Annotated in this window: 52 protein-coding genes, 1 tRNA gene and 1 pseudogene (2 of these 54 only partly in view); 27 read left to right on the forward strand and 27 right to left on the reverse strand. The window is 51.0% G+C overall.

Annotated features, from left to right (window positions below):
• Positions 1 to 354, reverse strand: the 5' portion of a protein-coding gene (locus OGX86_RS14305; RefSeq protein ID WP_003024148.1) for a rhodanese-like domain-containing protein. Its footprint begins 78 nt before the window's first position; the window shows 354 of its 432 coding nt (coding positions 1-354); it begins with the start codon at positions 352 to 354; its stop codon lies beyond the left edge, outside the window.
• Between the two features lie 249 nt (positions 355 to 603).
• Between OGX86_RS14305 and gpmM the strand changes: the two genes are divergently transcribed.
• The 3 genes from gpmM to OGX86_RS14320 are packed head-to-tail and all read left to right on the forward strand — an operon-like array spanning position 604 to position 4380.
• A complete protein-coding gene (gpmM, locus tag OGX86_RS14310) occupies positions 604 to 2148 on the forward strand; it encodes a 2,3-bisphosphoglycerate-independent phosphoglycerate mutase (RefSeq protein WP_057066896.1) in 1545 nt (514 codons plus the stop codon).
• Between the two features lie 33 nt (positions 2149 to 2181).
• Positions 2182 to 3441 carry a murein hydrolase activator EnvC gene (gene envC / locus OGX86_RS14315; RefSeq protein WP_231587333.1) on the forward strand — a complete coding sequence of 420 codons (1260 nt, stop codon included), beginning with the start codon at positions 2182 to 2184 and terminating at the stop codon, positions 3439 to 3441.
• Positions 3442 to 3444: 3 nt separating this feature from the next.
• Complete coding sequence (locus tag OGX86_RS14320) at positions 3445 to 4380, forward strand: divergent polysaccharide deacetylase family protein (protein WP_048227316.1); 936 nt, start codon at positions 3445 to 3447, stop codon at positions 4378 to 4380.
• On the opposite strand, the gene OGX86_RS14325 is transcribed toward OGX86_RS14320, so the two are convergent.
• From OGX86_RS14325 to kbl, 3 genes are all read right to left on the reverse strand, one after another.
• The gene (locus tag OGX86_RS14325) at positions 4381 to 5418 is read right to left on the reverse strand and encodes a glycosyltransferase (RefSeq protein ID WP_048215306.1); all 1038 of its coding nucleotides are present in this window, start codon (positions 5416 to 5418) and stop codon (positions 4381 to 4383) included.
• Positions 5419 to 5600: 182 nt separating this feature from the next.
• Entirely contained in the window at positions 5601 to 6626 is a 1026-nt protein-coding gene (gene tdh / locus OGX86_RS14330; protein WP_003024132.1) for an L-threonine 3-dehydrogenase, read from the reverse strand.
• Positions 6627 to 6635: 9 nt separating this feature from the next.
• A complete protein-coding gene (kbl, locus tag OGX86_RS14335) occupies positions 6636 to 7832 on the reverse strand; it encodes a glycine C-acetyltransferase (protein WP_003827313.1) in 1197 nt (398 codons plus the stop codon).
• Between the two features lie 214 nt (positions 7833 to 8046).
• Between kbl and rfaD the strand changes: the two genes are divergently transcribed.
• The 7 genes from rfaD (at position 8047) to OGX86_RS14370 (ending at position 15433) form a co-directional block, all read left to right on the forward strand.
• Positions 8047 to 9027: an ADP-glyceromanno-heptose 6-epimerase gene (gene rfaD / locus OGX86_RS14340; RefSeq protein ID WP_048227317.1), complete on the forward strand. Its 981-nt coding sequence runs from the start codon at positions 8047 to 8049 to the stop codon at positions 9025 to 9027.
• A 79-nt stretch (positions 9028 to 9106) separates the two neighbouring features.
• Positions 9107 to 10153, forward strand: a complete 1047-nt coding sequence (gene rfaF, locus OGX86_RS14345) for an ADP-heptose--LPS heptosyltransferase RfaF (protein WP_071446339.1) — start codon at positions 9107 to 9109, stop codon at positions 10151 to 10153.
• 3 nt (positions 10154 to 10156) lie between these two features.
• Positions 10157 to 11125, forward strand: a complete 969-nt coding sequence (gene rfaC, locus OGX86_RS14350; RefSeq protein ID WP_048227319.1) for a lipopolysaccharide heptosyltransferase RfaC — start codon at positions 10157 to 10159, stop codon at positions 11123 to 11125.
• Positions 11126 to 11141: 16 nt separating this feature from the next.
• Positions 11142 to 12425, forward strand: a complete 1284-nt coding sequence (locus OGX86_RS14355; RefSeq protein WP_286640228.1) for an O-antigen ligase family protein — start codon at positions 11142 to 11144, stop codon at positions 12423 to 12425.
• Positions 12418 to 13431, forward strand: coding sequence for a glycosyltransferase family 2 protein (locus OGX86_RS14360; RefSeq protein ID WP_168978713.1), 1014 nt, complete (start codon positions 12418 to 12420; stop codon positions 13429 to 13431). The genes OGX86_RS14355 and OGX86_RS14360 overlap by 8 nt, the downstream gene beginning before the upstream one ends.
• A 1-nt stretch (position 13432) precedes the next feature.
• A complete protein-coding gene (gene rfaQ / locus OGX86_RS14365; RefSeq protein WP_168978714.1) occupies positions 13433 to 14488 on the forward strand; it encodes a lipopolysaccharide core heptosyltransferase RfaQ in 1056 nt (351 codons plus the stop codon).
• Positions 14489 to 15433, forward strand: coding sequence for a glycosyltransferase family 8 protein (locus OGX86_RS14370; protein WP_284106112.1), 945 nt, complete (start codon positions 14489 to 14491; stop codon positions 15431 to 15433).
• Positions 15434 to 15461: 28 nt separating this feature from the next.
• Here OGX86_RS14370 and OGX86_RS14375 read toward each other — a convergent pair whose 3' ends face one another.
• The 4 genes from OGX86_RS14375 to OGX86_RS14390 are packed head-to-tail and all read right to left on the reverse strand — an operon-like array spanning position 15462 to position 19482.
• Complete coding sequence (locus OGX86_RS14375) at positions 15462 to 16469, reverse strand: glycosyltransferase family 8 protein (RefSeq protein ID WP_149607895.1); 1008 nt, start codon at positions 16467 to 16469, stop codon at positions 15462 to 15464.
• Positions 16470 to 16517: 48 nt separating this feature from the next.
• On the reverse strand, positions 16518 to 17537 hold the full coding sequence (locus OGX86_RS14380; protein ID WP_048227324.1) for a glycosyltransferase family 8 protein: 1020 nt from the start codon (positions 17535 to 17537) through the stop codon (positions 16518 to 16520).
• Between the two features lie 30 nt (positions 17538 to 17567).
• Positions 17568 to 18365 (reverse strand): lipopolysaccharide core heptose(I) kinase RfaP, encoded by a 798-nt coding sequence (gene rfaP / locus OGX86_RS14385; protein ID WP_048227325.1) that lies wholly within the window; start codon positions 18363 to 18365, stop codon positions 17568 to 17570.
• Positions 18358 to 19482, reverse strand: a complete 1125-nt coding sequence (locus tag OGX86_RS14390) for a glycosyltransferase family 4 protein (protein WP_048227326.1) — start codon at positions 19480 to 19482, stop codon at positions 18358 to 18360. The genes rfaP and OGX86_RS14390 overlap by 8 nt, the downstream gene beginning before the upstream one ends.
• A 424-nt stretch (positions 19483 to 19906) precedes the next feature.
• Between OGX86_RS14390 and waaA the strand changes: the two genes are divergently transcribed.
• Both waaA and coaD read left to right on the forward strand, forming a co-directional pair.
• Complete coding sequence (waaA, locus tag OGX86_RS14395) at positions 19907 to 21184, forward strand: lipid IV(A) 3-deoxy-D-manno-octulosonic acid transferase (protein WP_048215295.1); 1278 nt, start codon at positions 19907 to 19909, stop codon at positions 21182 to 21184.
• Between the two features lie 8 nt (positions 21185 to 21192).
• Positions 21193 to 21672: a pantetheine-phosphate adenylyltransferase gene (coaD, locus tag OGX86_RS14400; protein WP_003024099.1), complete on the forward strand. Its 480-nt coding sequence runs from the start codon at positions 21193 to 21195 to the stop codon at positions 21670 to 21672.
• 38 nt (positions 21673 to 21710) lie between these two features.
• Here coaD and mutM read toward each other — a convergent pair whose 3' ends face one another.
• The 4 genes from mutM to radC all read right to left on the reverse strand — a co-directional run bounded on the left by mutM (position 21711) and on the right by radC (position 23985).
• Complete coding sequence (mutM, locus tag OGX86_RS14405; protein WP_003827288.1) at positions 21711 to 22520, reverse strand: bifunctional DNA-formamidopyrimidine glycosylase/DNA-(apurinic or apyrimidinic site) lyase; 810 nt, start codon at positions 22518 to 22520, stop codon at positions 21711 to 21713.
• 98 nt (positions 22521 to 22618) lie between these two features.
• Positions 22619 to 22786: a 50S ribosomal protein L33 gene (rpmG, locus tag OGX86_RS14410; protein WP_003024094.1), complete on the reverse strand. Its 168-nt coding sequence runs from the start codon at positions 22784 to 22786 to the stop codon at positions 22619 to 22621.
• A 20-nt stretch (positions 22787 to 22806) separates the two neighbouring features.
• The gene (gene rpmB / locus OGX86_RS14415; protein ID WP_003024071.1) at positions 22807 to 23043 is read right to left on the reverse strand and encodes a 50S ribosomal protein L28; all 237 of its coding nucleotides are present in this window, start codon (positions 23041 to 23043) and stop codon (positions 22807 to 22809) included.
• Between the two features lie 276 nt (positions 23044 to 23319).
• Positions 23320 to 23985, reverse strand: a complete 666-nt coding sequence (gene radC / locus OGX86_RS14420; protein WP_048227329.1) for a RadC family protein — start codon at positions 23983 to 23985, stop codon at positions 23320 to 23322.
• Positions 23986 to 24163: 178 nt separating this feature from the next.
• Here radC and coaBC point away from each other — a divergent pair, with 178 nt between their 5' ends.
• From coaBC to slmA, 3 genes are all read left to right on the forward strand, one after another.
• Positions 24164 to 25384 (forward strand): bifunctional phosphopantothenoylcysteine decarboxylase/phosphopantothenate--cysteine ligase CoaBC, encoded by a 1221-nt coding sequence (gene coaBC, locus OGX86_RS14425; protein ID WP_286640248.1) that lies wholly within the window; start codon positions 24164 to 24166, stop codon positions 25382 to 25384.
• A complete protein-coding gene (gene dut / locus OGX86_RS14430; protein WP_003827259.1) occupies positions 25362 to 25820 on the forward strand; it encodes a dUTP diphosphatase in 459 nt (152 codons plus the stop codon). Before coaBC ends, dut begins: the two co-directional genes overlap by 23 nt.
• 116 nt (positions 25821 to 25936) lie before the next feature.
• Entirely contained in the window at positions 25937 to 26533 is a 597-nt protein-coding gene (gene slmA, locus OGX86_RS14435; protein WP_003827257.1) for a nucleoid occlusion factor SlmA, read from the forward strand.
• Between the two features lie 67 nt (positions 26534 to 26600).
• Here slmA and pyrE read toward each other — a convergent pair whose 3' ends face one another.
• A complete protein-coding gene (pyrE, locus tag OGX86_RS14440) occupies positions 26601 to 27242 on the reverse strand; it encodes an orotate phosphoribosyltransferase (protein WP_020996052.1) in 642 nt (213 codons plus the stop codon).
• A gap of 65 nt (positions 27243 to 27307) precedes the next feature.
• Positions 27308 to 28024: a ribonuclease PH gene (gene rph / locus OGX86_RS14445; RefSeq protein WP_003024054.1), complete on the reverse strand. Its 717-nt coding sequence runs from the start codon at positions 28022 to 28024 to the stop codon at positions 27308 to 27310.
• 125 nt (positions 28025 to 28149) lie between these two features.
• On the opposite strand from rph, the gene OGX86_RS14450 reads away from it, so the two are divergent.
• Positions 28150 to 29013, forward strand: a complete 864-nt coding sequence (locus tag OGX86_RS14450) for a YicC/YloC family endoribonuclease (RefSeq protein WP_003024052.1) — start codon at positions 28150 to 28152, stop codon at positions 29011 to 29013.
• A 257-nt stretch (positions 29014 to 29270) separates the two neighbouring features.
• A complete protein-coding gene (locus OGX86_RS14455) occupies positions 29271 to 29888 on the forward strand; it encodes a trimeric intracellular cation channel family protein (RefSeq protein ID WP_003024049.1) in 618 nt (205 codons plus the stop codon).
• Positions 29889 to 29900: 12 nt separating this feature from the next.
• Here OGX86_RS14455 and ligB read toward each other — a convergent pair whose 3' ends face one another.
• Complete coding sequence (ligB, locus tag OGX86_RS14460; RefSeq protein ID WP_286640229.1) at positions 29901 to 31580, reverse strand: NAD-dependent DNA ligase LigB; 1680 nt, start codon at positions 31578 to 31580, stop codon at positions 29901 to 29903.
• Positions 31581 to 31841: 261 nt separating this feature from the next.
• Between ligB and gmk the strand changes: the two genes are divergently transcribed.
• From gmk to recG, 5 genes are read left to right on the forward strand one after another with little or no spacing between them, the layout of a single operon-like run.
• A complete protein-coding gene (gmk, locus tag OGX86_RS14465) occupies positions 31842 to 32465 on the forward strand; it encodes a guanylate kinase (RefSeq protein ID WP_003024042.1) in 624 nt (207 codons plus the stop codon).
• A gap of 54 nt (positions 32466 to 32519) precedes the next feature.
• A complete protein-coding gene (rpoZ, locus tag OGX86_RS14470; protein ID WP_000135058.1) occupies positions 32520 to 32795 on the forward strand; it encodes a DNA-directed RNA polymerase subunit omega in 276 nt (91 codons plus the stop codon).
• A gap of 18 nt (positions 32796 to 32813) precedes the next feature.
• Positions 32814 to 34928 (forward strand): bifunctional GTP diphosphokinase/guanosine-3',5'-bis pyrophosphate 3'-pyrophosphohydrolase, encoded by a 2115-nt coding sequence (spoT, locus tag OGX86_RS14475; protein WP_003024038.1) that lies wholly within the window; start codon positions 32814 to 32816, stop codon positions 34926 to 34928.
• Positions 34929 to 34932: 4 nt separating this feature from the next.
• Positions 34933 to 35622, forward strand: a complete 690-nt coding sequence (gene trmH / locus OGX86_RS14480; RefSeq protein ID WP_032945382.1) for a tRNA (guanosine(18)-2'-O)-methyltransferase TrmH — start codon at positions 34933 to 34935, stop codon at positions 35620 to 35622.
• 5 nt (positions 35623 to 35627) lie between these two features.
• Complete coding sequence (gene recG / locus OGX86_RS14485; protein WP_133087150.1) at positions 35628 to 37709, forward strand: ATP-dependent DNA helicase RecG; 2082 nt, start codon at positions 35628 to 35630, stop codon at positions 37707 to 37709.
• 42 nt (positions 37710 to 37751) lie between these two features.
• Here recG and gltS read toward each other — a convergent pair whose 3' ends face one another.
• The gene (gene gltS, locus OGX86_RS14490; RefSeq protein ID WP_003024029.1) at positions 37752 to 38957 is read right to left on the reverse strand and encodes a sodium/glutamate symporter; all 1206 of its coding nucleotides are present in this window, start codon (positions 38955 to 38957) and stop codon (positions 37752 to 37754) included.
• 225 nt (positions 38958 to 39182) lie between these two features.
• On the opposite strand from gltS, the gene xanP reads away from it, so the two are divergent.
• Both xanP and OGX86_RS14500 read left to right on the forward strand, forming a co-directional pair.
• Positions 39183 to 40574, forward strand: coding sequence for a xanthine/proton symporter XanP (xanP, locus tag OGX86_RS14495; RefSeq protein WP_286640230.1), 1392 nt, complete (start codon positions 39183 to 39185; stop codon positions 40572 to 40574).
• A gap of 121 nt (positions 40575 to 40695) precedes the next feature.
• Positions 40696 to 42405, forward strand: coding sequence for an AsmA family protein (locus tag OGX86_RS14500; protein WP_286640231.1), 1710 nt, complete (start codon positions 40696 to 40698; stop codon positions 42403 to 42405).
• 42 nt (positions 42406 to 42447) lie between these two features.
• On the opposite strand, the gene OGX86_RS14505 is transcribed toward OGX86_RS14500, so the two are convergent.
• From OGX86_RS14505 to OGX86_RS14545, 9 genes are all read right to left on the reverse strand, one after another.
• A complete protein-coding gene (locus OGX86_RS14505) occupies positions 42448 to 43125 on the reverse strand; it encodes a D-lyxose/D-mannose family sugar isomerase (protein WP_286640232.1) in 678 nt (225 codons plus the stop codon).
• Between the two features lie 49 nt (positions 43126 to 43174).
• On the reverse strand, positions 43175 to 44035 hold the full coding sequence (locus OGX86_RS14510; protein WP_032945393.1) for a ketose-bisphosphate aldolase: 861 nt from the start codon (positions 44033 to 44035) through the stop codon (positions 43175 to 43177).
• An 80-nt stretch (positions 44036 to 44115) separates the two neighbouring features.
• Positions 44116 to 44967, reverse strand: a complete 852-nt coding sequence (locus tag OGX86_RS14515) for a class II fructose-bisphosphate aldolase (RefSeq protein ID WP_286640233.1) — start codon at positions 44965 to 44967, stop codon at positions 44116 to 44118.
• A gap of 11 nt (positions 44968 to 44978) precedes the next feature.
• Positions 44979 to 46070 (reverse strand): PTS fructose transporter subunit IIC, encoded by a 1092-nt coding sequence (locus OGX86_RS14520; protein WP_003827232.1) that lies wholly within the window; start codon positions 46068 to 46070, stop codon positions 44979 to 44981.
• A 26-nt stretch (positions 46071 to 46096) separates the two neighbouring features.
• Positions 46097 to 46417: a PTS fructose transporter subunit IIB gene (locus OGX86_RS14525; protein ID WP_003827230.1), complete on the reverse strand. Its 321-nt coding sequence runs from the start codon at positions 46415 to 46417 to the stop codon at positions 46097 to 46099.
• Between the two features lie 19 nt (positions 46418 to 46436).
• Positions 46437 to 46907 carry a PTS sugar transporter subunit IIA gene (locus OGX86_RS14530; protein ID WP_008786490.1) on the reverse strand — a complete coding sequence of 157 codons (471 nt, stop codon included), beginning with the start codon at positions 46905 to 46907 and terminating at the stop codon, positions 46437 to 46439.
• A gap of 26 nt (positions 46908 to 46933) precedes the next feature.
• Positions 46934 to 48487, reverse strand: coding sequence for a BglG family transcription antiterminator (locus OGX86_RS14535; protein ID WP_286640234.1), 1554 nt, complete (start codon positions 48485 to 48487; stop codon positions 46934 to 46936).
• Between the two features lie 456 nt (positions 48488 to 48943).
• A complete protein-coding gene (gene yicI, locus OGX86_RS14540; protein WP_128316419.1) occupies positions 48944 to 51262 on the reverse strand; it encodes an alpha-xylosidase in 2319 nt (772 codons plus the stop codon).
• Positions 51263 to 51272: 10 nt separating this feature from the next.
• Positions 51273 to 52655: a glycoside-pentoside-hexuronide family transporter gene (locus OGX86_RS14545; protein WP_048215282.1), complete on the reverse strand. Its 1383-nt coding sequence runs from the start codon at positions 52653 to 52655 to the stop codon at positions 51273 to 51275.
• 290 nt (positions 52656 to 52945) lie between these two features.
• On the opposite strand from OGX86_RS14545, the gene OGX86_RS14550 reads away from it, so the two are divergent.
• Positions 52946 to 53040: transfer RNA gene (locus tag OGX86_RS14550), tRNA-Sec, on the forward strand.
• A 106-nt stretch (positions 53041 to 53146) separates the two neighbouring features.
• A pseudogene (locus OGX86_RS22860) lies at positions 53147 to 53299 on the forward strand (SymE family type I addiction module toxin); the annotation flags it as partial.
• 137 nt (positions 53300 to 53436) lie between these two features.
• On the opposite strand, the gene misL reads toward OGX86_RS22860, so the two are convergent.
• Together misL and OGX86_RS14565 are read right to left on the reverse strand one after the other, a co-directional pair.
• Complete coding sequence (gene misL, locus OGX86_RS14560; RefSeq protein WP_286640235.1) at positions 53437 to 56241, reverse strand: intestinal colonization autotransporter adhesin MisL; 2805 nt, start codon at positions 56239 to 56241, stop codon at positions 53437 to 53439.
• A 75-nt stretch (positions 56242 to 56316) separates the two neighbouring features.
• Entirely contained in the window at positions 56317 to 56934 is a 618-nt protein-coding gene (locus tag OGX86_RS14565) for a helix-turn-helix transcriptional regulator (protein WP_213785861.1), read from the reverse strand.
• Between the two features lie 577 nt (positions 56935 to 57511).
• On the opposite strand from OGX86_RS14565, the gene OGX86_RS14570 reads away from it, so the two are divergent.
• Positions 57512 to 57671, forward strand: partial view of a winged helix-turn-helix domain-containing protein gene (locus OGX86_RS14570; RefSeq protein ID WP_071444560.1) — the beginning only. 614 nt of this gene lie beyond the right edge of the window; 160 of the gene's 774 nt are visible here — the first part of the coding sequence; it begins with the start codon at positions 57512 to 57514; its stop codon lies beyond the right edge, outside the window.

A 57671-nucleotide genomic window follows, 5' to 3' on the forward strand; every position in this document is an offset into this window, starting at 1 on the left:
ACCGGCTTTGATCAGCGCAGTTGCTGAATCCTGGCACTGCATGCCTGAACCATCAACCACAATCACAGGTTTGTTTTTGTGTTTTTCCAGTTCGCCAAAGTTGTTGGCTTTGATTTCGCTCGGCAGCAGGTTAGTGGAGCCTGCGATATGGCCTTTGCGGAAGTCGTCGCGCTGACGTAAATCCACGACAACGGCGTCTTCTTTATTGATGAGACGTGTGGCTTCTCCGCGCGTAATCACCTTCACTTTGGAAGTCAGGCTCTTAAACGTGGTAAATAATACAGCCGCCAGTAACGCAATCCAGGCGATACTCAATACAGGGTGGCGACTAACAAATTGCATAATTTCTTGCATGGGGGGTAACAACTCCCGACTCAGTGATTAAAAAAACCAGGAAAGGAGTATACCTGCGCGTTGGCGCAAATACAGCCAGAGCGTGCATTGGATTGCATTTTTGCGGGGCGCTACGGAAAAAAAAACCTAAAACCACGCCGTCTGCGGCGCGCTCTGGTCGATTATTTGATCTTCCGGGGCTACTTTATCGATTCAGCTGTAGTAAAATTACGCAATTATTTTTTATCTATTAAGTGTGAGGTTGTCGCAATGTCGGTTTCTAAAAAACCTATGGTACTGGTGATTCTGGATGGCTACGGCTATCGCGAAGACAGCCAGGATAACGCCATTTTTAGTGCTAAAACCCCGGTAATGGATGCCCTGTGGGCAAAACGTCCGCATACCCTGATTGATGCGTCTGGCCTGGAAGTTGGCCTGCCCGATCGCCAGATGGGCAACTCCGAAGTCGGTCACGTCAACCTGGGCGCGGGCCGCATCGTGTATCAGGACCTGACCCGTCTGGATGTAGAAATTAAAGAGCGTACTTTCTTCGCTAACCCGGTGCTGACCAATGCGGTCGACCAGGCAAAAAATAGCGGCAAAGCGGTTCACATCATGGGTCTGCTCTCTGCGGGCGGTGTTCACAGCCACGAAGATCACATCATGGCGATGGTAGAAATGGCTGCTGAACGCGGGGCTGAGAAAATCTATCTGCACGCTTTCCTTGATGGTCGTGATACCCCGCCGCGCAGCGCTGAACATTCACTGCAGAAATTCGAAGAGAAATTTGCCGCACTGGGCAAAGGCCGCGTAGCGTCCATCATCGGTCGTTACTACGCGATGGACCGCGACAACCGTTGGGATCGCGTTGAACAGGCTTATGACCTGATGACGTTGGCCAAAGGCGAGTTCCAGTTCGCTACGGCGGTTGAAGGCCTGCAGGCTGCTTATGCCCGCGACGAAAACGACGAATTCGTGAAAGCGACCGTGATCCGTGCTGAAGGCCAGGCTGAAGCCGCCATGGAAGACGGCGATACGCTGATTTTCATGAACTTCCGTGCTGACCGTGCGCGTGAAATCACTCGTGCGTTTGTTAACGCTGACTTCGACGGCTTCGCCCGTAAGAAAGTCGTTAACCTCAACTTTGTGATGCTGACCGAATACGCGGCCGACATCAAAACTGCGGTTGCTTACCCACCAGCATCTCTGGCTAACACCCTTGGAGAGTGGATGGCGAAGCACGACAAAACGCAGTTGCGTATTTCCGAAACCGAAAAATATGCGCACGTGACCTTCTTCTTCAACGGCGGCGTAGAAGAGCCGTTCAAAGGCGAAGACCGCATCCTGATCAACTCGCCGAAAGTTGCGACCTACGATCTGCAGCCGGAGATGAGCTCTGCTGAGCTGACCGAAAAACTGGTTGCGGCGATTGAGAGCGGAAAATACGACACCATCATTTGTAACTACCCGAACGGCGATATGGTTGGTCATACCGGAGTGATGGAAGCAGCGGTTAAAGCGGTTGAAGCGCTGGATCACTGCGTTGAACAGGTCGCAAAAGCGGTTGAATCCGTTGGCGGCCAGTTGCTGATCACCGCAGACCACGGTAACGCAGAGCAGATGCGCGATCCGTCCACCGGTCAGGCGCACACTGCGCACACCAACCTGCCCGTTCCGCTGATTTATGTCGGTGGCAAGAACGTTAAAGCAGTCGAAGGCGGCAAACTTTCTGATATCGCCCCGACGATGCTGACGCTGATGGGTATGGAAATCCCGCAAGAGATGACTGGTAAGCCGCTGTTCATCGTGGAATAATCCCTCCCCATGAGGGGAAAGGCGATTAATACCATCACTCGGGCCGTGAAACCGCGTAAGTTTTCAGTCAGGCCCTTGTTCTACGCCAGCGCGCTTAGCGCTGGCGTATTGCTGTGCGCCTTTTCCGCCCACGCGGACGAACGCGACCAGCTCAAATCTATTCAGGCCGATATCGCGGCAAAAGAACGCGCGGTACGCCAACAGCAACAGCAACGCGCCACCCTCCTCGCTCAGCTTAAAGCTCAGGAACAAGCCATCGCCGTTGCCGCAAGGCAGTTGCGCGAAACGCAAAACTCACTGGCGCAGCTGAATGCACAAATCGCAGAGATGAACGCAGCACTCGCGAAGCTGGAAAAACAGCGGGCCGCGCAAGAGCGCAGCCTGGCAGCACAGCTAGACGCAGCTTTTCGCCAGGGCGAACACACCGGCATTCAGCTCATTCTTAGTGGTGAAGAAAGCCAGCGTGGGCAACGCCTGCAGGCCTATTTCGGCTATCTGAACCAGGCGCGACAGGAAACTATCGCGCAGCTGAAACAAACCCGCGAAGAGGTCGACTCGCAAAAAGCCGAGTTGGAAGATAAGCAGAGCGAACAGCAGACGCTACTGTACGAACAGCGCGCTCAGCAGGCTAAGCTGGAACAGGCACGTAACGAACGCCAGAAAACGCTTTCGAGTCTGGAATCATCGATTCAACAGGGTCAACAGCAACTGGGCGAAATGCGCGCCAACGAATCCCGTCTGCGCAACAGCATTGCTCGCGCCGAAGCCGCGGCCAAAGCGCGCGCGGAACGTGAAGCACGCGAGGCGCAGGCCGTACGTGATAAGCAGAAGGATGCGTCACGAAAAGGCTCAACCTATAAACCGACCGAAAGTGAAAAATCACTGATGTCGCGTACCGGGGGCCTGGGTTCGCCGCGCGGTCAGGCATTCTGGCCCGTTCGTGGTCCAACGTTACATCGTTATGGCGAACAGCTGCAGGGTGAGCTACGTTGGAAGGGGATGGTTATTGGCGCATCCGAAGGCACCGAAGTTAAAGCCATTGCCGATGGTCGCGTCATTCTGGCGGACTGGCTGCAGGGCTATGGCCTGGTGGTCGTCGTTGAACACGGTAAAGGCGATATGAGCCTGTACGGTTATAACCAGAGCGCACTGGTCAGCGTCGGTACGCAGGTTCGCGCCGGGCAGCCTATAGCACTTGTGGGTAGCAGCGGCGGTCAGGGCAGGCCGGCACTCTATTTTGAAATTCGTCGCCAGGGTCAGGCGGTCAATCCACAGCCGTGGTTGGGAAGATAAGTTTTGCCACAACAATTTCGTCGTCTACTACTCTCTCTCGCCAGTCTGCTGGCCTTCGCAACACCTGTATTTGCTGGCAAACTCGCCATCGTCATTGATGATTTCGGCTATCGCCCACACACTGAAAACCAGGTACTGGCGATGCCTTCTACCATCTCCGTTGCCGTTCTGCCTAACGCCCCACATGCGCGTGAAATGGCAATCAAAGCGCATAACAGCGGGCATGAAGTCTTGATCCATCTGCCAATGGCGCCGCTGAGCAAGCAGCCGTTAGAGAAAGACACGTTACGCCCTGAAATGAGCAGCGAAGAGATTGAGCGGATCATTCGCGACGCGGTAAGCAAAGTACCGAATGCGGTCGGTCTGAACAACCATATGGGCAGCGCGATGACCTCCAGTCTTTTCGGCATGCAGAAGGTGATGCAGGCGCTGGAACGCTACGACCTCTACTTCCTGGACAGCATGACCATCGGTAACAGCCAGGCAATGCGCGCAGCGTCAGGCACCGGTGTGAAGGTCATCAAGCGCAAAGTCTTCCTGGATGACACGCAAAACGAAGCCGATATTCGCCGTCAGTTTAATCGTGCCGTCGAGCTTGCACGCCGCAACGGTTCCGCAATCGCCATTGGCCACCCTCACCCGTCTACGGTTCGCGTCCTGCAGCAGATGCTGTATAGCCTGCCAGCCGACATCACGCTGGTTCGCCCAAGCAGCTTGCTCAATGAACCACAGGTGGATACCTCCAAGCCAAACCTCACGCCACCGAAGAACGGTACGCCTGATGCTCCGCGTAATCCTTTCCGCGGGGTGAAATTATGCAAACCGAAACAGCCGTTAGAGCCGGTGTACGCCAGCCGCTTCTTCAGCGTGCTCGGCGAAAGCATCACCCAAAGCACGCTGGTGCAGTATATGCGCCTGCAGTGGCAGGGCTGGCAATAATCAGTCTTTACTATCCAGCGTTAAATGGGCCAGGCGGCGCGGCGTCAATGATTTATCGCGCCACTGGCTAAAACGGATAGCCCACAACAGCACCTGATAACCCAGCTTAACGCTGCAGATATTACTCACCATACGCTTGAACATACCCGATACAAATACTTCAGCAATCATGCGCTGGCGGATTTTCTCGTCCGGCTCTTTACGTATGCAATGACAAACGCGTAGCGCTTCGTAAATCACCTGCTGTTTGAATTCCGGGTAAATTGGAATGCGTCCGGCGTAGTCGTGATTCATCTTATCCAGCAGACGGGTAATTTTGATGTAGTGGCGCTGGTAAGCGAGGTTTTTCAGCCCGGTGCGCGGCAGACGGCTAACAGATGCGCCGTGCAGGAAGTATTTGTACAGCGGGACTTCCGTGTAACGCGCGCGCTTCGCATTAAACATAAACTCCGTCGTCCAGATAATATCCTGGTGGTGCAGGCCAGACAGAAAGGTCAGCCCCGCGTCGCGGATAGTCTGATGACGATAAACGCCCATCCAGACAACGTGCCGCCAACGGCGGCTGGCTAACGCTTTGCGTAACCAGTCTGGCCCGGTCATCACGCCGGTAGAACGAATACGATCGGTAGGAATGGATGCCCAGGTGTGGCCTGTCTCGGCAATACACCAGTCAGCGTTGCACTGCGCAACATCCAGGTTGTCTTTCAGCGCCATATTCATCAGCGTTTCATACATTTCCGGATAGGCAATATCATCGCCGTCTACGTACGCGATATACTCTCCCCTGGCAACTTTCATACCGGTATTGCGCGCCGCAGAAACGCCCCCATTGCGCTGGTGCAGCAGATGAACGTGCGGATAACGATCCGCATAAGACTGAGCAAGCTCCGCAGAGTTATCCGTAGAGCCATCATTAACAATAATGATCTCCAGGTTCTTCCAGGTTTGCGCAATCAGTGAATCCATACACGCAATGAACGGCTCACCCGTGTTGTAAAGCGGCATAATGACGCTCAGGAGACCAGGGGTATAGGTCATATCAAATCCTGCCAAACAGTAGAGTTATCGGCACTTTTTAGCATATTAAGCGGTAGATTTTCAGAAAAAAATATTAATTCTTTAGCGGAAAATGCGCCGGGCAGGAGGAAGCAAAAAAGCCCCGGACGGTAATGATAATCAACATCCGGGGATAACACACAAAATCCACAGGGTGGATACGGTTAATCCCAGCTCAGGATCACTTTCCCTGACTGGCCTGAACGCATCGCGTCAAAGCCCTGCTGGAATTCATCGATGGAGAATCGATGGGTGATGATCGGCGACAAATCCAGTCCAGACTGGATCAGTGCAGCCATTTTGTACCAGGTTTCAAACATCTCACGACCGTAGATACCTTTAATAAACAGCCCCTTAAAGATAACTTTCGTCCAGTCGATGGACATATCAGATGGCGGAATACCCAGCATAGCAATACGGCCACCGTGGTTCATGGTGTCCAGCATGGCGCGAAACGCTGGCGGCGCCCCTGACATCTCCAGGCCCACATCAAACCCTTCGGTCATACCCAGTTCAGCCATCACGTCGGTCAGATTCTCTTTCGACACGTTGACCGCGCGGGTGATACCCATTTTGCGCGCCAGCTCAAGGCGATACTCATTAACGTCGGTGATCACCACGTGGCGTGCGCCAACATGCTTCGCGACCGCTGCCGCCATAATACCGATTGGACCCGCACCGGAAACCAGCACATCTTCCCCAACCAGATCGAACGACAGCGCCGTGTGCACTGCATTACCGAACGGATCGAAGATAGACGCCAGGTCGTCGGAGATATTGTCCGGGATTTTAAATGCGTTAAATGCCGGGATCACCAGATACTCCGCAAAGCAGCCAGGGCGGTTTACACCGACACCGGTCGTATTGCGGCACAGGTGAGTACGTCCACCGCGGCAGTTACGGCAATGCCCGCAGGTGATATGACCTTCGCCTGAAACACGATCGCCGATTTTAAAGCCTTTAACTTCCTGGCCGATGCCAACAACTTCGCCGACATATTCATGCCCAACGACCATCGGTACCGGGATGGTTTTTTGCGACCATTCATCCCAGTTATAAATGTGAACGTCAGTCCCGCAGATGGCTGTTTTACGGATTTTAATCAGCAAATCGTTATGACCGACTTCCGGTTCAGGAACGTCGGTCATCCAAATGCCCTCTTCCGCTTTCAGTTTGGATAACGCTTTCATTTCACATCCTCAGGCAATAACGCCCAGTTGTTTACCAATGCGTGTGAACGCCTCAACAGCACGCGTAATCTGCTCAGGGGTATGCGCCGCAGACATCTGGGTACGGATACGCGCCTGGCCTTTTGGAACCACCGGATAGAAGAATCCGGTAACGTAAATCCCCTCTTTTTGCAGCTCGCGGGCGAATGCCTGCGCCACTACTGCATCACCCAGCATAACCGGGATGATCGCGTGATCCGCACCGGCTAACGTAAAGCCTGCGGCAGACATTTGCTCGCGGAACTGACGTGCATTCGCCCACAGGCGATCGCGCAGGTCGCTGCCAGCTTCAACCATTTCCAGCACTTTAATGGAAGCCGCAACAATCGCCGGTGCCAGTGAGTTGGAGAACAAATAAGGGCGGGAACGCTGACGCAGCCACTCAACAACTTCTTTGCGCGCTGCGGTGTAACCACCGGATGCACCGCCGAGTGCTTTACCCAGCGTACCGGTGATGATGTCCACGCGACCCATCACGTCACAGTATTCATGGGAGCCACGACCATTTTCGCCGACAAAACCGACGGCATGGGAATCATCAACCATGACCAGCGCGTCGTATTTATCCGCCAGATCGCAAACGCCTTTCAGGTTAGCGATTACCCCATCCATAGAGAACACGCCATCAGTGGCGATCAGGATATGACGAGCGCCCGCTTCACGCGCTTCTTTCAGGCGAGCTTCCAGTTCCACCATATCGTTGTTGGCGTAACGGAAACGTTTTGCTTTACACAGACGCACGCCATCAATGATAGAAGCGTGGTTCAGGGCATCGGAAATAATTGCGTCTTCTGCGCCCAACAGCGTTTCAAACAGGCCGCCGTTGGCGTCGAAGCAGGAAGAGTAAAGGATGGCATCTTCCATACCGAGGAATGCCGCCAGTTTTTGCTCCAGTTGTTTATGGCTGTCCTGGGTACCGCAAATAAAGCGAACCGAAGCCATACCAAATCCGTGAGAATCCATACCCGCTTTTGCCGCTGCAATCAGTTCCGGATGGTTAGCCAGTCCCAGATAGTTGTTCGCACAAAAGTTAATAACGTGGCTTCCATCCGCCACGGTGATATCCGCCTGCTGGGCAGATGTAATAATGCGTTCTTCTTTAAACAATCCTTCCGCACGTGCGGTTTCGAGATCGTTCGTTAACTGTTTGTAAAAATCCCCACGCATTTCAATTCTCCAGACTGGGCAAATTTCAGCACATATTACCCAAAGCTATACGTTGATACGAGATGACGCATCATCACTTCTTCAAAATGAAGCATAAATCACGTGTACCCGCACGGCTTATCGGTGAATGGCTGAAGCCTAAGCCATGTAGTGATATGATAGAAGTATTCGTGTCTGAGATTGTCTCTGACTCCATAATTCGAAGGTTACATTTATGATCATCGTTACCGGCGGCGCGGGCTTTATCGGCAGCAACATCGTTAAGTCCCTGAATGATAAAGGCATCACCGACATCCTGGTGGTGGACAACCTGAAAGACGGCACCAAGTTTGTTAACCTGGTGGATCTGAATATTGCTGACTACATGGACAAGGAAGACTTCCTGATCCAGATTATGGCCGGGGAAGATTTCGGCGATATCGAAGCGATTTTCCACGAAGGCGCATGCTCTTCCACCACCGAGTGGGACGGCAAGTATATGATGGACAACAACTATCAATACTCCAAAGAGCTACTGCACTACTGCCTGGAGCGTGAAATCCCGTTCCTGTACGCATCCTCTGCCGCCACCTACGGCGGTCGCACTTCTGATTTCATCGAATCCCGTGAATATGAGAAACCGCTGAACGTCTACGGCTACTCAAAATTCCTGTTCGACGAGTACGTGCGTCAGATCCTGCCAGAAGCCAATTCACAGATTGTTGGCTTCCGCTATTTCAACGTCTACGGACCGCGTGAAGGCCACAAAGGCAGCATGGCAAGCGTTGCTTTCCACCTCAACACCCAGCTTAACAATGGCGAAACGCCAAAACTGTTTGAAGGCAGTGAAAACTTCAAACGTGATTTCGTTTACGTAGGCGACGTGGCTGCGGTAAACCTGTGGTTCCTGGAAAACGGGGTTTCCGGCATCTTTAACCTCGGTACAGGTCGTGCGGAATCTTTCCAGGCCGTTGCCGATGCTACGCTGGCGTACCACAAAAAAGGCAGCATTGAGTACATTCCATTCCCGGAAAAACTGAAAGGCCGCTACCAGGCATTTACCCAGGCAGATCTGACGAACCTGCGCGCAGCGGGCTATGACAAGCCGTTTAAAACCGTCGCCGAAGGCGTCACGGAATATATGGCCTGGCTGAACCGCGACAACGCTACAAATTCACAAAATCATTCGAGCGGTATCAAGGCGGCAACTAAGTGAACCTCCGGGAGCTTACAAAAGTAAGTGACCGTAGTGAACGCAGGCAGCCAACACAGAGACAGCTTGAAGGATGAAGTGAATGAAGATTTTGGTGGTTGGCCCGTCTTGGGTGGGCGACATGATGATGTCGCAAAGTCTCTATCGCACGCTCAAGGCGCGCTATCCCCAGGCGATAATCGACGTGATGGCACCTGCATGGTGCCGTCCGTTATTGTCGCGCATGCCAGAAGTCAACGAAGCTATCGCCATGCCGTTGGGGCACGGCGCGCTGGAGATCGGCGAGCGCCGTAAACTCGGCCACAGTCTGCGTGAGAAGCGCTATGACCGCGCTTATGTGCTGCCTAACTCGTTTAAATCAGCTCTGGTGCCATTCTTTGCGGGTATTCCCCATCGTACCGGTTGGCGTGGCGAGATGCGCTACGGTCTGCTGAACGATGCGCGCGTACTGGATAAAGACGCATGGCCACTGATGGTCGAGCGCTATGTGGCTCTGGCTTATGATAAAGGCGTGATGCTGACGGCCAAAGATTTGCCGCAGCCTCTGCTATGGCCACAGTTGCAGGTCAGCGAGGGTGAAAAATCGCTAACCTGTAGCCAGTTCTCCCTTTCAGCCGAACGCCCCATCATCGGTTTTTGCCCAGGTGCGGAATTTGGTCCAGCAAAACGCTGGCCACATTACCACTACGCAGAGTTGGCGAAGCAGTTGATCGATGAAGGCCATCAGATTGTGCTGTTTGGCTCAGCAAAAGACCATGAAGCTGGCAATGAGATCCTGGCAACGCTGAGCACTGAACAGCAAGCCTGGTGCCGTAATCTGGCGGGCGAAACACAGCTGGAACAGGCCGTCATTCTGCTCGCCGCCTGCAAAGCGGTCGTCACCAACGATTCTGGATTAATGCACGTGGCCGCAGCACTGAACCGTCCACTGGTCGCATTGTATGGTCCAAGCAGCCCGGATTTTACGCCTCCGCTTTCCCACAAGGCACGTGTCATTCGCCTGATTACGGGGTATCACAAAGTGCGTAAGGGCGATGCGGCAGAAGGCTATCACCAGAGCCTGATTGACATCACACCCCAGCGCGTACTGGAAGAACTCAACGACCTGTTGTTACAAGAGGAAGCCTGACGGATGCGGGTTCTGATCGTTAAAACGTCGTCTATGGGCGATGTACTGCATACGTTGCCCGCATTAACCGATGCGCAGCAGGCTATTCCGGGTATTCAATTTGATTGGGTGGTGGAAGAAGGGTTCGCTCAAATCCCCTCCTGGCATTCAGCCGTTGACCGGGTTATTCCAGTAGCGATCCGTCGCTGGCGTAAAGCCTGGTTTTCAGCGCCGATTAAAGCCGAGCGTAAAGCGTTTCGTGATGCGGTGCGTTTACAGAAGTATGACGCGATAATCGATGCGCAGGGTTTGGTTAAAAGCGCGGCGTTGGTGACACGTCTGGCACGTGGCATCAAGCATGGTATGGACTGGAGCACAGCCCGCGAACCGCTGGCGAGTCTGTTTTATAATCGCAAACATCACATAGCCAAACAGCAGCACGCGGTAGAACGTACGCGTGAATTGTTCGCCAAAAGTCTGGGGTATGCTAAACCGCAGTTGCAGGGTGATTACGCGATTGCGCAGCATTTTATGAATGAACATAAGGCTGATGCAGGCCAGTATGCTGTATTTCTGCACGCCACGACACGTGATGATAAGCACTGGCCAGAAGCCAACTGGCGGGAGCTGATTGGCCTGTTAAATAATACGGGCATCCGTATTAAACTGCCCTGGGGTGCTCCTCATGAAGAAGAGCGCGCCAAAAGGCTGGCAGAAGGGTTTCCCTACGTTGATGTCCTGCCGCGAATGAGTCTGGAAGATGTGGCTCGCATTCTGGCGGGGGCAAAGTTTGTGGTGTCGGTTGATACAGGATTGAGCCATTTAACCGCCGCGTTGGATCGCCCTAATATTACGTTGTATGGCCCAACGGATCCCGGACTGATTGGGGGATATGGGAAGAATCAATACACACAGCAAAGCCATTCCGGAAAATTGCAGGATCTGGATGCTAACTTAGTCAACATATCGCTAGTTGATAATAATTTGCTCTAACTTTAAGAGATGAACCATGCTTCGCCAACACATGTTTTCTCGCTTTATTTATAGTATAAAAAATAATCCATTCGATTTTATATACTTCTTATTTTACGCTGGGATCATGGCAACGCTTGCGATGGTGCTGGTCAATCCAGATGAAGCGCTGAAGGTATTTATTTTCTCCACGGCGCTATCTCTACCGCTTATAGGAAAAAATATAAAACATGTGTGCAGTAACAAACAAAACCTGGTTTTACCTGTTATGTTGTTGCTCTTCGGTTTACTCCAGATTATTTGGGTAGAAATATTTAAACAGCCAGGATCTGCTTTTACCGGAGCCTATAGGTCATACCAGAACGGTGGCAAAGTGATGATTTTTGCCGCACTGGTTATGACCGCTTTGGCATCGCGAGAGCCATGTGCCAACAAAACTCGCATCACCAGTATCTGGACGATTCTTACAGCAATAGGCCTGTATCTTTTCGCAGGCTACGAGGTCGCCGGGGCACCAGATATTATGACCTACCGTGTTGCGCTGGGCTTTGAACACCAAACCGGCACAGCCTACGCTCTGACGCTAATTGCATTATTAGCCTCTCAGGCCATTATTAATCTGCGTCTAAAACACACCGTTGCACTCTATCTGTTACATTTTTTGATATCGCTGGCAGTCATCATCACAACGCAAACTCGAGCTGCTATTTTGGTATACCCGATCCTGAGTGTCGGCCTATTCCTGATGTACTATCGTCACAACCGCACTATGCTATTAAGGGCACTGCTGGGTTTTGTAATACTGGTGGGGGCTGCTGCAATCCCCTTAAAACCAATCATTGAAAGCCGCTATCAGAACTTCCTGGTTGATCTGCACTCTTATAATCAAAACAATAGTAATACTTCTATCGGCGCGAGACTGGCGATGCAACGGGCAGGTATTGAAGCCGGGAAAGTGCACCACTGGGGACAGTCACTCGAACAACGCGGAGCAGAAATTCAGCGACTTGCGGTGCAGGACACCTCGCTGCAAGGGGCACTTGAGTTCATTAACGTCCACCTGCATAACGAAATAGTTGATACCTTCTCACTAAAAGGCATCCCTGGTGTTGTTGTGCTACTCTTGCTCTATACTGCCATGTTTTTAATAGCTTACTGGCAACGTAGTCCTCTGTTGTTCGTCGTCTCAGGCGCTATCGTAGTCTATGGCTTGAGTGATTTATTATTATATGCCAAAGGTGAAGCCCTGAGCAGCGTGCTGGCGTTATGTGTAGCAGCAGTACTGAGCTCGAGTCCAACAAGAGAACGATGCCATGGTTAACGCTTCCGGTTATTTACTGAGCATTATTATACCTACATACAACAACGCTGAACTCATCACAGCGACGTTGGCGTCTATACATCAGAGCATCACTGATGATGTGGAGATAATAATTGTTAATGATGGCTCTACGGATTTAACCGAAGAGCGTATAAATGCGTTTTACCGTGAAAAAGATTGTCATAATGTTAAATATATAAGTCAAAAAAATCAGGGTGTTGCAATCACCCGTAATGTTGGTCTTGCTCATGCGACAGGGAAATATATTGGTTTTGTAGACAGTGATGATATTGTCTGCCAGAATTATTTTACAATTCTCTTGCCTAAGTTAAGAGACGAAAAATATGACATCATCGAATTTAACTTAACTCGAGATATAAACAATTTGTATAAGAACGCGCCAAAAATGGAAAACAACATTACCCAGCGCGAAATAATCTTATCAGATGACAATTACGCCCCTCTATTACCAACATTCAAGGCAGGGCAATGGCATCTGATGACAAAAATCTTTCACCGCAATATCATTGGTAGCGATAAGTTCGAGGAACATCGTCGCTACGAAGACATGATTTTTTGCCCATTCCAGTATTTTAAATGCAAAAAGATTCTAAAAATCGAGAATAAGTTATATTACTACCGAGTAAACGATAAAAGTATTACCGAGAACATTATTGATAGTGACGCTGACAGCATCTTCTTTGCTATGCGAAAAATGTATAACTATATTAATGAAAATAGGTCCAAGCGTACTGTTGCGACATTTATGATTATCAATTGCTTTCTCGAAGGACGTAAACTTTTACGCAAGAAAAAAGGCTATTATCGCTATAGCGAGAGTATGCTAAATGACATTCAGAATGCACTTGCATGCTGCGATACGAAAATCGTTAAGAAGAAAATAATTCTGAAGATGAAATATCCCCATATCGATCGTTCTATTTCTGAAACAAGATATAAGATAATATCTGCTTGCAAAAGCTTATTCTTGCGAAAGGGATTTTAACATGTTTGAAAAAGTTGACCGGATTCTTATTTGCAAGCTCAAGTTTTATGGGGATGTTCTGCTAACTACGCCTGTCATTGCCAGCATTCGGGCACGTTATCCACAAGCTAAGATCGATCTGTTGCTCTATAAAGATACCAAAGCAATCTTAGCTGCCCATAAAGATATCAATAATTTTTATCTGATTGAGAAAAAGCAAGGCCTGCTGTCAACAGTGAAAAATTACCTTTCAGTACGTAAACAACTGAAAAAAAATCACTACGACCTGATCGTTAACCTCACCGAACAATGGCCGATCGGCGCTCTTATAGCGTCTTTGCGTTGCCCTTCAATTGCTTTTGAGCGCGAAAAAGATCAGTGGAACCGACTTTTTACGCGAGTAACGCCATCCATTGGAACACATATTGTTGAACAAAATTTATCTATTCTAAAAGGTATCGGGTTTAGCGAAACAGAACTGAAGAAAGAGATGTCTCTTTGTTATCGCCCTGACGACTATCAACATTTAGTTACCCTACTCCCGGAATTGCCTTCACAAAAATATGTCGTTATTCAACCCACTGCCAGACAAGAGTTTAAATGCTGGGACGATGAAAAATTTGCGCATGTTATAGACCACCTTCATCGGCGTGGTCTGCATGTTTATCTTACCTGTGGGCCAGCGCTAAGTGAGCAGCAGCAGGTTCAGCGCATTGCTGAACTGTGTCAATCTTCCCCTGATCTGACGCTGGCAGGTAAAACCACCTTTTTGCAGTTGGCTGCATTGATCGATCATGCAGTTCTGTACATTGGCGTCGATTCTGCTCCTATGCATATGGCAGCGGCACTAAGTACACCGCAGGTATGCCTGTTTGGCGCCACCAATTATCAACAGTGGAAGCCATGGTCAGATAAAGCTTTATTGATTTGGGCTGGCGATTATCATCCGATGCCTTCTCGAGATAAACTCGACAGATCTAAAAAATATCTAACATGGATACCGGAGCAAGCTGTGATTGACGCTATCGATAAGGTACTTCATGATAGTGACAATATAAAAGGTAATGAGAAAGCATAAATGGACAGCAAAAAAAACGTTATTAACATTGCTTACTGTACAGATGCCAATTATCTGGAATATGTAGCAGTGTCCATTATGTCTGTCATAATGAACAACCCGGGGCAAGATCTGTCATTCTTCGTCTTTGTCTATGACGTTACAGATGAAGAAATCAATAAACTGCGTTCTACCAGTGATAAAATTCAGGTTATCAATATCGATAAGGAAGAGATTGAAAAGTATAACAATGACTTTGCAATCAAACACCTGAACCGTTCAATCTATATGCGATTAGCGGTCCCACGACTGCTTAGGGATAAGGTAGAGTCTTTTATCTATTTAGATGCAGACACACTGTGCTTCGACAGCATTCATGAAATTAATAACATTGACATTAGTGAAGTTATTTGTGCCGTCAGTCATGATTCGCTTGATAATAGTAGCAACAAAAATGCGAAACGATTAAATTTAACGACAGATTTTTATTTCAACTCCGGATTTATGTATATTAATATCAAAAAATGGACTGAACATAATATTGAAATAAAAGCCAACCAAATATTGTTCGATCGGGTCAAAAATCTCCCTTATCCGGATCAAGATGCTCTGAACATTGCTATTAATGGCAATGTTAAATTTATTGATAAAAAATGGAATTTTTTATTTAACTGGTTTACTGAACAACAGAAAGAGACCTTCTTTTTTCAAAAAGATACTCTACCACGTATTATCCATTTCACCGGTGGAAGGAAACCCTGGTATAAAGAACACACTGGGCTTTCACAGCAACTTTATCTTTTCTACCATCATTTCACGCCATGGCGAAATACTGAACTACGGTCTTATGCTCCACGTATGAGGCCTACTGATTATCGTGTTTACTCACGTCAGGAAGCCCAAAAGGGAAATTACTGTGCCTCTCTCAAATGGTATATGAAATACCTTAAGACTAAATTACGTTAATAAAAAACTCCCTTACGGGAGTTTTTTATTATTTTTTTAATTTTTCACGCAAATAACCAATATAACTGATTACTGAGGCGAAATACTTCCCTTGTAACCTTTCATGGCGTGACTTCTTTTTGTACTGTTTTGGCGTTCTGGCAGGTAGCAGTGGAACTGTCGCCCACGGAGAAGCCTTCCAGGCTTCAACAAAGTACTGTGCTGAAGGATAGTTAGCCCATGAATTCCAGGGTTTAGTTACACCAACATAATGAATAAGAATAGTGTCATTGGTGATGTATTCTTTATATCGAGAAGTATCTTTACTCTTTAACTCTTGTTTAATGCCATATATTGCATCGTAGATTCTAGGTAGAAAAATGGTTTTCCCTAAAAACATAATATTCAAAACATCCTGATCAAGAAACGCAAATTTCTTGGTTTTATCCAACAGAATAGAAAATGCTTTAGCGAAAAACTGTTGTTCCTTCCACTTCTTTAAATTAGCAAAAATAACACCAGCATTAAAATATTGCTCAACAAATTCCGGAACGTTAAGTCGAGTGGCAGCGTATGAACGACTGTCATCAATATCTTGAATAACTGCAGCCACATGATGCTCAAACTGAATTTTTGTTAATTCAATCAACGACCCTTTACATACCACATCGGCATCTATATATAATAAATTATCAATTTTTTCACTAAGATACTCAAATGCAATAAACCTAAAATAGGTCGCATAAGACCACGCATTCCCGCATGGCAAAACCTTTAATCCTTCAGCATTCATCACATAAACAGTTATATTCGTTGAATACTGCTTTGCTAATATTTCTAATTTTTGCTGATAGTCTGAGTCAATATAATCAGTAAAAAGATGAAAATGAATATTGATATCTTGATTATGTAGTAAAACGGACGACATCGAAACCGCCGCGCCAAACATAAAGTTCTGATCAACCCCCCAGGCGATATTGAGCTGTGGGTTTTGTTCTTTTGGAGCACCAAAGAACTCAATGGTATCCTTGATAGACTGATGACAATCAAAATTCATGTACTACACCTTTTCAATATGCTATCTGACAATTATATGCACAACTAACTAGTGTGACCGTGCGTTATGTAGTTTATTTTTTATATACATTACATGACTAAGCACCGAACGGATATATTTACGTTGTACCCTTTCATGCCGTGACTTGCGTTTATATAGTTTTGCCGTATTTGCATTTAATAAAGATTTTTCCGCCCATGCTGATTTTTTATAGGCATCTATAAAAAACTTGGCTACCGGGTATTTGGCCCATGAATGCCATGGTTTAGTAACACCGACATAGTGTATTAATACCGTATTATCGGTGATGAAATTCTGATATAATTTATCATTCTTATTTTTCAATTCCTGATCCACACCATAAATACAGTTAAAATCTCTTCTCAGGAAAATAACATTACCGACAAACAAGATGTTCAGCACATCCTGATCAAAATAAAGAAGCTCTTTTTGACGTTTGTCTAAAATGGAAAATGCTTTAGTCAACAGCTGCTGTTCACGCCACACTTCGAGATTGGCAAATACCACGCCAGAGTTAAAGTAACCGTTACTCAGTTCAGGAATGCCGAGCCTGTTGCCGGATTTAATACGCACATCATCGATATCATTGATGACAGCCGCATATTCCCCACAGAAATTAATCTCCGTAAGCTCTTGCAATGAACCTTTACAGATAACATCGGCATCAAGATACAGTACAGAGCTTAGCTCCGTACTTAAATATTCAAATGCAAGATAACGATAGTACATCGCATAAGTCCATGATTTCGTACTCGGTAGTTCACGAAATACCGCGTTATCGAACACAAGAACCGTCACAGTCGTACTATACATTTGGGTCAGGCGTTTTACACTCTCCAGATAATCGTCATCTATATAGTCTGTTGCTATATAAAAGTGAATATCAATATCTGGGTTATTCACTAATACTGAGGTCATTGAAATGCCAGAGCCAAATAAAAAATTACGGTCGACACCATACGCAACACTTAGTTTTTTACTCTTCTCATGCGTAGAGCTGTCTATGACGTATTTTTGAGTAACTAACTTCTGGAAATCAATGTTCATAATAAAATGGCCTCAAACTTTATGTGTGATTTATAGCGCTTTTCTTATTGTTCTTTGTCTTATTTTTTGCGCTTTTGTGACAGCCTGTTCAAACAACCTGACTTCCTGACGAAAGATTTCACGTAGTGGCATCGAAAAATAGACACGTAAAAAACGGTAGATATCTCTGGACGTCAGACCGATCTCAAGTGAAGAGAAATAGAGTCCGATCAAGTCCTTGTCTCGCCAGCGGCGCGGTACATGTTGACGAATTTGTGCACGATGCAGATCGATTACGGAAAGTTTGATATCCGCAATATTTTCTGGCATCGGTTGTTGGAGTAAAAAATGGCAAATATAGCAATCCCGATGATTTACTCCACCCCGATGCATTTTACCCACCATTTCTGCCACACGGGTAATAATGGTCCGTTTTAATACAAAATCAGGACGCTCAACTCCCCACCCGGCACAAAAATCTTCAAGGCTGATGGCGGGAGAAAGGTCCTCAGTGATGATAAACGAGGTTCGCTCTAACGGATTCAGACCTTTTTGACCAAATGCAACCCCTGTCATAGTATCAACATTCAGTTCTTTTAAGCGGTGAATCGCCAGCCACTCACGGTCGGCACCCAGTACAGGCATACGCAGAGATATAAGGTTCTTCACCACTTCTTTAAGCGTGGTTCCATGATGATATTTAAGAAAATAACCCTTTCCCATCATCTCAAAACGTAGGGTACGCCGTGTTTCCAGAGCGCGAAAAACCTCACCATCCAGCTTAGTGACTTCAGTAAACGGGTCTTTTCCTTGCCACTGCGTGGCAAATGGTTCTTTTAATTCAATCATTCTTAGGACCTAAAATGATATCTGCAGCTTTATCTGCCAGGCTGTAGAGATCTTCTGTATCAGCAAAATGCCGCGCGTTCCCGGCCCAACGGCTTCTCTGCTCATTATTTTGCAGCGCATCGAAAAGTGCTGTATTCAGATTTTCCTGCTCAAAAGGTTCAGGAATCACCACCCCACATTGTGCGGCGTTGATATAACCCGCATAGCCGCAAACTTCGGTAGTTAATACTGGTAGCCCGGCAACTACAGCTTCTAGCAAGACAATACCGGCAGCTTCCTGTACAGCGGGGTGAAGTAATAAATCAGCAGCAGACATCAATTCTGCGACATCGTCTCGCCCCGAGAAGAACTGCACTTGTTCTTCAACCCCCAATTGACGAGCCTGAGCGCGATAGCGATCGGCCTTATCCTGACCAACAACCATCAATCGCGTGCGGTGGCGGATGACATCAGGCAAAGAAGCCAACGCCTGTAATGTTCTTGGCACGCCTTTGCGTTTGAAATCGGAACCTACCTGTAAGAGTAAGTACTGATCGAGACCAATACCGTTTTTTTCTCTGACAACCTGCCGGCTGTTTTCAGGTTGTTGGCTGTACTTTCGGTCAGGATAGATTCCTGGTGGCAGGATACAAAAACGCTGGCTCTCAGTTTGGTAATGATGTTTGAAGTCACCAATTTGCTTATCGGTTAACATCAAAAGCGTAGTGCCGGCACCCCGCTGAAATACAGCTTGTTCAAATGCAGAATAGTGTCGGTACCTGCTAGTCAATTTGTAGAAAAAGCCTTTCTCGCGGGCGACCTTTTCTGCATAGCAAACGTCCGCAGCGTAATACACATCCAACCCAGGCATTTTATTAAAACCAACGACACGATCGACGGGATGTTGAGTTAAATAATTCTGAACCCACTGATAATATTGCTCGTTTTTCCCATGATTCGTTCTGGATGTGACGGGGACGAGTATAATCTCCAGCCCTTTCGGACGCTCGCCCTGCCATGACTGGGTAAATACCTGAACATGATGGCCACGAGAAGCAACCGTCAGCGCTACCCGCAAGAAATCACGTTGTAACCCACCATAGGGAAAATACTTGTACAAACAAAAAGCAATATTCATGCATTAATATCCGCATCGCGTCGCCGGGCATGTCAGGTTTGAAGCATCAGAATCGTGTAATCCTTGCCTAAAGCATCCAAAGATGACTTTCTGTGCTTTCGAAACGTTTCTGCCCGCTAGCTACCTGAAATTGCGCAGTAGTATATCATTTATTATCACGCATTCCGAAATGAATATTTTTTGAACAAAATACAAAATAAGCCATGAAAAACATACAGATAAAAAAGAAACCAGTTCATCAGAAAACGTACACCGCACAAGAGGTTAAGACATATAAATGCGGCCATGTGCATTTTTGAAATAGCCATCAGCGAAATCAGTCCCTCACCAATTCCATCGTTTTGATACAACCTGGATAAAAATGATGGTAAAGCCATAGTTAAATACATAGAATCCCCAGCACATTCATAAGTCAGCTACCATTATGCTCGAATTGCTTTACACCGCCCTTTTCTACCTTATTCAGCCTTTGATCTGGATACGGCTTTGGGTGCGCGGACGTAAGGCTCCGGCCTACCGTAAACGCTGGGGCGAACGCTACGGCTTTTATCGCCGCCCGCTAAAACCTGGCGGCATCATGCTTCATTCAGTTTCTGTGGGCGAAACGCTGGCTGCAATCCCATTAGTTCGCGCTCTGCGACATCGTTATCCCGACTTGCCGATCACGGTAACCACCATGACGCCAACCGGTTCCGAGCGCGTACAATCTGCTTTTGGTACTGACGTTCAGCACATTTATTTGCCATACGATTTACCGGATGCCCTGAACCGTTTTCTGAATAAAGTTGACCCTAAACTGGTGTTAATTATGGAAACCGAGCTGTGGCCAAATCTGATCGCGGCACTCCATAAGCGCCACATTCCTCTGGTCATTGCCAACGCACGTCTTTCTGCTCGTTCAGCCGCTGGTTATGCGAAATTAGGTAAATTTGTTGGCAGACTACTGCGTCGAATTACGTTGATTGCCGCACAAAACGAAGAAGATGGCGCACGTTTTATTACGCTTGGCGCCAGAAGCAATCAGGTCACCGTTACTGGCAGCCTGAAGTTTGATATATCCGTCACGCCACAACTGGCCGCAAAAGCGGTGACATTACGTCGTCAATGGGCGCCTCACCGCCCGGTATGGATTGCAACCAGCACCCACGACGGCGAAGAAAGCATCATCATTGCCGCCCATCAGGCGTTATTAAATCAGTTCCCGAATCTTTTACTGATTCTGGTCCCCAGACATCCAGAACGGTTCCCGGATGCCATTAACCTCGTACGCCAGGCTGGACTAAGCTATACCACTCGTTCTTCGGGTGAAGTTCCATCATCAGGTACTCAGGTTGTGATCGGCGATACCATGGGTGAGCTGATGTTGCTGTATGGCATTGCCGACCTTGCTTTTGTCGGCGGTTCACTGGTTGAACGTGGTGGACACAACCCGCTGGAAGCGGCAGCGCATGCTATTCCGGTGTTGATGGGACCACATACGTTTAATTTTAAAGATATTTGCGCCCGTCTCGAACAGGCAAGCGGATTGATCACCGTCACCGACGCAGCTACGCTGGTGAAAGAGGTCTCTTCTTTACTGACCGATGCAGATTATCGTAATTTTTATGGCCGTCACGCAGTTGAAGTTCTGTATCAAAATCAGGGCGCGCTACAGCGTCTGCTGCAACTGCTGGAACCTTACCTGCCACCCAAAACGCATTGAGGCAAGTCATGCAAAAACGGGCGATTTATCCAGGAACCTTTGATCCTATTACTAACGGCCACCTCGATATCGTGACGCGTGCGACAAGCATGTTTGATCACGTGATTCTGGCAATAGCCGCAAGTCCCAGTAAAAAGCCGATGTTTACTCTGGAAGAGCGCGTTGAGCTGGCACAACAGGCAACGGCGCATCTTGGCAATGTGGAAGTGCTGGGATTCAGCGATCTGATGGCAAACTTTGCCCGTGATAATCAGGCGAACATTCTGATCCGTGGCCTGCGCGCGGTAGCCGATTTTGAGTATGAAATGCAGCTGGCTCATATGAACCGCCACCTCATGCCACAGCTGGAAAGCGTTTTTCTGATGCCATCTAAAGAGTGGTCATTTATCTCATCGTCACTGGTGAAAGAAGTTGCCCGCCACCAGGGTGACGTGACGCACTTTTTGCCGGAAAACGTCCATCAGGCGTTAATGAGTAAACTGAAGTAATGCACCTGGCCGGATGCTACATCCGGCCAGCAATGAAACTATTTCTGACAGCGACGACAATAGAACGTTGTACGCTGGGCGTGTTTTGTCGCAACAATCGGTGCGCCACATGCGCGGCAAGGTTCACCTTCTCTCCCATAGACCTGCAGCTCCTGGGCAAAATAGCCAGGCTTACCGTCACTTTGCAGAAAGTCCTTCAGCGTCGTCCCGCCCTGCTCGATAGAACGCAGCAACACCGCCTTGATAACGCGTACCAGCAATTCACACTCATCTTTCGACAGCGATGACGCAAGACGGTCAGGATGAATCCCAGCCGCAAATAGCGACTCGCTGGCGTAGATATTACCCACACCCACCACCAGCTTGTTATCCATCAGCCAGGGTTTAATCGCCGTTTTCTTCTTCGCACATTTCTGCTGTAGATAATTGGCGTTGAAATCGTCGCTCAGCGGCTCAGGGCCAAGATGAGCGAGGACATTATGTCCATCCAGTTCTTTAGTCCACAGCCAGGCGCCAAAGCGACGGGGATCGGTATAACGCAGAACTTTGCCGTTGCTCATCACTAAGTCAACGTGGTCGTGCTTGTCTGCCGGAAGCTCTTCAGGAAGGATACGCAAGCTACCCGACATCCCCAGATGAATGATTATCCAGCCATCCGCCAGTTCTAGCAGCAGGTATTTCGCGCGCCGCTGTACGCTGAGGACAGGTTGATCACTCAGACGATAGATTTCCTCAGATACTGGCCAACGCAAACGACCGTTACGCACCGTCGCGTGCATAATCGTTGCCCCCACCAAATGCGGCTCAATACCACGGCGGCTGGTTTCGACTTCAGGTAATTCAGGCATAGTATCTCCGGCGGTATGTCAGGTCTCATTAATATGGGGACGGCCAGAAAACAAAAAACCCCGCCGAGGCAGGGTTTTTCTTTACATCAAAACGAAAATTATTTGATTTTCGCTTCTTTGTATAAAACGTGCTGACGAACAACTGGATCGAACTTTTTCAGTTCCAGTTTTTCCGGCTTAGTACGTTTGTTCTTCGTAGTGGTATAGAAGTGACCAGTACCAGCAGAAGAAACCAGCTTGATTTTCTCACGAATACCTTTAGCCATGATTTATTTCCTCTTAGTACTTAGTACTTTTCGCCACGGGCACGCAGTTCAGACAGAACTGTTTCGATGCCTTTCTTATCAATAACACGCATACCTTTAGCAGATACACGCAGGGTGACAAAACGCTTCTCGCTCTCAACCCAAAAACGGTGAGAGTGCAGGTTAGGCAGGAAACGGCGTTTAGTCGCGTTCAGTGCGTGGGAACGGTTGTTACCGGTCACCGGACGCTTGCCAGTAACTTGGCAGACTCGGGACATGTCTATTCTCCAAAAATCAAATTAGCTCGAGCTTCGTATGGGGTATTGGCGCCTCGTCAGGCTTCTCAGCCCGGTTATCGCAGTTCAATACACTTAATCTTTCAATGTTGCCTCGTCATTGGACGCAACAAGAATGATTTTGCGTATTTGCGAACTCTCGATTGCCAGGCCCAAATGCCAAACCCGAGATTCTCAAAGGTGGCGTAGTATACGCTGAGTCAGCGATGTGCTCAAGTCCCGAACAGACAAAGATCCCGATGGATCGCGTAAAGTGCGTTAAATCCAACCGCGTTCCGCAAAAGAAACGTACTCTCCGCGCCCAATGACCAGATGATCAAGCACCCGGATATCCATGAACTGACAGCATTTCACAACACGCTCGGTGATGAGTTTATCTGCTTTACTCGGCTCTGCACACCCCGAAGGGTGATTATGCGCAAGGATCACCGCAGAAGCATTCATTTTTATCGCTTCACGGACAATTTCTCTCGGATGCACCTCGACATGGCTAAGCGTACCGGAAAAAAGTTTGCTGTGTTTAATCACGCGATGTTGAGAATCCATAAAGATCACCAGAAAGATCTCGCGTTCCTCTTGCGAAAGCTGGCTTTGCAGAAATTCACGCGCCATTTCCGGACTAAGTAGAGCCCGCTCCTCTATCATTCGCACGTTGTAGTAGCGTCTTGCCAGCTCCGCAATCCCCTTCAACTGTGCGTACTTCGCGATACCGATTCCCTGAACATAGCTAAAATCCATGTAATCAGCAGACAGCAGACCATACAGCGACTCAAAATGCTGAAGCATCTCTTTCGCCAGCGTAAGCACATCTTTACCCTGCATGCCGGTACGTAAAAAAAGAGCCAAAAGCTCAACATCGGTCAGAGAACTGGCCCCCTGCGCCAACAGCTTTTCCCGGGGCATCATACTTCCTGTATTTTCCATGCTTCACCCTCCTCTCACGTCCGCATAGTGGCATAACACCGACGGTGATTCGACGCGTTGTTTTCACTTCTTCGTAGCGCCTCGCAAAGTGGAGTACGGTCAAAAGCACGACAAATTGCGGATTGTGATAAAATATCCGCCTTCTGGTGAAACCCAACACCCAACAGGAAAGATCATGATGAGCCTGGCCGGTAAAAAAATCGTACTTGGTGTCAGTGGCGGTATTGCTGCGTACAAGACCCCTGAGCTGGTGCGTCGTTTACGGGAACGCGGCGCTGACGTCCGCGTGGCGATGACCGAAGCGGCAAAAGCATTTATTACTCCCTTGAGTTTACAGGCGGTTTCAGGTTATCCCATTTCCGACAGCCTGCTTGACCCCGCAGCCGAAGCCGCTATGGGCCACATTGAGCTGGGAAAATGGGCCGATTTGGTCATCCTGGCACCCGCTACAGCAGACCTGATTGCTCGTGTCGCCGCAGGTATGGCCAACGACCTGGTGTCAACGATTTGTCTGGCAACGCCTGCTCCTGTTGCTGTACTGCCAGCCATGAACCAGCAGATGTACCGCGCTGCCGCGACCCAGCACAATCTGGGTATTCTTGCCTCACGCGGTTTGCTCATTTGGGGTCCTGACAGCGGTAGTCAGGCATGTGGTGATATCGGCCCTGGACGTATGCTGGATCCGTTAACGATTGTGGATATGGCGGCAGAACATTTTTCACCTGTCAACGATCTGCAACATCTCAACATCATGATTACGGCGGGCCCGACGCGTGAACCGCTTGATCCCGTGCGTTATATTTCCAACCACAGTTCCGGGAAGATGGGGTTTGCGATCGCGGCCGCTGCCGCAAAGCGCGGTGCAAACGTCACACTGGTATCGGGTCCGGTTTCGTTATCCACACCACCATTTGTTCAGCGGGTTGATGTGATGACCGCGCTGGAAATGGAAGCCGCTGTGCAATCTGCGGTTCAACAACAGCATATTTTTATCGGTTGCGCTGCAGTCGCTGATTATCGAGCTGAAACTGTCGCCCACGAAAAAATAAAAAAACAAGCGACGCAGGGTGATGAATTAACAGTAAAAATGGTCAAAAATCCGGACATTATCGCCGGTGTTGCCGCACTGGATGTTAACCGTCCTTTTGTCGTTGGGTTTGCCGCCGAAACAAATAATGTGGAAGAATATGCCCGGCAAAAACGCATCCGCAAAAACCTTGATGTGATCTGTGCGAACGACGTTTCGCTGTCAACTCAAGGGTTTAACAGCGATAGCAACGCATTACACCTTTTTTGGCAGGATGGAGACAAAGTCTTACCGCTTGAGCGTAAAGAACTCCTGGGCCAATTATTACTCGACGAGATCGTGACCCGTTATGATGAAAAAAATCGACGTTAAGATTCTGGACCCGCGCGTAGGGCAACAATTTCCGCTCCCGACGTACGCCACTTCTGGTTCTGCCGGACTTGACCTGCGTGCTTGTCTTGATGACGCCGTAGAGCTGGCGCCGGGCGCAACAACGCTGGTGCCAACCGGGTTAGCTATCCACATTGCCGATCCTTCTCTGGCAGCGGTAATGCTCCCGCGCTCCGGGCTGGGCCATAAGCACGGTATCGTGCTAGGCAATCTGGTTGGTTTGATTGATTCCGACTACCAGGGCCAACTGATGGTGTCCGTCTGGAACCGTGGTCAGGACAGCTTCACTATTGAGCCGGGCGAACGTATCGCGCAGATGGTATTTGTACCGGTCGTGCAGGCTGAATTTAATCTGGTGGAAGAGTTTGAAGCCACCGATCGTGGCGAAGGTGGCTTCGGCCATTCCGGGCGCAAGTAACCCGCAGAAAAGTATCCCATAGCGTAATAACGCAATAACACACCGCAAACAACAGTTTGCGGTCGCTGTGTGGATGCCTGCCTGGCAAGAGCTTATTTTCAGGGGTATTTTGTAACATGGTAGAAAAGCAAACTGCGAAAAGGAATCGTCGCGAAGAAATACTTCAGTCTCTGGCACTGATGCTTGAGTCCAGCGATGGTAGCCAACGCATCACCACAGCAAAGCTGGCAGCCTCAGTTGGCGTATCCGAAGCGGCATTGTATCGCCATTTCCCCAGCAAGACCCGTATGTTCGATAGCCTGATTGAGTTTATCGAAGATAGTCTGATTACGCGTATCAATCTGATTTTGAAAGATGAAAAAGACACCAACGCGCGTCTGCGTCTGATCGTTCTGCTGATTTTAGGGTTTGGTGAGCGTAATCCAGGCCTGACACGAATTCTGACCGGACACGCGTTGATGTTCGAGCAAGACCGTCTGCAAGGTCGCATTAACCAACTTTTTGAGCGCATTGAAGCGCAGTTGCGCCAGGTTCTGCGAGAAAAAAGAATGCGTGAAGGTGAAGGCTACACCGTGGATGAAACGCTGCTGGCCAGCCAGTTACTGGCTTTCTGCGAAGGTATGCTGTCCCGGTTTGTACGTAGCGAATTTAAATACCGCCCAACGGATGATTTTGACACCCGCTGGCCGTTGGTTGCAGCTCAATTGCAGTAGCGATTTTGTCTTGTCCGGCCTACGGGGGTTACGTAGGCCGGACAAGCGCAGCGCCATCCGGCAGTTCTTAAACGCCGTACGCTTCGCGATAGGCCCGTACTGCCACCAGATGCTCCGCCATCTCTGGCTTCTCTTCCAGATACGCAATCAGATCTTTCAGGGTAATGATAGAAATCACCTTGCAGCCATAATCGCGTTCCACTTCCTGAATCGCGGAAATCTCGCCGCGACCGCGTTCCTGACGATCGAGAGAAATCAGTACCCCCGCCAGAGTGGCGCCATTCGCCTGAATAATCTCCATCGACTCACGAATAGCCGTACCTGCGGTGATAACATCATCTACCAGCATGACACGCCCCTCAAGTGCGCTACCTACCAGATTACCGCCTTCGCCATGGGTCTTCGCCTCTTTGCGGTTAAAGCAGTACGGCATATCTTTATCGTGATGTTCCGCAAGTGCTACAGCCGTAGTAGTCGCAATCGGAATACCTTTGTAGGCAGGGCCAAACAGCAAATCGAACTCAATACCGGAATCCACCAGCGCTTCGGCATAAAAACGGCCTAACAGTGCCAGGTCGCGCCCGGTATTAAACAGCCCGGCGTTGAAGAAATAGGGGCTTTTGCGCCCGGATTTCAGCGTAAATTCGCCAAACTTTAGTACCTGCTTGCTAAGCGCAAACTCAATAAACTGGCGCTGATACGGTTTCATGGATTCGCTCCTCATCTCACTTTATTACAGACAAAAAAAAGGCGACTCATCAGTCGCCTTTAAAATCAATTTTCTAACGCCGCCTTCTGCGTCGCTACAATGGATTCGATTCCCCCTCGGGCCAATGCCAGTAGGGTGAGAAGTTCTTCATGGCTGAACGGTTCGCCTTCCGCCGTACCCTGAACCTCTATAATGCGACCGTCCTCAGTCATCACTACGTTCATGTCGGTTTCAGCAGCAGAGTCTTCAACGTACTCAAGGTCACAGAGTGCTTCACCGTTCACAATGCCCACGGAAACCGCGGCAACCATCCCTTTCATCGGGTTAGTTTTCAGCTTACCGCTCGCCACCAGCTTGTTCAGCGCATCCGCCAACGCAACGCATGCGCCAGTAATCGATGCAGTACGCGTACCGCCATCTGCCTGAATAACATCACAGTCCAGCGTAATAGTGAATTCACCGAGCGTCTTCAGGTCAACGGCGGCGCGCAGCGCACGAGCGATCAGGCGCTGGATTTCCATGGTACGGCCGCCCTGCTTACCTTTCGCCGCTTCACGGGCGTTACGGGTGTGCGTAGCGCGTGGCAGCATGCCATATTCTGCGGTGATCCAGCCCTGGCCCTGACCTTTCAGAAAACGCGGTACGCCTTCATCAATAGAGGCGGTACACAGCACTTTGGTATCACCAAATTCGACCAGCACGGAGCCTTCAGCGTGTTTTGTATAATTACGGGTCAGGGTGACGGGACGCACCTGATTGGCACTACGACCTGCTGGACGCATGATAAAATCTCCGGCTTGAAACGAATGTGGCTGCGCATTATACGGACTTCCGACTGTTATTCCTATCCTGACAAGACGCGGATGGCTATAATCCTCCCATCTCATCTTTAAAAACAGGAACGTCTATGATCCGCAGCATGACCGCCTACGCCCGGCGTGAAATCAAGGGTGAATGGGGTAGCGCCACCTGGGAAATGCGCTCGGTAAACCAGCGTTATCTGGAAACCTATTTTCGCCTGCCGGAGCAGTTCCGTAGTCTCGAACCCGTTGTTCGCGAACGTATTCGCACGCGTCTGACGCGCGGTAAAGTCGAATGTACCCTGCGTTTTGAGCCTGATGCCAGCGCGCAAGGCGAGCTGATTCTGAATGAAAAACTCGCTAAACAGCTCGTTAGCGCTGCTAACTGGGTCAAAATGCAGAGCGATGAAGGTGAAATCAACCCGGTTGATATCCTGCGCTGGCCAGGCGTAATGGCTGCCCAGGAGCAGGATCTGGACGCCATTGCCGCCGAAATCCTCGCCGCGCTTGACGGTACGCTGGATGACTTCATCGTTGCGCGTGAAACCGAAGGTCAGGCGCTGAAAGCGCTGATCGAGCAGCGTCTGGAAGGCGTCAGTGCTGAAGTCACAAAAGTGCGTGCTCATATGCCGGAAATCCTGCAATGGCAGCGCGAGCGTCTGGTAGCCAAACTGGAAGACGCCCAGGTGCAGTTGGAGAATAACCGCCTTGAGCAAGAACTGGTGCTGATGGCGCAGCGTATCGATGTGGCAGAAGAATTAGATCGTCTGGAAGCCCACGTCAAAGAAACCTACAACATTCTGAAGAAAAAAGAGGCGGTTGGCCGTCGTCTGGACTTCATGATGCAGGAATTCAACCGTGAGTCGAACACTCTGGCATCGAAGTCTATTAATGCTGAGGTGACTAACTCCGCAATTGAACTGAAAGTCTTGATCGAGCAAATGCGCGAGCAGATTCAGAACATCGAGTAAGCCATTACTCAACGTAGCCCGCCAGTAAACGGCGGGACTACGTATTTTTCCCGGCGTTTCGCTTCCGCTCCTTTACTTCGAATTACATTTTCTCATCGTTTATTATCATCAACCACATTTTAAACAGCATGCCATAACGCATTTCTGACATACTCACATTAGCTGTAGTTATTAAAATCGTTTCACCTTAGAAAATCTCAATCGTGACAATGCGCACAAATCGATAACCTTAGCCCCCAGCAAATCAGGGGGAATACATGCTGTTACACGTTTTATATTTAATTGGTATTACTGCCGAAGCCATGACCGGTGCGCTTGCTGCTGGGCGTCGTCGTATGGATACATTTGGCGTCATCATCATTGCCACCGCGACGGCCATTGGCGGCGGATCGGTACGCGATATTCTTCTCGGCCACTATCCTCTTGGCTGGGTAAAGCACCCTGAATACGTCATTATCGTGGCGACCGCTGCGGTACTCACCACCATTATTGCTCCCGTCATGCCCTATCTGCGCAAAATATTCCTCGTACTGGATGCGCTGGGCCTTGTGGTCTTTTCTATTATCGGTGCTCAGGTGGCACTGGATATGGGTCACGGGCCGATTATCGCCGTGGTCGCTGCGGTCACGACCGGCGTCTTCGGTGGCGTGTTACGCGACATGTTCTGCAAACGCATTCCGTTAGTGTTCCAGAAAGAGCTGTATGCTGGGGTTTCTTTTGCCGCTGCCGTGCTTTACATCGTGCTGCAACATTATGTCTCCAGTCACGATGTAGTGGTTATCTCTACCCTGCTCTTCGGCTTTACCGCCCGACTGCTGGCGCTGCGCCTAAAGTTAGGGCTACCGGTATTTTACTATCGCCATGAAGGCCATTAAGGCATAAGGCCATTAAGGCATAAAGCCCGCGATCCGCTGAGCAGCCAGCCAGTTGCTCAGCGCTATGACCTCCCTGGTCTCCAGCCACTGAATGATCTGTCGTGCCCGGAGTTCCCCCATTAAAGGGAGCTGCCGCCAGCTTTGCTCATCACAGTCCTGCAATTGTTGCCACGAAGCATCCCGACTGGCATTCAGGGTTGCCTGTGTTAACGGTATTCCCATGGCAATAACCCAACGTGTGAACGGAAGATGGCGCGACAGGTTGAACTGATGCCACATCTTCTCCCCTTTGCTTACGCCTAATGTGGACTGGAGCTGCTCCTGAGTTAATCCGAGCCAGGAAAAGATATGTTCAAAGTGATACGCCTGATGAAGGTCACGCCATCCTGCCTCGCCGATACCCTCCAGCCCCAGCACTTCTTTACCGCCCAGCCAGACCAGTCTGGCAACAAACTGTTCCTGGCACTCCGCTGTAGCATAAAAACAGGTTAGTGAATTGAAGCGCCCCTCGGGGGGTATTGGCTTAGTACGCTGAGTGCTGCGCCAGACCACCTCGTCTATACGGGGTATCCCTTGTCCGGCCAGGCTCACCAGAATCTGATCGCCAGGCGCGATATCCCATTCATTCCAGCGTCGGACGGAGCCAATATTGACGCGCTGTACGCGTTTATCATCCAGCATGACGGGAGTCAGCAATGCAACCACCGCAATTTTCCCGCTTTTACCAACGGAGAACTGAATACCCGTTACCTCAGATACCCTCGTCACGGGAGGATATTTCCACGCAGCCAGCCAGTCCCCCTGTCCGGGTAGCCAATACTGTGCCCGTGGTTCTTTTGCCGTTCGCACCACGACACCATCCGTCACAAAAGGTAATGCTGAACTCCACCATCTGGCGCGCGACTTTTCGACGTCATCCGCATTCTTCACGGCCTGAGTATAGCGTTGCGTGTAACTGAACCCGGCAGCCGTGAGCTGCTCCAGTCTTTCAGGCATGACCGCCGGACCATCAGGCCAGGCCCAGATAAAAATTGCCAGCGAGCGTAACATTTCCGGATTGCCCTGGCGCATCATTAATCCAGCAACCTTCGAGCGGGCGTTCATTCCCCCTCTCTGCTTCTGAATATGCCCCTCTTGCTGCAAAAATATCTCACCCTGCAACGTACTGTTAGCGAGTTTCCCCTTGGTGGAATGTGGTACGGAAGGGATCTGCAGAACCTTTTGCGTCCAGTCTTCGCCTTTCAGGCCATTACCACGGCTAATCGCCCGTACCAGATTGCCATTGCGATAGACTAACGTCACCGCCACGCCATCCACCTTCGGTTGCACCCAGAGATCGCTGCGAGCGAGCATCCATTGCTGTAGCGCTTGCTTATCAGCAAGTTTTCGAACGCCCGTGTGGGGAACTGGATGCGAGACGGTGCCACTTATTGGGGGCACAGACAGATCTGGTGGGACTTCATCGCCAAAACAGCGCTGCCATTGAATTAGTTGCGCATTGAGCTGGTCATAAACGCCGTCGTCTACGGCACTTTCCCCTTGTTTCCAGTAACTGTCATTCCACTGTGTAATCTGCTGCTGTAGTCGTGAAATTTCCTCGTTTGCCCTGGCAGGCGACCAGACGGGGCATACCGCCCACGCAGGTAAATGCCACACCAGTAAAACCAGCCCTATGCATTTCCATAATCCCATGCTATCTCCGCTGAACGATACGTTTCCCTGCAGGTATAGCGCGAAGTGAAATAGAAACAGAGCGGCAAAAATTCATCCTGCGAACAGCTTTCCGGACATTTGCATGTATTGCTGCAAATCACCGATAAAACAGGAAACTGGTACGCAAAACGCAATAAACATGCGCAAAAAGTGTGACAAGGGCTACGTCACATAGCGGCTACGTGTATAATAAGCCCGTATGTAGGCTCTCTTTCGACAATCACATACATTAAGATACTCATGGCTCAAGGCACGCTTTATATTGTTTCTGCCCCCAGTGGCGCGGGTAAATCCAGCCTGATTCAGGCTTTATTAAAGACCCAACCGTTGTATGACACCCAGGTTTCTGTTTCGCACACCACGCGCGCACCGCGCCCGGGGGAAGTGCACGGTGAACACTATTTCTTTGTGAACCATGACGAATTCAGAACCATGATTGGCAGAGACGCGTTCCTGGAACACGCGGAGGTTTTCGGTAATTACTACGGCACCTCGCGTGAAACCATTGAGCAAGTATTAGCATCCGGCGTAGACGTCTTTTTAGATATCGACTGGCAAGGTGCGCAGCAAATTCGTGAAAAAATGCCGCATGCGCGCAGTATTTTTATTTTGCCACCGTCTAAGATTGAGCTGGACCGCCGCCTGCGTGGCCGCGGTCAGGATAGCGAAGACGTGATCGCGAAACGTATGGCGCAAGCTGTTGCAGAAATGAGCCATTACGCCGAATATGATTATCTTATTGTGAACGATGATTTCGATACCGCCCTGGGCGATTTGAAAACCATCATTCGCGCCGAACGTCTGCGCATGAGCCGCCAAAAGCAGCGTCATGACGCTTTAATCAGCAAACTGTTGGCAGACTGAACCCACATTCAGTATCATGCCCAGTCATTTCTTCACCTGTGGAGCATTTTAAGTATGGCACGCGTAACTGTTCAGGACGCTGTAGAGAAAATTGGTAACCGTTTTGACCTGGTACTGGTCGCCGCGCGTCGCGCTCGTCAGATGCAGGTAGGCGGAAAGGATCCGCTCGTACCGGAAGAAAACGATAAAACTACCGTTATCGCGCTGCGCGAAATCGAAGAAGGTCTGATCAACAACCAGATCCTCGACGTGCGTGAGCGCCAGGAACAGCAAGAGCAGGAAGCCGCTGAATTACAAGCCGTTACCGCTATTGCTGAAGGTCGTCGTTAATCACAAAGCGGGTCGCCCTTGTATCTGTTTGAAAGCCTGAATCAACTGATTCAAAACTACCTGCCGGAAGACCAGATTAAGCGTCTTCGGCAGGCGTATCTCGTTGCACGTGACGCTCACGAGGGCCAGACACGTTCAAGCGGTGAACCCTATATCACGCACCCGGTAGCGGTAGCCTGCATTCTGGCCGAGATGAAACTCGACTACGAAACGCTGATGGCTGCGCTGCTGCATGACGTGATTGAAGATACCCCAGCCACCTATCAGGACATGGAACAGCTTTTTGGTAAAAGCGTTGCAGAGCTGGTAGAAGGGGTATCGAAGCTTGATAAGCTTAAGTTTCGCGATAAGAAAGAGGCGCAAGCTGAAAACTTTCGCAAGATGATTATGGCGATGGTGCAGGATATCCGCGTCATTCTCATCAAACTTGCCGACCGCACCCACAACATGCGCACGCTGGGTTCATTACGCCCGGACAAGCGTCGCCGCATCGCCCGTGAAACTCTCGAAATCTATAGTCCGCTGGCACACCGTTTAGGTATTCATCACATTAAAACCGAGCTGGAAGAGCTGGGTTTTGAAGCGCTGTACCCAAACCGCTATCGCGTGATTAAAGAAGTGGTTAAAGCCGCTCGCGGCAACCGCAAAGAGATGATCCAAAAAATCCTCTCTGAAATCGAAGGGCGTTTGCAGGAGGCAGGTATTCCGTGTCGCGTAAGCGGGCGTGAGAAGCACCTGTACTCTATTTACTGCAAAATGGTGCTCAAAGAGCAGCGTTTTCACTCCATCATGGATATCTACGCATTTCGCGTCATCGTTCATGATTCCGATACCTGCTATCGCGTACTCGGCCAGATGCACAGCCTGTACAAACCACGCCCTGGTCGCGTGAAAGACTATATCGCCATTCCGAAAGCGAACGGATATCAGTCTTTGCACACCTCAATGATCGGCCCTCATGGCGTCCCGGTTGAAGTACAGATTCGTACTGAAGACATGGACCAGATGGCAGAAATGGGTGTCGCAGCGCACTGGGCTTACAAAGAGCACGGCGGCGAAAGCAGCACCACTGCGCAAATCCGCGCTCAGCGCTGGATGCAAAGCTTGCTGGAACTGCAGCAGAGCGCCGGTAGCTCGTTTGAATTTATTGAAAGCGTCAAATCTGATCTCTTCCCGGATGAGATTTATGTTTTCACACCGGAAGGGCGAATTGTCGAACTGCCCGCCGGTGCAACGCCTGTCGACTTCGCCTACGCCGTGCATACCGATATCGGTCACGCCTGCGTCGGCGCGCGCGTCGACAGACAGCCTTACCCGCTTTCACAACCGCTCTTTAGCGGCCAGACCGTTGAGATTATCACCGCGCCGGGCGCACGTCCGAATGCCGCGTGGCTAAACTTCGTCGTCAGTTCGAAAGCGCGCGCCAAGATTCGCCAACTGTTGAAAAACCTCAAGCGCGATGATTCCGTCAGTCTGGGTCGTCGACTGCTCAACCATGCCCTGGGCGGTAGCCGTAAACTGGCTGAGATCCCGCCAGAGAGCATCCAGCGTGAGCTTGAGCGTATGAAGCTCGCCACGCTTGACGATCTGCTCGCAGAAATCGGTCTGGGTAACGCCATGAGCGTGGTGGTAGCGAAAAACCTCCAGCAGGGCGAAGCAACAGCGAACGTACCAGCACAATCTGGCCATGGTCATCTGCCGATCAAAGGCGCTGACGGCGTGCTGATCACCTTCGCGAAATGCTGTCGTCCAATTCCAGGCGATCCAATCATTGCCCACGTCAGTCCGGGTAAAGGTCTGGTGATCCACCATGAGTCCTGCCGTAATATTCGTGGCTACCAGAAAGAGCCAGAGAAGTTTATGGCGGTGGAATGGGATAAAGAGACGGAGCAGGAATTCATCACCGAGATTAAGGTGGATATGTTTAACCACCAGGGTGCTCTGGCGAACCTGACGGCGGCAATCAACACGACCACTTCCAATATTCAAAGTCTGAATACGGAAGAGAAAGATGGCCGCGTTTATAGCGCCTTTATTCGCCTGACCGCTCGCGATCGTGTGCACCTGGCGAATATCATGCGCAAAATCCGCGTCATGCCGGACGTGATAAAAGTCACCCGTAACCGAAACTAGTCTTATGAATGAACAGCGCTATGCACGTATCCGCGAGATGCTCGCACGTCGTCAGCCCGATCTGACCGTCTGCATGGAGCAGGTTCACAAACCTCATAACGTTTCTGCGATTATTCGTACTGCAGATGCGGTCGGCGTGCATGAAGTCCACGCCGTCTGGCCGGGTAGCCGTATGCGCACCATGGCCTCTTCTGCCGCAGGCAGCAACAGTTGGGTGCAGGTGAAAACTCACCTTACCATTGGCGATGCGGTCACACATTTAAAAAGCCGGGGCATGCAGGTCCTGGCAACCCATCTGTCAGATAAAGCCGTGGATTTTCGCGAGATTGATTACACGCGCCCCACCTGCATCCTGATGGGCCAGGAGAAAACCGGCATCACTCAGGAAGCATTGGATCTGGCTGATCAGGACATCATCATTCCCATGACTGGCATGGTGCAGTCACTGAACGTTTCTGTCGCCTCCGCGCTGATTCTGTACGAAGCACAGCGCCAGCGGCAAAACGCGGGGATGTACCGACGAGAAAACAGCATGCTGCCACAAGAAGAGCAGCAGCGCTTACTGTTTGAAGGCGGTTATCCGGTGCTGGCGAATGTCGCTAAGCGCAAAGGTCTTCCCTACCCTCACGTAAACACGCAGGGCGAAATTGAAGCCGATGCAACGTGGTGGGCCACTATGCAATCTGCGAGATAAACGCGATGAAAGGCCGTTTACTGGATGCCATCCCACTCAACTCTCTGACCGGCGTTGGCGCAGCGCAAAGCAGTAAACTGGCTAAAATTGGCCTGCACACCGTGCAGGACCTCCTGCTCCACCTCCCTTTGCGTTACGAAGACCGTACCCATCTGTACCCAATTGGCGAACTGCTGCCGGGTGTCTATGCCACCGTTGAAGGCGAAGTGCTGAACTGCAATATCACCTTCGGCGGCCGCCGGATGATGACCTGTCAAATCAGCGATGGCTCGGGGATTCTCACCATGCGCTTTTTCAACTTCAGCGCAGCGATGAAAAACAGCCTTGCTACCGGGCGTAGGGTACTGGCCTACGGCGAAGCCAAACGCGGGAAATACGGCGCAGAGATGATTCACCCGGAATACCGCGTACAAGGCGATCTCAGCACGCCAGAATTGCAGGAAACACTCACACCAGTATATCCAACCACCGAAGGTGTGAAGCAGGCCACGCTGCGCAAGCTGACCGATCAGGCACTGGATCTGCTCGATACCTGCGCCATTGCCGAACTGCTGCCGCCAGAGCTGTTACAGGGCATGATGAGCCTACCCGAAGCACTGCGCACATTGCACCGCCCCCCACCTTCGCTGCAACTCAGCGATCTGGAAACCGGCCAGCATCCGGCGCAGCGACGTCTGATTCTCGAAGAACTGCTGGCGCATAATCTCAGCATGCTGGCACTACGTGCCGGGGCACAGCGTTTTCACGCCCAGCCGTTAAGTGCTAACAACGCGCTAAAAGATAAGCTGCTGGCAGCATTGCCGTTCAAACCTACTGGCGCACAGGCCCGTGTTACCGCTGAGATTGAACGCGATATGGCACTGGATGTGCCGATGATGCGCCTGGTACAGGGTGATGTCGGCTCCGGTAAAACGCTGGTTGCCGCGCTGGCCGCGCTGCGGGCTATCGCACATGGTAAGCAGGTTGCGCTAATGGCTCCTACCGAACTATTGGCTGAACAGCATGCGAATAACTTCCGCAACTGGTTCGCGCCACTGGGCGTTGAAGTGGGCTGGCTGGCGGGCAAGCAGAAAGGTAAAGCGCGTCTGGCGCAACAGGAAGCTATCGCCAGCGGTCAGGTGCAGATGATTGTCGGCACGCACGCGATTTTCCAGGAACAGGTGCAGTTCAACGGGCTGGCGCTGGTTATCATCGACGAACAGCACCGCTTCGGCGTACATCAGCGTCTGGCGCTGTGGGAGAAAGGTCAGCAGCAGGGTTTCCACCCACACCAGCTAATCATGACCGCCACGCCGATTCCACGTACCCTGGCGATGACGGCCTATGCTGACCTCGACACGTCGGTCATTGACGAACTCCCTCCGGGGCGTACGCCGGTCACTACGGTCGCCATTCCGGATACCCGCCGCAGCGATATTATTGATCGCGTGCGCAACGCCTGTACCCACGAAGGACGTCAAGCATACTGGGTCTGTACGCTGATTGAAGAGTCTGACTTGTTGGAAGCTCAGGCGGCAGAAGCGACGTGGGAAGAGCTTAAACTGGCGCTGCCAGAACTCAATATTGGCCTGGTACACGGGCGCATGAAGCCCGCCGAGAAGCAGTCGGTAATGGCGGCCTTTAAGCAGGGTGAACTGCATCTGCTGGTTGCCACCACGGTGATTGAAGTGGGCGTGGACGTGCCAAACGCCAGTCTGATGATTATTGAAAACCCGGAACGCTTAGGTCTGGCCCAGTTGCACCAGTTGCGTGGTCGCGTAGGCCGTGGCGCGGTGGCTTCCCACTGCGTTCTGCTCTACAAATCACCGCTGTCTAAAACCGCGCAGAAACGCCTGCAGGTTCTGCGAGACAGCAATGACGGGTTCGTAATTGCGCAAAAAGATTTAGAGATTCGCGGCCCCGGCGAGCTGTTAGGTACTCGCCAGACCGGAACAGCAGAATTCAAGGTCGCAGATTTACTGCGCGATCAGGCGATTATCCCGGAAGTTCAGCGCATTGCCCGCCATATTCACGAACGTTATCCGCAACAGGCCGTGGCACTGATAGAGCGCTGGATGCCGGAAACCGAACGCTACTCCAACGCGTAGTTAATTCATAGCGGCGGCGGACGTTACCCCGCCGCACAGCCGTTATTGCGCAAAAATCGGTAACAGCAGATACAGCTTAATCACCAGCGCGTTGACGATATCGATAAAGAACGCCCCCACCATCGGCACCACCAGAAACGCCATATGGGATGGTCCAAAACGTTCGGTAATCGCCTGCATGTTGGCAATCGCCGTCGGCGTCGCGCCGAGACCAAAACCACAGTGTCCGGCTGCCAGCACGGCGGCATCGTAGTTCTTACCCATCATGCGCCAGGTGACGAATATCGCGTACAGCGCCATGAAAATGGTCTGCACGACCAGAATTGCCAGCATCGGCAGAGCCAGAGAAGCCAGCTCCCACAGCTTCAGGCTCATCAGCGCCATCGCCAGGAAAAGCGACAGACTGACATTACCCAGCACCGAAACCGCGCGCTCAAATACCCGATAAAAGCCCAGTAGCGCCAGGCCGTTACTGAGGATCACCCCAACAAAAAGCACGCAAACGAAGGTCGGCAGTTCCAGCACCGTTCCCACCAGCATTTGCGCAACGATTTTACCCACCGTCAGACAGATAGCGATCAGCGCGATGGTTTCAATCAGCACCAACGAGGTGATCATGCGCCCGACGTCCGGCTTTTCAAACGCGGTCGGCACGGCCTGATCGTCAGGCATGCCGTCAGGCGTGGTGGAGTGTTTGACCAGATAGCGCGCCACCGGACCGCCAATCAATCCGCCCAGAACCAGGCCAAACGTTGCGCAAGCCATCGCCACTTCAGTTGCATTGGTGAAGCCATAACGTTCAATAAACAGCTTGCTCCATGCGGCCCCGGTTCCGTGTCCGCCAGAGAGGGTTATTGAACCAGCAATCAGCCCCATCAGCGGATCCAGGCCCAGCAGGGTCGCCATACCAATACCGATGGCGTTTTGCATCAGCAGCAGGCCAACAACCACAATCAGAAAGATTCCCACCACACGGCCACCGGCACGCAGACTGGCGATATTGGCGTTCAGGCCAATGGTGGCGAAGAAGGCCAGCATCAGTGGGTCGCGCAGGGTCATGTCGAAGTTCACTTCCCAACCCATACTTTTTTTTAGTACCAGCAGCGCAATCGCTACCAGCAATCCGCCCGCTACAGGTTCGGGAATGGTGTATTTTTTCAGGAAGGAAACAGACTGGACGAGCTTACGTCCCAGCAGCAACACAAGGGTTGCCGCAACCAGCGTTGATAACGTATCGAGATAAAACATTTACAGCTCCATTAGTGCGTTTAGCACAATCACGCACGATGCATTCCAGACCGTTTTTTAGCTCTTATTGAGTTTTCGGAGTGGATTTTAAGCAGAAAATGATGAAAAGTTATATAAAAATGTTTGTTTATCCGTTTTAAATATTAAGAATACCTGCTAGCAAACGTTTGCTTTTCTGCCCTGGTCAGATAAAATCACCGCTTTTCCACCATGGGATTGCCTCTGATGTCCGTTAACGCCGTAGAGTCAACAAATGCGCAACCGGTTGCGCAGACTCACAACAGTGAACTGATTTACCGTCTTGAAGATCGCCCCCCGTTAGCCCAGACCCTGTTTGCCGCCTGTCAGCATCTGCTGGCCATGTTCGTCGCGGTGATCACCCCTGCTCTGTTAATTTGCCAGGCGCTTGGTTTACCGGCTCAGGATACTCAACACATTATCAGTATGTCGCTGTTCGCCTCCGGCGTGGCTTCTATCATTCAGATCAAAGCCTGGGGGCCGGTCGGCTCAGGGCTGCTATCCATTCAGGGCACCAGCTTTAACTTTGTTGCGCCACTGATTATGGGCGGTACGGCGCTAAAAACCGGTGGCGCAGATGTCCCAACCATGATGGCGGCGCTGTTCGGTACGCTGATGCTGGCAAGCTGCACCGAGATGGTTATCTCGCGTGTCCTGCACCTGGCGCGTCGTATTATTACTCCGCTGGTCTCAGGGGTGGTGGTGATGATTATCGGCCTGTCGCTGATTCAGGTAGGTCTGACATCGATTGGCGGTGGCTATGCCGCAATGAGCGACAACACCTTTGGCGCGCCGAAGAATTTACTGTTGGCAGGCGTGGTGCTGGCGCTAATCATCCTGCTTAACCGTCAACGCAACCCTTACCTGCGCGTTGCGTCATTGGTGATTGCGATGGCGGCAGGCTATCTGCTGGCCTGGTTTATGAACATGCTGCCGCAAAATACCGCACCGGTAAGCCAGGACCTGCTGATGGTGCCAACGCCGCTGTATTATGGCCTGGGCATCGACTGGAGTTTACTGCTGCCGCTGATGCTGGTCTTTATGATTACTTCACTGGAAACCATCGGCGATATTACGGCTACCTCCGATGTCTCCGAGCAGCCGGTTTCTGGTCCGCTGTATATGAAGCGCCTGAAAGGCGGTGTGCTGGCGAACGGTCTGAACTCGTTTGTTTCCGCCGTGTTCAACACCTTCCCGAACTCCTGTTTTGGCCAGAACAATGGGGTTATTCAGTTAACAGGCGTTGCCAGCCGCTACGTTGGTTTTGTGGTGGCACTGATGTTGATCGCGCTGGGCCTGTTCCCGGCAGTCAGCGGTTTTGTACAGCATATTCCTGAGCCGGTACTGGGCGGCGCAACACTGGTGATGTTCGGTACTATCGCAGCATCCGGTGTGCGTATCGTGTCCCGCGAGCCGTTGAACCGCCGCGCGATTCTGATTATCGCGCTGTCGCTGGCCGTTGGTCTGGGTGTTTCCCAGCAGCCGCTGATTCTCCAGTTCGCCCCGGATTGGGTGAAAAACCTGCTCTCTTCCGGTATCGCCGCTGGCGGTATTACCGCAATCGTTCTGAATCTGGTATTCCCGCCAGAAAAGCAATAAGCAAAATGCGGCGTTGGTTCTGAATCAACGCCGCTGTAACGCTCTTTCACCATTCCCGCCTTGAGCATTGCGCCTAAATCGTGCATAACTTGACTATGTGCACTTCGCGGGATGGAAGACCATGAAATTTATTGGAAAGCTGCTTCTTTACGTGCTGATCGCCCTTGCAGTGGCGATCCTCGGCCTTTATTTTCTACTGCAAACCCGCTGGGGCGCAGAGCATGTCAGCACCTGGGTCTCGGAGAACAGCAGCTACCATCTGGCGTTTGATACCATCGATCACCGGTTTTCTTCCCCTTCCCATATTCTGCTGGAAAACGTCACCTTTGGCCGGGATGGGCAGCCCGCAACGCTGGTCGCTAAAACGGTTGATATTGGGCTGAGTAGCCGCCAAATCACCGATCCGCTGCACGTAGACACCATTTTGTTGCAAAACGGCACGCTGAATCTTTCCCAGCAAACCGCGCCGCTGCCGTTCCAGGCCGATCGCCTGCAATTGCAGGATATGGCGCTTAACAGCCCCGGCAGCGAGTGGAACCTCAGTGCCCAGCGCGTTAACGGCGGCGTCATTCCATGGAGCCCTGAGGCAGGTAAAATTCTCGGGAGCAAAGCGCAAATTCAGCTCAGCGCCAGTTCGTTGACGCTCAACGATGTTCCAACTACCAACGTCTTGATTGAAGGCAGCATCGACCATGACCGGGTGACGCTAAGCAATATTGGCGCTGACGTGGCGCGTGGGGCATTAACCGGCGTAGCGCAACGCAATGCAGACGGAAGTTGGGTTGTGGAGAATCTGCGCCTGAACGATATCCGGCTGCAAAGCGACAAATCGCTGGCCGACTTTTTTTCCCCGTTAAGCACTATTCCTTCCCTGCAAATTGGTCGTCTGGAAGTGACGGATGCCCGTCTGCAAGGCCCCGACTGGGCGGTGACGGATCTCGATCTGAGCTTGCGCAACATGACCTTCAGTAAGGACGACTGGCAAACTCAGGAAGGAAAATTGTCGATGAACGCCAGCGAGTTTATTTACGGCTCTCTGCACTTCTTCGATCCGATTCTGAACGCCGAGTTCTCACCGCAGGGCATTGCGCTGCGCCAGTTCACCACCCGCTGGGAAGGCGGTATGGTCAGAACATCCGGAAACTGGATGCGCAGCAACAAAGCGCTGGTCCTTGACGATGCCGCTATTGCTGGTCTGGAATACACGCTGCCGGAAAACTGGAAACAGCTGTGGATGAAACCCTTGCCAGCCTGGCTAAACAGCCTGACGCTGAAGAAATTCAGCGCCAGCCGTAATCTGGTGATTGATATCGATCCGGACTTCCCGTGGCAACTCACCGCGCTGGACGGTTACGGCGCCAACCTCGGGCTGGTACAGAACAATCAGTGGGGGGTTTGGAGCGGAAGCGCCACCCTCAACGCCGCTGCAGCCACCTTTAACCGCACCGACGTGCGTCGTCCTTCGCTGGCGCTGACCGCGAACAGCAGCACCATCAATATCAGCGAACTGAGCGCCTATACGGAAAAAGGGCTACTGGAGTCCACCGCCAGCATTTCGCAGTTGCCTCAGCGCCAGACTCAGGTCAGCCTGAACGGGCGCGGCGTGCCAATGACGATTCTGCAACATTGGGGATGGCCCGCGCTGCCGCTTTCCGGAGATGGCAACATCCAGCTTACTGCCAGCGGCAATATTCAGGCCGATGCGCCTCTCAAGCCAACGGTCAACGGTCAGTTACATGCGGTGAACGTGGAGAAACAGCAGGTAACGCAAACTATGCAGGCGGGCGTGGTTTCGGGGAGTGAAGTCACTGCACCACCACCTGCACAATGATTTATTGCCCGGTGACGCTTCGCTTACCGGGCCTACTCACGCTCATAAACGAATATATTCACTGCACAGCAGCCACTTCACCGGCTCGTCTTCTTCAATCACCGGGAAGCGACCGCCAGGTTCCAGAAAGTGATTGTCATGCTGGTCGTCATTGACCATCGAGATTTCCCAGCCCAGCACGAACGCCTTCTCCGCCCAAAAGCGATGATACAAGCGCGGTGGCAGGCACACTCCTTGTCCCGGTTTCAATACCAGCGTCTCGCCAGCGTTAACTGTACGCCGCTGACCATCCACGCTAACCTCAACAACGCGTCGGACGTCATACTCATCATCAGGCGTGACCCACGCCAGCTGCATACATAAATCACCGCCGCCGCGATTAACGATATCTTCCATTTTATGGCGATGAAAATGCCATGGCGTTTGCTGATCCTGCTGAATTTGCAGCATCTTTTCGGCATACGGTTTGGGGTAATCCGCTGACCCCATCAGACCATTGCGCAACGTTAGTAACGTCAGCCCCGTTTGCGCAAAATCTCCGTGCCCGAAGTCGGTAATATCCCAGCCCAACTGGAGATCACGCACTTCACGCCACAGAGTTTGATCCTGTTGCCGCCAGGCATCGACCGTAAAATACGCGAAATCAGGCAGACAGACCCGAAAAGTCTCAGCGATGGCATGCGCTTTATCGACGGCATAATTAATGTGTGAACGCTTCATTGCACTTTTCCTTGTTGCGAAAGAGGCGGGTCGCCCCGCCTGCATGCCGTTAGTAAAGTGATGCTTTGCCGGTTGAACCGAACAGTTTCATTTTGTGGCGGATCACGTCCCGCGCGGCGCTAATGGCTTCCGGGTAGATTACGTTCGGGTCCCACCAGGTTTCTTTCGCCAGGATTTCGCGGACTTTCTGGAAGTAGGCGTATTTCATATCGCTGGAAATGTTGATTTTGCCAACGCCCAGCGTCACGGATTCGGCAATTTCCGCATCCGGGTTCGCGGAACCACCGTGCAGCACCAGCGGAATATCCACACGCCCGGCGATGTCGCGCAGGATGTTCATTTGCAGCTCAGGCTGCATCCCTTTCGGGTAGATCCCGTGCGCGGTTCCAATCGCCACCGCCAGCGTGTCTGCACCGGTTCGGGTGATAAAATCCTCTGCCTGAGCAGGATCGGTATAAGTAACCTTCGACACGCCGCCTTCCACTGACGTCCCGGTCTGGCCAATCGTTCCCAACTCCCCTTCCACCGAAACACCTACCGCATGCGCCAGTTTGACAACTTCGCGGGTCAGCGCCACGTTCTCTTCATATGGCAGCAGCGAGCCATCAATCATCACCGAGGTAAACCCACACTGAATCGCCCGCAGGACATGCTCAACCGAAGCGCCGTGGTCCAGATGCAGAGTAAAGGGAACCGGGCTACGCAGGGTGATATCACGGACGTAGCTAAAAAACGCATCGCCGACAAAATCATGTTCGCTGGGGTGAATGGAGATAATCGCCGGGGTATTGGTCGCCTCCGCTTCTTCCACTACTGCGCGTACAAAGCAGCTGTCCGCCACGTTGAATGCGCCGATGGCAAAACCGTGCTGACGGGTAGGTTGCAGTAATTCTTTCATCGAAACTAACATGTTAATTCTCCAGTTTCAGGGTGTAGAAAGCCCTGCCAGTGCGTCATCGCAGAGGCATAAAAGGCGTTACAGAAAATGAATCAGGCTTTGCCGATAGCGCCGCTGGCCTGCAGGTACGGAATAATGGCTTCCTCGCAGGCCTGTTCCATCAGGGCCAGGGCATCAACGAGTTCACCGGATGTGTCGCGACACAGGGTATGCAGTAGCGCAGCCTTTCCGGCTTCGAAAACCGCCGCACCAACGTTTATCTTGGCGACACCAAACATCGGGCAGCGCTGTAGCTGGTCAAACGGCGTCCCGCTGCCACCATGAAGCGCCAGCGGCACCGTTGATAACCGGGCTATTTCCTCCAGCCGCTGGAAATTAATAGCAGGAGTGATACCCGGCGCGTACATGCCGTGTGCCGTACCCACCGACACCGCCAGCAAATCGATCCCGGTCTGTTGGATGAAGGGTTCCACGTCGGCGGCCTGGGTCATCAAATCAGCGTTAGCGGCGTGGTCATAGCACGGAGCATCGGTCAAATGACCCAGCTCGCCTTCCACGCACAGAGAAAAGCTGGCTGCAAGCTCAACCACCGCCCGGGTCTGGCGGATGTTCTCCTCCAGCGCAAAGGCGGAGGCGTCGATCATTAAGCCGCTGAATCCGGCGCGAAAAGCCTGGCGAATGCGTACAGGATCCTTTCCATGATCCAGCGCCAGCGCGACCGGTACCGAGGCTTCCTCTGCCAGCGTTTTGACCACCGCCGCCGCTATCGGGGCTGGAAAATGCTCCAGATGCCCCTGATACAAATTCAGAATGATGGGCGCACGGTGTTCCTCCGCCACTCGCACCGCTGCGCGGGCGCTTTCCAGGTTCATACAGTTGATGGCCAGCAGCGCGTACTGCTCGCGCCAGGCTTTGGTCACCATGCTTTTCATATCGGCAAACATACGGCCTCCGGTTATTCCAGGGTGAAGGTGATTTCTTCGTCTTTCAGCTTTTGATCGCTGAGTTCGTCAAACTCTTCATCACGCTCGGTTACCGGTTTCTTCCACAGCGACAGCATGACGCCGCAAATCACCGTACCGATCCCCAGCGCCAGGCAAAACAGCAGCGGATGCGTAAAGAGCGGAACCACAAACATGCCGCCGTGCGGTACCGGGCTTTCGACACCCCACACCATAATCAGGCCACCCGCAATCGCCGAGGCCACCACGCAGGAGCCCACTACGCGCAGCAGGTCGCGCGCCGCAATCGGAATAACCCCTTCGGTAATCATGCAGATCCCCATCGGGAATGCGGCCTTCAGCGCCTCACGTTCCGCACGGGTGTACTTGTGACGCGTCAGCAGGAAAGAGAGCGTAATGCCAAATGGAGGGATCATCGAACCAACAAACTTCACCGCTTCCGGACCGTACACGCCGCTGACCAGCATGCCGTCAGCAAACAGCGACATGGTTTTATTCACTGGCCCACCGAAGTCGAATGTCGCCATCGCACCGAGGATAGCGCCCATCAGAAAGCGGGATCCGCCCTGCATGGACTCCAGCAGATGAATCAACGCGTCCTGCAGCCAGGCAATCGGCTTGCCAATCAGCGTCATCATCAACAGGCCGCCGATAACGGTACTCAGTACCGGCAGCACCATGATGGGCATCAACCCCTGCATCGACTGCGGCAAACGGATATAGCGCTTGAGCAGCAGGACGGTATAACCGACCAGAAATCCGCCCAGCATACCGCCGATAAAACCGGTATGAATTTCTCCGCAGACGAAGCCGACAATCAGGCCCGGCGCGAATCCCGGACGGTCAGCAATTGAGTACGCAATCGCCGCACTAATCAGCGGTACGATTAACCCCATCCCCCAGCCGCCAATCTGGTTGAGCATCCAGGGAATGGTTCCTGTTTTTTCACCGACGTTAGTGCCGCCAAGTATTTGCCCGAGAGCAATACAGATCCCGGCGGCGACAATTAACGGGATCATCCACGAAATTCCCGTTAATAAATGTTTTTTTATTTCCTGAGATAGCGGAATTTTATTTTCACTCATGTGAAACCCCTCCAGAATGAGGATCGCTACTGGTTATTATTAACTAATGATTTTTCGACCTTTTCAAGAAACTGAATGGGCGATTTTATGACGATTTCAGTTTTTACTCGAACAATGCGTTTGTTTGAAAATCGCTCCTCCCCTTTTATTTTTACATCGACAGCAAGAATTACGACATCAGCCGCAGAAATATCCTCTGTCAGCAGTTCGTTTTCTGTGCCAATGGTGCCCTGGGTTTCAACCTTTATATTATGACCAAGCGCTTTGGCACCTTTAATTAACTTCTCACGGGCAATATAGGTGTGCGCAATACCCGCCGTACAGGCGGCAACACAAACAATATTCATAACATGCTCCACATTTTATTTAGCAGACATTGGATTCAGCATATTGGCTAAAAAGCTCAATAATTTTTTGTGGACTACTTTCAACTAATAGTTGTTCAATAATGTCGTCATCTGCCAACGCGCCAGCAACCTGCGAAAGCAGACGAATATGGGTGGTGTTTTGATCTTCAAGACGTACGGCAAACAGAATAATGCACCGTACATTGCTGCCGTCCAGGGTTTCCCAGGGAATATCCTGGCGGGTACGCCCTATCGCCAGCGTGGTATTGACCACCGCCGAGGATTTCCCGTGCGGGATCGCAATATGGTTTTCGAAGCCGGTCGAGCCTTCTGACTCACGTTGCCAGACATCCTGAATAAACGTTTCGCGACAGCTAATTGCTCCATCTTTTTGCAGAATATCCGTCAGTTCCTCAATAGCCTCCGTTTTGCTTGTAGCCTTCATGTCCAAAATAACGCGATTTGTATTGAGTATTTTCGTGATGTCCATCAATCATACCTCATGGAGTTCAGACATTAATTTTCAACGACCAGCGACGTCGCCCGATGTAATTTTTCCGTAATAACCGTTTCTGTTACCCGCTTAATATCCGCATCATTGAAGAAGGCAGTGACATACACGACCGGCATGGCAACCGCGGGTAAATTAATCGTCGATACCACCAGTTCAATATCGTCCGTCAGTACAGAGGGCAGGCTGCCTGCCGACACCACGCCGACGATAGTCCAGTCCGGAAAGGCGCGCAGAATACGGCTTTTGAGTAAGTGAGAAGTGCCGATACCCGTTGAACAGACCAGTAGTACGCGTTTACGCGCTATCTGACGCTCCATTGCGGCCTGAAAATGCACGGTTAAATATCCCACCTCATCTTCCGACACGGCCCGCTCGCCCCAACCGCTAAACACCCGATTCACCGCACACTGGGTCAGACGCCACACGTCCTGCAACTCGCCTTTGATATCCTCCAGAAGCGGATTACGAATGCGGATCTGGTAGTTCAGTCGGTTAATCAGCGGCTTAATGTGGATCAGCAATCCGTCATACAGCGCCGTGTCCTGGCTAAGATCGCTGTCGACCATCTCGGCGAAGGTGGCAATCAACCGATGGGTAATCAAACGCGCTTCGTCGCTGGAGTGCATATGGCCAATCACACTCACGTCATTATGCTCTTCAATCACCACACCCGAGGAGATAATGTATTGATATATAAACCAGACTTCGTCTTCCGGCAGCGGGTGGGAAATGCGTTTTTCGATATGCTGAATCATGCGACTGGCAATGGAAAATATGTTCTCATCACAGGTAGAGATGCTCTCTTCTTTTCTCGGAAGCGCATTGCCCCGCGTGATGCGGTACATCATGATCAGAATATGGGTAAAGATATTGACGTAATAAGGCTCGCCGAGCGACCAGCACAGGTCGTTCTCCATTTCCTGCAATAACGTCTGGACAAATAAAACGTCTTCTTCGCCAAAGTAATGCACTAACGCTTTATAACTGCCCGGATCCAGGCGTGAATAAATCACGCTGCCGGGTTCATTATGGTTAATCACGCCGTTAATCAACGATGCCATCGCCTGGCGCACACCGCTCTCGCTACCTTCAATGTGCGTGCCGCTCTGACTACGAATCAACGACAGGCCCAACGGGGTAATCCAGGATTCAATTACTTTCAGATCGTTAACAATCGATGCGCTACTAATGAAATAACGTTCGGATAATTTACTGATCGACGTTTCATGCGGCGTTTCGCTTAATAACTGTGAAGCTATCTTGACTCGCCGTGAATTATTCATCATGCCGTCAGCATCATCACCCTCCGATCCTAATAACTGGTCCATATATAAAAGGTCGGTAATATTATCGGCACTTAATATCACCCCAGCACCAGCACGTTTATCGATAGTTATTTTCCATTCTGATAACCATGGTTCCAGTAAGCGCAGATCGCGCTGCACAGTTTTCTCTGAAACAGATAAATACTCGGCAATTTTCAGCAGCGTGACATATTCCTTCTTAGATAGAAGAAATTTTAATAATCTGTTTTGTCGCGAGGTAATCATTTGCATTATTTACCCTTATTACATACCAGATTAAATATCTATACCCGTCATACTTCAAGCTGCATGTGCGTTGGTTTTTCTCGCTCACCCCAGTCACGTACTTATGTACGTTCAGGGGATTCGCTGCGTCGCCGCCTTCCTGCAACTCGAATTATTTAGGTTATAAAGAAGCATTGATGCTCCACGTGTAATCCGTGATGATAAATATAAGAGGACTACGATGCGCCAACAATACTAAATCGTGTCCTGTATTCCGGACAGAAATAAGACAAAAACGAGAAATAGTGAGATATTTACGGCGCAGATCACATTTTTCGCGGGATTCAGAGTGATATCGCTCGCAAATATGGGGAGATAAAAATTTAATTCAGGATGTTTTGGATTTTCAGATCTGGAATGCTGCTCGCAGCGTGAGCCGGATAAAACGCATTGCATCGCCATCCAGCCCACGTTGAGATTTACTTACAGGGTAATCGTCAGCATATCCGCATCCGGCGTGACAACCGTTCCCCACTCACTGCCCACAGATGAGCCGCCCTTCACGCCGCTAACCTGCGTAATATTACGCAGACACAGCGTCCAGTTACGCGCTTCGCCACTTCCTTGCACGGTGATGGTATTACCCGTGCGCGTCGCCTTCAGCGTGAAGATAACCGAACCGTCAGCCGCCGGGACTTCACAAATCGCCTCCCGACCCTCCTGCAGATGGAACAGCTGGAACGCCGTCCGTTCGTGCCAGGCGTAGTCCGGCTTCTGGTTATTGCAGCCCAGCGCCAGCAGTGTATTGTCGCGCACATAAACCGGCAGACTCAGGAAGTCATGCTGCTGCTTATGCCAGCGGCTGCCCGCCACCTCGTCGTTACGCCACAGATGCGTCCAGCGTCCTTCCGGCAGATAGAACTGCACATCACCCGCCTCGCTAAACACCGGCGCAACCATCACGCTATCGCCCAGCATGTACTGGCGGTCGAGATAATCACATGCCGGATCGTCCGGGAACTCCAGCATCATTGCGCGCATCATCGGTGTTCCGAGCTCATTGGCGCGCGCCGCTTCGCGATACAGGTACGGCATCATGCGGCATTTCTGCTCAGTGAAGTAGCGCACCACGTCGCAGGATTCATCATCGTACGCCCATGGCACACGGTAGGATTTACTACCGTGCAGGCGGCTGTGGCTGGAGAGCAGCCCAAACGCACACCAGCGCTTGTAGACGTGCGCCGGGGCGGTATTCTCAAAGCCGCCAATATCGTGACTCCAGAAGCCAAAGCCGGACAGGCCGATGGACAACCCGCCACGCAGGCTTTCGGCCATTGATTCATAGTTGGCGTAGCAGTCGCCGCCCCAGTGCACCGGGAACTGTTGCGCCCCCACTGAGGCCGAACGGGCGAACAGCACTGCCTCTTCTTCACCGACGGTCTCTTTCAGCACGTTCCATACCAGTTCGTTGTAGATGTACGCATAATGGTTGTGCATTTTCTGCGGATCGGCACCGTCAAACCACTGAACGTCAGTAGGAATGCGTTCACCAAAGTCAGTTTTGAAGCAATCAACGCCGATATCCACCAGACCTTTCAACTTGTTGGCATACCACTCGCAGGCTTCAGGATTGGTAAAGTCATAAATCGCCAGGCCCGGCTGCCATTTATCCCATTGCCACAGGGAGCCGTCCGGGCGCTTGAGCAGATAACCTTTCTCTTTCAGTTCATTGAACAGCGGGGATTTCTGGCCGATATAGGGGTTTATCCATACGCAGACCTTCAGCCCTTTATCTTTCAGGCGGCGGATCATACCTTCCGGGTCAGGGAAGGTCACCGGATCCCACTCAAAGTCGCACCACTGGAAGGCTTTCATCCAGAAGCAGTCGAAATGGAAGACGTGCAGCGGCAGATTGCGCTCGGCCATCCCGTCGATAAAACTGTTCACCGTCGCTTCATCGTAATTAGTGGTGAACGATGTAGTCAGCCACAAACCGAATGACCAGGCTGGCGGCAGCGCCGGACGACCGGTAAAGCAAGTATAGCGATCCAGCACAGCTTTCGGCGTAGGGCCGTCGATGACGAAATATTCCAGATACTCGCTTTCAACGCTGAACTGCACTTTTGACACTTTCTCAGAGCCGATTTCGAACGACACGCACTGCGGGTGGTTTACCAGCACGCCGTAACCACGGTTGGTGAGATAAAACGGGATGTTCTTGTAAGACTGCTCGGTACTGGTGCCGCCATCGCGGTTCCATGTTTCCACCGTCTGGCCGTTACGTACCAGCGCAGTAAAGCGCTCACCCAGACCGTACACCGTTTCGCCAACGCCCAGATCCAGGCGTTCAAACATATAGTTTTTCCCGCTGTTGGTGTCCTGCACGTAGCCGTTATTTTTCAGCTGGCTGCCGGTAATACGTTCGCCGCTACGCAGGAAATCCAGCGACCAGAACTCGCCTTTAGTGACCCGCACGCTCAAATTACCGCTTTTCAGTTCGGCAAATTCAGCGGTGTTTTGTATCTCTACGTTGACGTCCTGCAGCACGTTCAGCGGATAGTGCGGACCGTTATCCAACGCGCCCTGGAAGTGTTCCATACGCACCCCAACCACGCCTTCCTGCGGCGAGAAAAAGCGCAGGGTGAAGAGTGGAGTATCCAGTTGCCAGGTACGTTCACGCACATCGCGCGGTGCAACGTAGACAATCATCTCGTTACCCTGCTGTTCGACCTCGAATACCTGAATCGGGTGAGTTAAATTCAGGCCAGGCTGCGTCAGCCAGTTTCCGTCGCTAATTTTCATCGTTGGTTCCTTAGTTCTGTAATTCTTTCGTCGAAAAATCCTGCTGATTGCGGTGCGCACCCTGAGCCAGCTGACTCATGATTTCCGTCAGATACGGCGTTTTCAGGGTATAGAAGCGTTTGGCAATCACGGCACTCAACAGGTAACAAATAGCCGGGACAATCGTGAACAATGCGATAATGATGCTAATGGTGGCGCTGTTCTGGGTTTTCGCTGCGGCATCGTAACCGCCGCCCGCCAGCATCCAGCCGATCATCGCCCCGCCGAGCGCCAGACCCAGCTTGAGCACGAACAGCGTGCCCGCGAAGCTGATCCCCGTCAGACGTTTTCCGTTACACCACTCGCCGTAATCAACGGTGTCGGACATCATCACCCACTGGATTGGCGTCACGAGCTGATGCAGTACGCCAATCACGAAGATGAAGGCGAACATGGTGAGATTTGCGTGCATCGGCACAAAGAACATTGCCAGACTGACGACCGCCAGCAGGGCGTTCGTCCACCAGAAGACGCTGACTTTGCATTTCCAGTCAGTCAGCGGTTTTGCCAGCGCAGAGCCGATAAGATTGCCGACGCAATAGGTGGTGAGGAAGGCGACAAACACTTCCGGGGTACCCAGAATCCAGGTGACGTAATACATCATCGCCCCGCCGCGTACGCAGACGGCAAGGATGTTGAGGATAGTCAGCAGGCCGACGATACGCCATTGGTCGTTCTGCCAGATGTCGCGCAGGTCTTCACGCATTGAGTTGCTGCTCGGCGGCGCTTCCACACGTTCTTTGGTGGTGAAGAAGCAAAATGCCAGCATCAGGAACGCCACAACCGAAAGCACGGCAATCCCGCCCTGGAAGCCCAGCGCTTTATTTTCACCGCCAATCAGATTCACCAGCGGCATCATCAGCACGGTGGAGAGCATGCCGCCCGCCGTCGCCAGCACAAAGCGCCATGACTGCAGGGAGATACGCTGCGTTGGGTCATTGGTTATCACACCGCCCAGCGCGCAGTAGGGAATATTCACCACGGTATAAAGCAGGGTCAGCAGCGTGTAAGTGATTGCGGCATAAATCATTTTGCCGTGCAGGCTGAGATCCGGCGTGCTGTAGGCGAGCACACAGACCAGACCAAATGGCAGAGCGCCAAACAGCACCCATGGGCGGAATTTCCCCCAGCGTGAACGGGTGCGGTCGGCGAGCAGTCCCATGCAAGGGTCTGAGATAGCATCCAGCGCGCGAGCCAGTAAGAACATCGTGCCGACAAAACCGGCCGGGATACCAAAAATATCGGTATAGAAGAACATCATATATAACATAACGTTATCAAAGATGATGTGGCTGGCGGCATCGCCCATGCCGTAGCCAATCTTCTCTTTAACGGACAAAATCTCACTTTTCATTACGCATCCTTGTTAGCACTTTCACACGCACTGATACCGGTTACAGTTCTTGTAAACCATCCCTGTGAGCGCGGGTATTCCGATATCTCGTTATCAAATTACGATTCTTGTTTTCTGTGATCAGAGTAGCGTCAAAAAATGTGTCTAAGTGTAAGTAATGGATTTTGCGGGGATTTATTTGAAACTGGTCATGGTATGGAGAAACGGAAGTTAAAAAAGTGAGTGAGGGGGTGTGGAAACGTTTGGAAGTAGCTATAATGCGCCCCGCCTCCATGTAGCAATCGAGGCGCGGAAGATCGTCATCTCCGGTGAGGTGGCTGGACTTCAAATCCAGTTGGGGCCGCCAGCGGTCCCGGGCAGGTTCGACTCCTGTGATCTTCCGCCAAAGTTCCTATCTTATTCCAGTCATTTGCCATATTTTCTCTGCTCAAAAGGCTTTCATGATTCTCGTCCGAAATTATCCTTTCCGGCAGGTAACTACGCGCAGTTGGTTTGATACCGGGCAACAGATTAGCGTAAAAGTGATGAACGGCTGTATCGTCCTGATGGTCTATGGCGAACAGTAGCAACGATTGCAGGATGAGCTGAAAGAGGCCAATCAGAAGCTGAATAGAATTGAGAGCACGCTGGCGACTCTTCAGTGAAGCAAGGCTGAACCTGCAAGCATTACTTACAGCTTAACCAGGTGCCGGATGGCGCTTGCGCTTATCCGGCCTACGATTCCCCCAAAAAACAAAGCCGCCGATCGGTGAATCAGCGGCTTTTCCATTACTCACTTACATTAGAAATTATATTTCACGCCGAGCATACCGCGGGTATCGCTGTAGCCTTTGTCGCCGACTTGTTGGGCCACGTTGCTCCACACGTTGAGTCGCGGAGTGATTTGACCTTCAACGCCGACTTTCAGCTCGCCGATGTTTTTGGTGCCGCGCATGTCATTGCTCACATCGTCCATCTTCACGCTGGTCGTCTGCGTGTTGTGGATCCAGTTGGCTTCAACAAACGGCTGGAACTCGCGAGATTTACCGTCGTCGATGGCGTTGTGACCATTAATAAAGGCTTTCACACCCAGACGGGTCATCAGGTTGCCGTCGGTGTTGTCCTTCACGCGGGTACCGTTCGCTTCGCGGTGACTGTCGGCCTGCACGTCCATCCATACCACTTGCGCTTTCGGTTGCAGCCAGTAGCTGTTGCGCTCGCTTTCGCCCAGTTTGAAGCTGTAACCGGCTTCAACCGAAGCGGTTATCCCGCTGGATTTGTATTTCTCTGCTGCCTGCTCCTGGCCCATCACTTTGTTATCAAACCAGTTATACAGCGCCCAGGTATCTACGTAGGTGCCGGTCTTGTCGGCGTCATTGGCATACCATGTGCCGTACAACCCCACGCTGTAACCGGTGACCTGGCCACGTGAATGGTAGCCGGTCAGGCTGGACCGCGTACGGTTCTGGCTGTTGGCATAACCGGCCATCGCGCCGAGGTGCCAGCGGTCAAGACCGTCGCTACTCCACTGCGCCAGGTCGCCGCCTAGCTGCATCACATAGCTGTTGCTTTGGGTTTTCAACTGCCCGCTACCGTCTTTGAAGCGGGTATGCGCCCCAACGTTACGCATCCACAGGCTGGTAACTTTCTTCTCGCCTGTCAGCATATCGACGTACTGCGTTTCACCCAGACGATCGTGCAGTCGGGTCATAAACAGCGTGTTAGCCGCATAGTTGTTCGCCAGATAACTGCCTGCTTCCGGACGGTATTGCTGCTCAGTGACAGGAGGCGCAACAGGTTCTTCCGGCTCAGGGATAATCGGGTCTACAGGATCGACCGGGTCTGGATCAATAGGGTCAACCGGGTCCGGATCAACAGGGTCAGGGTCATGCGGATCGACGGGGTCCGGGTCTTCCGGATCCGGCGGAGCAGGAATAAAGCTGGTCAGATACCAGTTACTGCCTTTCTGCACAACGTTATAGTCGTACGCTCCGGCAACAATACGGCCCGCTTTCTCAAAAGTACCGTCAGAATTACCGGCCACTTCGATGATCTCAATACCTTCAATGGTCTGCGCCCCGGTTCCGCCAATGTTATTCACCGCCACAAACGCATTACCCGCGGTGTTGCCGAGCACTTTCAGCTTGTCGGTTTCGGAGGTATCGTCATTCAGGACAGTATTGAAAACCAGTTTGCCGCCGTTCCCGGTAAAATCTTCATTGATGGTAAGCGTCTGCCACGGTTCGCCGTCAGCATGCCCAAAGTTCACCACTGACCCGCCGTTCAGCGTCAGGTCGGTGAGCGTTGAGCTGTTAGTCATGTTCCAGGTCGCGTCGCTCATTTGCAGCGAGATAACGCCCGTCCCGGCAGTGGCGCTGGTGATATATGACGCCCCGCTCCACAACGAGTTGTCGGTCATGTTGAGCTTAATGGTACTGTTTTGCTGCGGCAGGCTGCTGGTTGCAGCAGTCGCGCCAGCGGCATGAAGATCGCCGTCGATAAGAAAACGCCCGCCAGTAGAACCGTCTACTATGCCGCCCGTTTCAGTGCTGATGGCATAACTTTCGTTGCTGTGATCGCCCGCCATGGTAATGGCGGCACCGCCTGCCAGGTTTATCGCCCCGCGTGAAGTCGCATACAGGCCGCGTGGCGCTTTGCTGTATGACGCCGCTTTCGCCGAACTGTTCACGTTGATCGTTGCGTTTTCACCGAGATTCACGGTCGCGTTGGTGGAATAAACCGCATGTGCGCTGACGCCGTTGACCGTAATCGTCGCGTTGTTGCCCAGTTCCGTTTTGGACGATGAGGCGGCATAAATTCCTGTTGAAGAAGCACCCGAAGTCTCAATGGTGGCGTCATTGCCAAGCAGTATAAAGGAACCGCTCTGCCCGGTGCGAAGACCCTCTGAACTGTCACCTGTCGTCACAATGTGTGCCCGGTCGCCGACCACAATTGTATTTTTGGCCTGCGTGGCGTCTTTCATCGCGTTTGCCGTGATACCACGTCCCTGGGAACCGGTGGTTTGAATATACAGATCGTCGCCGACGTAAATGCTGGCCGAGCCCTTCCAACCCTGGCTATAGGAGTTGTAACCGGCGTTAATACCGTCACCATCCTGACCGTCCACATAAATACTGGTGCGATCCCCGGTGATGATAAAGACCGGGTTATCCGGCGTATTGGCCCCGTGCGTGCGGATACCGTCAACATCTTTACCATTATTGGCGGCATTCTTCGACTGCGTGCGAATCGTCAGGTCGTCCCCAAAAATAACGCCCGGACTACCCGTTGTACTGTTCTGAATAACGGTAACAGAGTGCTCAAAAGCTTCAGCGCCGGGTCCATTAATCGTTAATCCATTGCCATAAACGGGAATCGTGCCCGCACTCCATTGATAAACATAATTCGGCATGGCGCTGGTTTTAGCGAAACTGGTATTTGCCTGCGCTGGAATTATTGCCTGCAATTCCGGGGGCAGACTGCTAACCAGTCCGGTGGAGGGTAGACTATCAACGTCAACCCATGCCGCTTGAGCTGAAAATACCATAGAGGTTAATGCGGCTGAAACCGCTATGGCAATACGAGAATAAGATTTGGGATTTGGCATATTAGCCTCCTGCTTTCAGGCGTAGAGCGTCCACCACATCGCAAGGATGTGAAAATAATAAAATTCAAAAAAACGTTATAAAATATTCGACAATATTTGATGAATACTATGGCCTAACTTATCTTCAAGCCTGAGCTTGTAGACATATATTTTCTTAATATCGATATTATCTATTTTGGTAATTTGCTGAATACTTTTCCCTGACATAAAACGCTTCAGTAATATCATTTCAGTATAGTTAAGTGAGCGTCCACGTTTGCTGTTAGCGAGATGACCAGTAAAGAGTCGCCTAATTTTCTGATGTTGAACTTCGTCATCATCATCAGAATATATAATCCCTTGTATTTTATTGCTTTTGGACAGCCAGTAGTTGGCTAACGGCGCCAGGTTCCTATCTGCTATCAACACAATATGCATACCGCTGTAGGCAAGCCGGTCAACCCATTGCGGGTCGGCAAACAAGCGCAGATTCGGGAAAGAAAAGTCCACAAAAATAAACCCACGCGACAAATGGTTTTGATTATTAAGAAGAAGCTTTTCAATAATTCCTTTTTGCAGAAAACCATTCCCCTCAGGCCAGATCGCAAAAGCGGCACGGTGGCAGTAACTGGCGCGAACCGCAGTATCCGGAAATAATTGACAGGATAATTCACAGCTTATGCAACGAACAGTCTGTGACGGTGATCTCTTCATCAAAAATGACTCCTGTTATTTTTCCATAAATATTTCATTGGTAAATAAATGTGTCAATCCAACACGTAGTACGTTCCTTGTCAGTTAATAACAGTGGCGCTAATAAAATGTAATAAACTCCTGATGTACTAATATGTATGGTCTGTGAGTAATACGATTGCGCTAAGCTTATTTAAGCTTTATCTCAGAATAACAACCTATGCATTAGGAATTTTATGCATAAATTCAGATTCCAGGATAAACAGTAAAAAAGCACTATTTGCTAAAAAATAACCTGCATAAAAGTTACTTACTAATTACGTAATTCTGATAACTCAATCACCCTTGTCATGTTGTGGACAAATATAAAGATAATTCAGATAAAACTGTAATGAATTCTCATTATTTAACCTTAGTTAATTCTCACCTAAGAAATAAGATTGCTAACACGTTGTATTTAAAGAGATTTTAATGAATAAGTGAAATTCTTATCTTCGTTCACGAACAAAGAGTGAGGCGCATTTTCGATTTAGATGTAAAATTTAAAGGATGCGTTAGCGCACGCTGTGATTCGTTTTGGTTACTGAGGGCTGGGCAATTGTACCTTATCAATCAGTTGGTCGAATTTAATCCTGATAGCAAAAGTCTGGTCAATCGTCAGACCGGGCGAGCAATTCAGCTCCAGCTCCCTGCTTCGCTCTGTTTTCTCTATTTAATTACTCACGCAAGTGACATTGTTTCCCAGAACACGTTGATGA

The sequence above is a fragment of the Citrobacter sp. Cpo040 genome, from assembly GCF_030332915.1.
GTDB classification, from domain to species: domain Bacteria; phylum Pseudomonadota; class Gammaproteobacteria; order Enterobacterales; family Enterobacteriaceae; genus Citrobacter; species Citrobacter portucalensis.

Coding starts and splice junctions, on each gene's coding strand:
- OGX86_RS14325 (WP_048215306.1), bottom strand. CDS start 5,418: ATGACCTATACCCCTGGTCTCCTGAGCGTCATTATGCCGCTTTACAAC.
- rfaP (WP_048227325.1), bottom strand. CDS start 18,365: ATGATTGAATTAAAAGAACCATTTGCCACGCAGTGGCAAGGAAAAGAC.
- mutM (WP_003827288.1), bottom strand. CDS start 22,520: ATGCCTGAATTACCTGAAGTCGAAACCAGCCGCCGTGGTATTGAGCCG.
- kbl (WP_003827313.1), bottom strand. CDS start 7,832: ATGCGTGGGGATTTTTACAAACAGTTAACGAACGATCTCGAAACCGCA.
- ligB (WP_286640229.1), bottom strand. CDS start 31,580: ATGGGATTATGGAAATGCATAGGGCTGGTTTTACTGGTGTGGCATTTA.
- OGX86_RS14515 (WP_286640233.1), bottom strand. CDS start 44,967: ATGTTTGCCGATATGAAAAGCATGGTGACCAAAGCCTGGCGCGAGCAG.
- OGX86_RS14525 (WP_003827230.1), bottom strand. CDS start 46,417: ATGAATATTGTTTGTGTTGCCGCCTGTACGGCGGGTATTGCGCACACC.
- OGX86_RS14505 (WP_286640232.1), bottom strand. CDS start 43,125: ATGAAGCGTTCACACATTAATTATGCCGTCGATAAAGCGCATGCCATC.
- OGX86_RS14390 (WP_048227326.1), bottom strand. CDS start 19,482: ATGAATATTGCTTTTTGTTTGTACAAGTATTTTCCCTATGGTGGGTTA.
- radC (WP_048227329.1), bottom strand. CDS start 23,985: ATGGAAAATACAGGAAGTATGATGCCCCGGGAAAAGCTGTTGGCGCAG.
- rpmG (WP_003024094.1), bottom strand. CDS start 22,786: ATGGCTAAAGGTATTCGTGAGAAAATCAAGCTGGTTTCTTCTGCTGGT.
- OGX86_RS14510 (WP_032945393.1), bottom strand. CDS start 44,035: ATGTTAGTTTCGATGAAAGAATTACTGCAACCTACCCGTCAGCACGGT.
- rfaF (WP_071446339.1), top strand. CDS start 9,107: ATGAAGATTTTGGTGGTTGGCCCGTCTTGGGTGGGCGACATGATGATG.
- OGX86_RS14375 (WP_149607895.1), bottom strand. CDS start 16,469: ATGAATTTTGATTGTCATCAGTCTATCAAGGATACCATTGAGTTCTTT.
- OGX86_RS14370 (WP_284106112.1), top strand. CDS start 14,489: ATGGACAGCAAAAAAAACGTTATTAACATTGCTTACTGTACAGATGCC.
- rph (WP_003024054.1), bottom strand. CDS start 28,024: ATGCGTCCAGCAGGTCGTAGTGCCAATCAGGTGCGTCCCGTCACCCTG.
- OGX86_RS14520 (WP_003827232.1), bottom strand. CDS start 46,070: ATGAGTGAAAATAAAATTCCGCTATCTCAGGAAATAAAAAAACATTTA.
- yicI (WP_128316419.1), bottom strand. CDS start 51,262: ATGAAAATTAGCGACGGAAACTGGCTGACGCAGCCTGGCCTGAATTTA.
- OGX86_RS14380 (WP_048227324.1), bottom strand. CDS start 17,537: ATGAACATTGATTTCCAGAAGTTAGTTACTCAAAAATACGTCATAGAC.
- xanP (WP_286640230.1), top strand. CDS start 39,183: ATGTCCGTTAACGCCGTAGAGTCAACAAATGCGCAACCGGTTGCGCAG.
- rpmB (WP_003024071.1), bottom strand. CDS start 23,043: ATGTCCCGAGTCTGCCAAGTTACTGGCAAGCGTCCGGTGACCGGTAAC.
- coaD (WP_003024099.1), top strand. CDS start 21,193: ATGCAAAAACGGGCGATTTATCCAGGAACCTTTGATCCTATTACTAAC.
- OGX86_RS14500 (WP_286640231.1), top strand. CDS start 40,696: ATGAAATTTATTGGAAAGCTGCTTCTTTACGTGCTGATCGCCCTTGCA.
- pyrE (WP_020996052.1), bottom strand. CDS start 27,242: ATGAAACCGTATCAGCGCCAGTTTATTGAGTTTGCGCTTAGCAAGCAG.
- waaA (WP_048215295.1), top strand. CDS start 19,907: ATGCTCGAATTGCTTTACACCGCCCTTTTCTACCTTATTCAGCCTTTG.
- dut (WP_003827259.1), top strand. CDS start 25,362: ATGATGAAAAAAATCGACGTTAAGATTCTGGACCCGCGCGTAGGGCAA.
- OGX86_RS14450 (WP_003024052.1), top strand. CDS start 28,150: ATGATCCGCAGCATGACCGCCTACGCCCGGCGTGAAATCAAGGGTGAA.
- OGX86_RS14535 (WP_286640234.1), bottom strand. CDS start 48,487: ATGCAAATGATTACCTCGCGACAAAACAGATTATTAAAATTTCTTCTA.
- OGX86_RS14360 (WP_168978713.1), top strand. CDS start 12,418: ATGGTTAACGCTTCCGGTTATTTACTGAGCATTATTATACCTACATAC.
- gltS (WP_003024029.1), bottom strand. CDS start 38,957: ATGTTTTATCTCGATACGTTATCAACGCTGGTTGCGGCAACCCTTGTG.
- rpoZ (WP_000135058.1), top strand. CDS start 32,520: ATGGCACGCGTAACTGTTCAGGACGCTGTAGAGAAAATTGGTAACCGT.
- OGX86_RS14455 (WP_003024049.1), top strand. CDS start 29,271: ATGCTGTTACACGTTTTATATTTAATTGGTATTACTGCCGAAGCCATG.
- recG (WP_133087150.1), top strand. CDS start 35,628: ATGAAAGGCCGTTTACTGGATGCCATCCCACTCAACTCTCTGACCGGC.
- misL (WP_286640235.1), bottom strand. CDS start 56,241: ATGCCAAATCCCAAATCTTATTCTCGTATTGCCATAGCGGTTTCAGCC.
- OGX86_RS14355 (WP_286640228.1), top strand. CDS start 11,142: ATGCTTCGCCAACACATGTTTTCTCGCTTTATTTATAGTATAAAAAAT.
- gmk (WP_003024042.1), top strand. CDS start 31,842: ATGGCTCAAGGCACGCTTTATATTGTTTCTGCCCCCAGTGGCGCGGGT.
- rfaC (WP_048227319.1), top strand. CDS start 10,157: ATGCGGGTTCTGATCGTTAAAACGTCGTCTATGGGCGATGTACTGCAT.
- rfaQ (WP_168978714.1), top strand. CDS start 13,433: ATGTTTGAAAAAGTTGACCGGATTCTTATTTGCAAGCTCAAGTTTTAT.
- rfaD (WP_048227317.1), top strand. CDS start 8,047: ATGATCATCGTTACCGGCGGCGCGGGCTTTATCGGCAGCAACATCGTT.
- OGX86_RS14565 (WP_213785861.1), bottom strand. CDS start 56,934: ATGAAGAGATCACCGTCACAGACTGTTCGTTGCATAAGCTGTGAATTA.
- slmA (WP_003827257.1), top strand. CDS start 25,937: ATGGTAGAAAAGCAAACTGCGAAAAGGAATCGTCGCGAAGAAATACTT.
- coaBC (WP_286640248.1), top strand. CDS start 24,164: ATGAGCCTGGCCGGTAAAAAAATCGTACTTGGTGTCAGTGGCGGTATT.
- trmH (WP_032945382.1), top strand. CDS start 34,933: ATGAATGAACAGCGCTATGCACGTATCCGCGAGATGCTCGCACGTCGT.
- gpmM (WP_057066896.1), top strand. CDS start 604: ATGTCGGTTTCTAAAAAACCTATGGTACTGGTGATTCTGGATGGCTAC.
- tdh (WP_003024132.1), bottom strand. CDS start 6,626: ATGAAAGCGTTATCCAAACTGAAAGCGGAAGAGGGCATTTGGATGACC.
- OGX86_RS14530 (WP_008786490.1), bottom strand. CDS start 46,907: ATGGACATCACGAAAATACTCAATACAAATCGCGTTATTTTGGACATG.
- OGX86_RS14545 (WP_048215282.1), bottom strand. CDS start 52,655: ATGAAAAGTGAGATTTTGTCCGTTAAAGAGAAGATTGGCTACGGCATG.